At 53.1% G+C, this 56,395-nt stretch carries 56 protein-coding genes and 1 other annotated feature; of the genes, 31 read left to right on the top strand and 25 right to left on the bottom strand.

The features are described from left to right. Positions 1-96: 96 nt before the first annotated feature. The 4 genes from U2W12_RS06300 to U2W12_RS06285 all read right to left on the bottom strand — a co-directional run bounded on the left by U2W12_RS06300 (position 97) and on the right by U2W12_RS06285 (position 3,102). On the bottom strand, positions 97-759 hold the full coding sequence (locus U2W12_RS06300) for a hypothetical protein (RefSeq protein ID WP_326499816.1): 663 nt from the start codon (positions 757-759) through the stop codon (positions 97-99). A 247-nt stretch (positions 760-1,006) separates the two neighbouring features. After that, positions 1,007-2,131, bottom strand: coding sequence for a hypothetical protein (locus tag U2W12_RS06295; protein ID WP_326499815.1), 1,125 nt, complete (start codon positions 2,129-2,131; stop codon positions 1,007-1,009). Between the two features lie 75 nt (positions 2,132-2,206). After that, positions 2,207-2,470, bottom strand: a complete 264-nt coding sequence (locus U2W12_RS06290) for a hypothetical protein (RefSeq protein WP_326499814.1) — start codon at positions 2,468-2,470, stop codon at positions 2,207-2,209. 359 nt (positions 2,471-2,829) lie between these two features. Further along, positions 2,830-3,102, bottom strand: coding sequence for a hypothetical protein (locus U2W12_RS06285; protein WP_326499813.1), 273 nt, complete (start codon positions 3,100-3,102; stop codon positions 2,830-2,832). A gap of 535 nt (positions 3,103-3,637) precedes the next feature. Here U2W12_RS06285 and U2W12_RS06280 point away from each other — a divergent pair. From U2W12_RS06280 to U2W12_RS06270, 3 genes are all read left to right on the top strand, one after another. Further along, entirely contained in the window at positions 3,638-3,868 is a 231-nt protein-coding gene (locus tag U2W12_RS06280; RefSeq protein ID WP_326499812.1) for a hypothetical protein, read from the top strand. Next, positions 3,865-4,251: a type II toxin-antitoxin system VapC family toxin gene (locus U2W12_RS06275; RefSeq protein WP_326499811.1), complete on the top strand. Its 387-nt coding sequence runs from the start codon at positions 3,865-3,867 to the stop codon at positions 4,249-4,251. The genes U2W12_RS06280 and U2W12_RS06275 overlap by 4 nt, the downstream gene beginning before the upstream one ends. A gap of 119 nt (positions 4,252-4,370) precedes the next feature. Beyond that, entirely contained in the window at positions 4,371-4,574 is a 204-nt protein-coding gene (locus U2W12_RS06270; RefSeq protein WP_326499810.1) for a hypothetical protein, read from the top strand. Positions 4,575-4,762: 188 nt separating this feature from the next. Here the strand turns inward: U2W12_RS06270 and recD are convergent, their stop codons facing one another. The 5 genes from recD to U2W12_RS06245 form a co-directional block, all read right to left on the bottom strand. Then, positions 4,763-6,763: an exodeoxyribonuclease V subunit alpha gene (gene recD, locus U2W12_RS06265; protein WP_326499809.1), complete on the bottom strand. Its 2,001-nt coding sequence runs from the start codon at positions 6,761-6,763 to the stop codon at positions 4,763-4,765. After that, positions 5,023-5,080, bottom strand: a sequence feature (sul1 is cis-regulatory element that is thought to sense ions involved in sulfur or methionine metabolism; They are found in Alphaproteobacteria). It overlaps the preceding gene by 58 nt. After that, positions 6,760-10,434, bottom strand: a complete 3,675-nt coding sequence (gene recB / locus U2W12_RS06260; protein ID WP_326499808.1) for an exodeoxyribonuclease V subunit beta — start codon at positions 10,432-10,434, stop codon at positions 6,760-6,762. The genes recD and recB overlap by 4 nt, the downstream gene beginning before the upstream one ends. Then, the gene (gene recC / locus U2W12_RS06255) at positions 10,431-13,928 is read right to left on the bottom strand and encodes an exodeoxyribonuclease V subunit gamma (protein WP_326499807.1); all 3,498 of its coding nucleotides are present in this window, start codon (positions 13,926-13,928) and stop codon (positions 10,431-10,433) included. The genes recB and recC overlap by 4 nt, the downstream gene beginning before the upstream one ends. Positions 13,929-14,252: 324 nt before the next feature. Continuing rightward, complete coding sequence (locus tag U2W12_RS06250) at positions 14,253-14,690, bottom strand: RDD family protein (protein ID WP_326499806.1); 438 nt, start codon at positions 14,688-14,690, stop codon at positions 14,253-14,255. 27 nt (positions 14,691-14,717) lie between these two features. Beyond that, entirely contained in the window at positions 14,718-14,894 is a 177-nt protein-coding gene (locus U2W12_RS06245) for a hypothetical protein (RefSeq protein WP_326499805.1), read from the bottom strand. A gap of 217 nt (positions 14,895-15,111) precedes the next feature. Between U2W12_RS06245 and pcnB the strand changes: the two genes are divergently transcribed. The 5 genes from pcnB (at position 15,112) to panD (ending at position 19,218) form a co-directional block, all read left to right on the top strand. Further along, positions 15,112-16,491: a polynucleotide adenylyltransferase PcnB gene (gene pcnB / locus U2W12_RS06240; RefSeq protein ID WP_326499804.1), complete on the top strand. Its 1,380-nt coding sequence runs from the start codon at positions 15,112-15,114 to the stop codon at positions 16,489-16,491. Positions 16,492-16,499: 8 nt separating this feature from the next. After that, positions 16,500-17,003, top strand: a complete 504-nt coding sequence (gene folK, locus U2W12_RS06235; protein ID WP_326499803.1) for a 2-amino-4-hydroxy-6-hydroxymethyldihydropteridine diphosphokinase — start codon at positions 16,500-16,502, stop codon at positions 17,001-17,003. Continuing rightward, positions 17,004-17,795 (top strand): 3-methyl-2-oxobutanoate hydroxymethyltransferase, encoded by a 792-nt coding sequence (panB, locus tag U2W12_RS06230; RefSeq protein ID WP_326499802.1) that lies wholly within the window; start codon positions 17,004-17,006, stop codon positions 17,793-17,795. A 2-nt stretch (positions 17,796-17,797) separates the two neighbouring features. Continuing rightward, positions 17,798-18,640, top strand: a complete 843-nt coding sequence (panC, locus tag U2W12_RS06225) for a pantoate--beta-alanine ligase (RefSeq protein ID WP_326499801.1) — start codon at positions 17,798-17,800, stop codon at positions 18,638-18,640. Between the two features lie 191 nt (positions 18,641-18,831). Beyond that, on the top strand, positions 18,832-19,218 hold the full coding sequence (gene panD / locus U2W12_RS06220) for an aspartate 1-decarboxylase (RefSeq protein ID WP_326499800.1): 387 nt from the start codon (positions 18,832-18,834) through the stop codon (positions 19,216-19,218). Between the two features lie 106 nt (positions 19,219-19,324). On the opposite strand, the gene U2W12_RS06215 is transcribed toward panD, so the two are convergent. Together U2W12_RS06215 and U2W12_RS06210 are read right to left on the bottom strand one after the other, a co-directional pair. Next, positions 19,325-20,458, bottom strand: coding sequence for a PilT/PilU family type 4a pilus ATPase (locus U2W12_RS06215; RefSeq protein ID WP_326499799.1), 1,134 nt, complete (start codon positions 20,456-20,458; stop codon positions 19,325-19,327). A gap of 31 nt (positions 20,459-20,489) precedes the next feature. Continuing rightward, entirely contained in the window at positions 20,490-21,527 is a 1,038-nt protein-coding gene (locus tag U2W12_RS06210; RefSeq protein ID WP_326499817.1) for a type IV pilus twitching motility protein PilT, read from the bottom strand. A gap of 120 nt (positions 21,528-21,647) precedes the next feature. On the opposite strand from U2W12_RS06210, the gene U2W12_RS06205 reads away from it, so the two are divergent. Further along, positions 21,648-22,331, top strand: coding sequence for a YggS family pyridoxal phosphate-dependent enzyme (locus U2W12_RS06205; protein WP_326499798.1), 684 nt, complete (start codon positions 21,648-21,650; stop codon positions 22,329-22,331). 13 nt (positions 22,332-22,344) lie between these two features. Here U2W12_RS06205 and U2W12_RS06200 read toward each other — a convergent pair whose 3' ends face one another. The 3 genes from U2W12_RS06200 to tusD form a co-directional block, all read right to left on the bottom strand. Next, positions 22,345-23,025, bottom strand: a complete 681-nt coding sequence (locus U2W12_RS06200) for a hypothetical protein (RefSeq protein WP_326499797.1) — start codon at positions 23,023-23,025, stop codon at positions 22,345-22,347. Between the two features lie 422 nt (positions 23,026-23,447). Next, complete coding sequence (tusC, locus tag U2W12_RS06195; protein ID WP_326499796.1) at positions 23,448-23,804, bottom strand: sulfurtransferase complex subunit TusC; 357 nt, start codon at positions 23,802-23,804, stop codon at positions 23,448-23,450. Between the two features lie 6 nt (positions 23,805-23,810). Then, positions 23,811-24,200 (bottom strand): sulfurtransferase complex subunit TusD, encoded by a 390-nt coding sequence (tusD, locus tag U2W12_RS06190; protein ID WP_326499795.1) that lies wholly within the window; start codon positions 24,198-24,200, stop codon positions 23,811-23,813. Between the two features lie 143 nt (positions 24,201-24,343). Between tusD and U2W12_RS06185 the strand changes: the two genes are divergently transcribed. From U2W12_RS06185 to rluB, 12 genes are all read left to right on the top strand, one after another. Next, positions 24,344-26,002: a multicopper oxidase domain-containing protein gene (locus U2W12_RS06185; protein WP_326499794.1), complete on the top strand. Its 1,659-nt coding sequence runs from the start codon at positions 24,344-24,346 to the stop codon at positions 26,000-26,002. After that, the gene (locus U2W12_RS06180; protein WP_326499793.1) at positions 25,999-26,679 is read left to right on the top strand and encodes a copper oxidase; all 681 of its coding nucleotides are present in this window, start codon (positions 25,999-26,001) and stop codon (positions 26,677-26,679) included. Before U2W12_RS06185 ends, U2W12_RS06180 begins: the two co-directional genes overlap by 4 nt. Before the next feature lie 332 nt (positions 26,680-27,011). Then, complete coding sequence (locus tag U2W12_RS06175) at positions 27,012-28,247, top strand: pyridoxamine 5'-phosphate oxidase family protein (RefSeq protein ID WP_326499792.1); 1,236 nt, start codon at positions 27,012-27,014, stop codon at positions 28,245-28,247. Between the two features lie 42 nt (positions 28,248-28,289). Continuing rightward, positions 28,290-28,439 (top strand): 2Fe-2S iron-sulfur cluster-binding protein, encoded by a 150-nt coding sequence (locus U2W12_RS06170; protein ID WP_326499791.1) that lies wholly within the window; start codon positions 28,290-28,292, stop codon positions 28,437-28,439. A 50-nt stretch (positions 28,440-28,489) separates the two neighbouring features. Further along, complete coding sequence (locus U2W12_RS06165) at positions 28,490-29,269, top strand: FAD-binding oxidoreductase (protein WP_326499790.1); 780 nt, start codon at positions 28,490-28,492, stop codon at positions 29,267-29,269. Positions 29,270-29,295: 26 nt separating this feature from the next. Then, positions 29,296-30,981 carry an FAD-binding oxidoreductase gene (locus U2W12_RS06160; RefSeq protein WP_326499789.1) on the top strand — a complete coding sequence of 562 codons (1,686 nt, stop codon included), beginning with the start codon at positions 29,296-29,298 and terminating at the stop codon, positions 30,979-30,981. A 70-nt stretch (positions 30,982-31,051) separates the two neighbouring features. After that, on the top strand, positions 31,052-31,741 hold the full coding sequence (gene tsaB, locus U2W12_RS06155; protein WP_326499788.1) for a tRNA (adenosine(37)-N6)-threonylcarbamoyltransferase complex dimerization subunit type 1 TsaB: 690 nt from the start codon (positions 31,052-31,054) through the stop codon (positions 31,739-31,741). A gap of 83 nt (positions 31,742-31,824) precedes the next feature. Further along, positions 31,825-32,445, top strand: a complete 621-nt coding sequence (locus tag U2W12_RS06150; protein ID WP_326499787.1) for an L-threonylcarbamoyladenylate synthase — start codon at positions 31,825-31,827, stop codon at positions 32,443-32,445. Between the two features lie 15 nt (positions 32,446-32,460). Beyond that, entirely contained in the window at positions 32,461-33,114 is a 654-nt protein-coding gene (locus U2W12_RS06145) for a site-2 protease family protein (protein WP_326499786.1), read from the top strand. A gap of 33 nt (positions 33,115-33,147) precedes the next feature. Continuing rightward, positions 33,148-33,969, top strand: a complete 822-nt coding sequence (locus U2W12_RS06140) for a ScpA family protein (RefSeq protein WP_326499785.1) — start codon at positions 33,148-33,150, stop codon at positions 33,967-33,969. Positions 33,970-33,985: 16 nt separating this feature from the next. Continuing rightward, positions 33,986-34,624, top strand: coding sequence for an SMC-Scp complex subunit ScpB (gene scpB / locus U2W12_RS06135; RefSeq protein ID WP_326499784.1), 639 nt, complete (start codon positions 33,986-33,988; stop codon positions 34,622-34,624). Next, a complete protein-coding gene (rluB, locus tag U2W12_RS06130; protein WP_326499783.1) occupies positions 34,545-35,471 on the top strand; it encodes a 23S rRNA pseudouridine(2605) synthase RluB in 927 nt (308 codons plus the stop codon). Before scpB ends, rluB begins: the two co-directional genes overlap by 80 nt. Before the next feature lie 53 nt (positions 35,472-35,524). On the opposite strand, the gene U2W12_RS06125 is transcribed toward rluB, so the two are convergent. Further along, on the bottom strand, positions 35,525-36,865 hold the full coding sequence (locus U2W12_RS06125; protein WP_326499782.1) for a L,D-transpeptidase family protein: 1,341 nt from the start codon (positions 36,863-36,865) through the stop codon (positions 35,525-35,527). Between the two features lie 930 nt (positions 36,866-37,795). On the opposite strand from U2W12_RS06125, the gene U2W12_RS06120 reads away from it, so the two are divergent. Together U2W12_RS06120 and U2W12_RS06115 are read left to right on the top strand one after the other, a co-directional pair. Next, a complete protein-coding gene (locus U2W12_RS06120) occupies positions 37,796-39,409 on the top strand; it encodes a protein adenylyltransferase SelO family protein (RefSeq protein ID WP_326499781.1) in 1,614 nt (537 codons plus the stop codon). 107 nt (positions 39,410-39,516) lie between these two features. Continuing rightward, a complete protein-coding gene (locus U2W12_RS06115; RefSeq protein ID WP_326499780.1) occupies positions 39,517-40,035 on the top strand; it encodes a PhoD-like phosphatase N-terminal domain-containing protein in 519 nt (172 codons plus the stop codon). A gap of 234 nt (positions 40,036-40,269) precedes the next feature. Here U2W12_RS06115 and U2W12_RS06110 read toward each other — a convergent pair whose 3' ends face one another. Next, positions 40,270-40,842: a CAP domain-containing protein gene (locus U2W12_RS06110; protein ID WP_326499779.1), complete on the bottom strand. Its 573-nt coding sequence runs from the start codon at positions 40,840-40,842 to the stop codon at positions 40,270-40,272. 538 nt (positions 40,843-41,380) lie between these two features. Between U2W12_RS06110 and U2W12_RS06105 the strand changes: the two genes are divergently transcribed. Next, the gene (locus tag U2W12_RS06105) at positions 41,381-42,316 is read left to right on the top strand and encodes a hypothetical protein (RefSeq protein WP_326499778.1); all 936 of its coding nucleotides are present in this window, start codon (positions 41,381-41,383) and stop codon (positions 42,314-42,316) included. Between the two features lie 216 nt (positions 42,317-42,532). Here U2W12_RS06105 and U2W12_RS06100 read toward each other — a convergent pair whose 3' ends face one another. The 7 genes from U2W12_RS06100 to ylqF form a co-directional block, all read right to left on the bottom strand. Beyond that, positions 42,533-43,087: a DUF4136 domain-containing protein gene (locus U2W12_RS06100; protein WP_326499777.1), complete on the bottom strand. Its 555-nt coding sequence runs from the start codon at positions 43,085-43,087 to the stop codon at positions 42,533-42,535. Between the two features lie 334 nt (positions 43,088-43,421). Then, positions 43,422-43,700, bottom strand: coding sequence for a hypothetical protein (locus U2W12_RS06095; RefSeq protein WP_326499776.1), 279 nt, complete (start codon positions 43,698-43,700; stop codon positions 43,422-43,424). Between the two features lie 106 nt (positions 43,701-43,806). Continuing rightward, positions 43,807-44,277: a hypothetical protein gene (locus U2W12_RS06090; protein WP_326499775.1), complete on the bottom strand. Its 471-nt coding sequence runs from the start codon at positions 44,275-44,277 to the stop codon at positions 43,807-43,809. 352 nt (positions 44,278-44,629) lie between these two features. Continuing rightward, complete coding sequence (locus tag U2W12_RS06085; RefSeq protein ID WP_326499774.1) at positions 44,630-44,923, bottom strand: hypothetical protein; 294 nt, start codon at positions 44,921-44,923, stop codon at positions 44,630-44,632. A 122-nt stretch (positions 44,924-45,045) separates the two neighbouring features. Next, positions 45,046-45,672 (bottom strand): hypothetical protein, encoded by a 627-nt coding sequence (locus U2W12_RS06080; RefSeq protein ID WP_326499773.1) that lies wholly within the window; start codon positions 45,670-45,672, stop codon positions 45,046-45,048. 532 nt (positions 45,673-46,204) lie between these two features. Continuing rightward, a complete protein-coding gene (locus U2W12_RS06075) occupies positions 46,205-46,501 on the bottom strand; it encodes an excalibur calcium-binding domain-containing protein (RefSeq protein WP_326499772.1) in 297 nt (98 codons plus the stop codon). Between the two features lie 253 nt (positions 46,502-46,754). After that, positions 46,755-47,669: a ribosome biogenesis GTPase YlqF gene (gene ylqF, locus U2W12_RS06070; RefSeq protein WP_326499771.1), complete on the bottom strand. Its 915-nt coding sequence runs from the start codon at positions 47,667-47,669 to the stop codon at positions 46,755-46,757. Between the two features lie 72 nt (positions 47,670-47,741). Here ylqF and U2W12_RS06065 point away from each other — a divergent pair, with 72 nt between their 5' ends. Further along, positions 47,742-48,002: a hypothetical protein gene (locus U2W12_RS06065; RefSeq protein WP_326499770.1), complete on the top strand. Its 261-nt coding sequence runs from the start codon at positions 47,742-47,744 to the stop codon at positions 48,000-48,002. Then, the gene (gene yfbR, locus U2W12_RS06060) at positions 48,002-48,616 is read left to right on the top strand and encodes a 5'-deoxynucleotidase (RefSeq protein WP_326499769.1); all 615 of its coding nucleotides are present in this window, start codon (positions 48,002-48,004) and stop codon (positions 48,614-48,616) included. The genes U2W12_RS06065 and yfbR overlap by 1 nt, the downstream gene beginning before the upstream one ends. Before the next feature lie 107 nt (positions 48,617-48,723). Here yfbR and U2W12_RS06055 read toward each other — a convergent pair whose 3' ends face one another. Further along, on the bottom strand, positions 48,724-48,957 hold the full coding sequence (locus tag U2W12_RS06055; RefSeq protein ID WP_326499768.1) for a hypothetical protein: 234 nt from the start codon (positions 48,955-48,957) through the stop codon (positions 48,724-48,726). Positions 48,958-48,986: 29 nt separating this feature from the next. Between U2W12_RS06055 and U2W12_RS06050 the strand changes: the two genes are divergently transcribed. Genes U2W12_RS06050 through U2W12_RS06040 form a run of 3 tightly spaced genes read left to right on the top strand, consistent with a single transcriptional unit; the run spans position 48,987 to position 53,107 of the window. Then, positions 48,987-49,313: a hypothetical protein gene (locus tag U2W12_RS06050; protein WP_326499767.1), complete on the top strand. Its 327-nt coding sequence runs from the start codon at positions 48,987-48,989 to the stop codon at positions 49,311-49,313. A gap of 18 nt (positions 49,314-49,331) precedes the next feature. Then, positions 49,332-49,994: a DedA family protein gene (locus U2W12_RS06045; RefSeq protein ID WP_326499766.1), complete on the top strand. Its 663-nt coding sequence runs from the start codon at positions 49,332-49,334 to the stop codon at positions 49,992-49,994. Positions 49,995-50,026: 32 nt separating this feature from the next. Beyond that, positions 50,027-53,107, top strand: a complete 3,081-nt coding sequence (locus U2W12_RS06040) for an efflux RND transporter permease subunit (protein ID WP_326499765.1) — start codon at positions 50,027-50,029, stop codon at positions 53,105-53,107. Between the two features lie 36 nt (positions 53,108-53,143). Here U2W12_RS06040 and U2W12_RS06035 read toward each other — a convergent pair whose 3' ends face one another. Next, complete coding sequence (locus U2W12_RS06035) at positions 53,144-53,878, bottom strand: CPBP family intramembrane glutamic endopeptidase (RefSeq protein ID WP_326499764.1); 735 nt, start codon at positions 53,876-53,878, stop codon at positions 53,144-53,146. Between the two features lie 498 nt (positions 53,879-54,376). Here U2W12_RS06035 and U2W12_RS06030 point away from each other — a divergent pair, with 498 nt between their 5' ends. Together U2W12_RS06030 and U2W12_RS06025 are read left to right on the top strand one after the other, a co-directional pair. After that, complete coding sequence (locus U2W12_RS06030; RefSeq protein WP_326499763.1) at positions 54,377-54,565, top strand: hypothetical protein; 189 nt, start codon at positions 54,377-54,379, stop codon at positions 54,563-54,565. Positions 54,566-55,209: 644 nt separating this feature from the next. Next, the gene (locus U2W12_RS06025) at positions 55,210-55,926 is read left to right on the top strand and encodes a hypothetical protein (RefSeq protein ID WP_326499762.1); all 717 of its coding nucleotides are present in this window, start codon (positions 55,210-55,212) and stop codon (positions 55,924-55,926) included. Positions 55,927-56,395 lie beyond the last annotated feature (469 nt).

The raw sequence follows: 56,395 nt of genomic DNA, 5'->3' as shown, positions 1-56,395 counted from the left end.
GCAAACATGCGTCATCGTTTTCTGATAGTTCTAATCGGGCAACCCTTGCCAACTCTGTTTCCTGCTGGTTCTAAAAAGCTTTTAGTTTAACGCCAATCAACTTTCTGCGAGACACTTAATATGTGCAGCTTCAACTGCTACAGGAATATCGCAGCCACTAATAACACATTGACCGTTACATGTCAGGTATACAGCTTCCCTGAAGGAAGCTTGCTCTCGCCTTATTGGGGCTTGTGTGAAATTAAGAAACAGAGGAAGTTTTTCTTTGGCCGTGGAGGATGAATTTTGTGAAGATGGAATCTGTCCAGAGCGTGCCTTAAGCATGTCGATAATGCGTTCAGCAAGCTCAATATTAGTGATTTTTTGGCAGGTAGGACGCCGACCTTTATAGTTTGCTTCGTCTCGCCTTACCGCATTATGTACATCAGAAACGAAATATAGCCAATCAACAGCTCGTTCGTGCTGATGGTTAGAAAGAGACCAATGATGATCCTGGTGAAATTTATAAGTATTTTCTCCTTTGATTATACCTGCGCCAATATAACCCCCTTCAAAATCTTTTCCTTTTTTTGCATAAGCAAGTACCCAATCTCCTTCTTTTGGCATACTAAGGACTTCGGCCGCTTTGCCACCATAGGCGGAAGTGAAGCCAGCGGTAATAACCTCGCGTTTAATATTTTCATCCCACCAAAGGTTCATTGCATTAAATGATTTATTTTTATCTTTTATGCTTCCAATATTAAAATGAAAATAATTCACGAATCACCTATTCTATGTTTTTTATTTTGTATCTTTGCAAAATTACCCAGGTAGTTGTTTCAATAAAAGTGACTGATATTTATTGAAAATTTTCTGTTTAAGCCGCAGGAAAAAACAAACCTGGTATTTTTTAGGGTTGCTTACAAAAAGTAGCCACTAAAAACAGTGACATAGTCGATGCTATCGGCTGAATAATTTTGCACAGGTACTTATCTCCGAGAAATATATTTTTACCGCAAGAATCCAATTATTCTTGTTCTGTAGCGAGCTTGTTAACCGCACTAATCGCCCTCTCAATGCGAGATTGGGTTAATTTAATTAAATCCAGCATCGTTGCTGCCGCAACATCCGGACTTTTGTCATCTTGTATAACGCGAATGCGTTGTCCTTTGCTTTGCCATTTAGGATCAAATTCGATTCGTCCGCCGTTTATTCTGGGTATCTCTTTAGCGATTGCCTGGAGTTCTTCCGATACCGAGTCGTATCTTTTATCTTCAATATGAAACTCGGCGGTGACACCGTATTTGCTATGCAGAAATTCATAGTGCATTGCAGGGGGAAACCCTGGAATCTTAATCAGCCTGTAGCCCATTGCTCTGCCGTTAGCAATATATTTTCCAACTGCAAGAGCATTGAAAGCATCTACTGCTTCTTGCAGGCCTTCTCTTGGCTGTAGCTGAACTGGTGAAATAGATTGTTTACGAGTTTCAGCCCCAGACGTTTTACCCACTACAAAAGGCGCGATCGTTGTAAGCTTACCGTCGGTAAACTGTTTAATTTCAATTCCTAAAACTTCGGCTGGGTCCATCTGTCCGTTCATGAACTCGATAATACGCTTGAGATCATTAGGGATTTGGTCGGCAACGAAGAGCATACGAATTCGTCCAGCTTGAAGATTGGTCTTCACCTTTTTCCAGAAGGCATCTTCATCGATTCGCCCATCCAAGAACTGCTCAAGGTTATCTTGCGGGCTAATCCGTAATTTCTCACATTCCAGGATATATGAGGATTGAATATGCTCAATCGGCCAATACGCTACAGCATTTGCCGCATAATCGAGCATTTGTCCGACAACTTCTCTCCTGATTCGTGTATCGGTGCTCCGCTTTACTTCAACCAAAACAGGGATTCCTTCGCCATCAATGAATAAATGGTCCAGAGACCAGCGCGCCGCTCCATTTTCATTATCCGGAACCCCAACTTCTCTGGATATAAGCAGCCATTGAGCGTTATCTTGATCTTCTGAGCAACTTGCGAGTAAGCGAGGAAATTGGGCGATGAGTGTCTGCAGCTTTTCTTCGGACTCATAGAGTGACGATTGCATTTCCACAAGTTGGTTGTTTTCCGTAATAAGAAAGATTCCAGATGCCATATTAATTTTTAATTGGAGTAATAGAAACCATGAGCTTGCCGATTAGTTTTACGTTGCGTATTTTCACCACAAAGTTTATTCATCAAAGCCTACCGTGCCCATCGTTGCAGAGTCGGTCATAAACATTTCATCCCGTATGCGCTCCTGCCGACTTTTCTCGTCGAAATAGCGCCTGGGATTGCCGCACATCCAGCAACTGCACTTGACGGGTGCATTCACATGCCGGCCCAGCACGGCCGAATCGCCATACCGGCTTGCGCCGATCGCATGATCGGAGGCGCGGGCTTTTTTCAGTCGTTGCAGATGATGGCGTCTGATTCCTCGAATAATGTTTTTCATGGGCCTCCCGTATGCGGATTGTTTTTCGCCGTGCCGTAAAGCGGACTGAGCTGGCAGGTATTCTGGCTCATTCGCTTTCTTGAATTCAATCACTTTCGGAGGCGTTATGCCGTTATCGAGGTTAAGGTGTTGAACCATTAATATTTTTTTCCTCCGCCGGTCGGGTTTTGCAAACCCGACCGTTACGTTTTGTATCCTTTGCCATCGCTCAAGGCACAGAACGTAAGCAACGGGGTTGTAAACCCCGTCGCGCTTTCCTATCAGCGAACATCAATCAATCGAAGGATTGGGTGGGATTTTTCGCGGAATTCGCCTTAGGGTATCGTTCGCGATCGGTGCGGTTCGTGCCTCACCACACCCTACAGAGTTCTTTCATCAAAGTTCACCGCACCCATCATTGCAGAGTCGGCGTCGAACTTTTCATCCTGGATACGTTCCTGCCGGCTTTTCTCGTCGAAATAACGCCTGGGGTTGCCGCACATCCAGCAACTGCACTTGGCGGGCGCATTCACATGCCGGCCCAGCGCAACCGAATCGCCATGCCGGCTTGCGCCGATCGCATGATCGAAAGCGCGGGCTTTTTTTAGCCGTTGCAGATGATGGCGTCTGATTCCTCGAATAATGTTTTTCATAAGCCTCTCGTATGCGGATTGTTTTTCGCCGTGCCGTAAAGCGGACTTCGCTGGCAGGTATTCTGGCTCATTCGCTTTCTTGAATTCAATCACTTTTAGAGGCGTCGGGTCGTTTTCGAGCTTAAGGTATTGAGCTATTGAGATTTTTTTCTCGGCAGGATTTTGGCTTTTGTCAAAGCGATATGGAGTTCCGCAGGCCATAAGCGTGGCGTACTTGTCCCTGTGGGTATCTGGCGCAGCATCAGGGAGGATGCATTATGCTGGCCCTAAGCTGGTAGTGTCAGAAGCGCCATAATAGGGTACTGTGGCTTTTGGCACCTGTTGCTTTGAGGGTTTTCGACGGGATTGCTTTCAACTTGTGCGCATTGACGAAGACATCCCTTTTCACCATAATCCAGTGACCCAATGCCTCGGAACGTAAAGTTTTCAATGTTCGTTTCGTTGCCGAAATCGCACAACTCGAACAGACCATCGCCGCTGCCCTTGCCACAAAGCAGGCAATCATGCAAAAGTACTTATAACTCAGGAGTCCATCATGCAAGCCATCGAGTTTTCCGCGGAAATCGACCAAAACCAACAGATTCATTTGCAATTGCCTAAAACCGTTCACGCGCATCGCGCAAAAGTCATTGTCATGTATGAGGATGAACCCGTTGACGTGGTTAAAAAAACCAGAATATTTGGAAAACATCTCGGTTTGATTGAAACGAGTGACGATTTTGATGCTCCCTTGCCGGATAACTTTTGGTTAGGCGATGACGCATGAAAATGTTGCTGGATACGCATGTTTTCATTTGGCTGGATAGCGCGCCCGAAAAGCTTAGTTCCACAGCCTTGGCTGTTTGCCAGGAGCAACGCAACACACTCTATCTCAGCATGGCTAGCATATGGGAAATGCAGATAAAGCAGCAGCTCGGCAAGCTTGCGTTCAAATTGCCGTTACAGCAGTTGGTCGAATGGCAATGTTTGCATAACGGCTTGCAAATTTTGCTTATAACTACCGGCCATATTTATGCTTTGAACGATTTGCCGTCACACCATAAAGATCCTTTCGATAGAGTGATTTTGGTTCAGGCGAAATTGGAAAACCTGACTTTAATTAGCGCGGATAGCATCTTTAACCGTTACGGTGTGGATTTATTTTGGTAAGCCCGAAAGATTTTCATTCGCTGGATGACCCTATCAACCGCGTAACGACCCCATACGCATCATTTCCGTGCGCAAGGCGGCCCAAAACAAAAAACAACTTATCTTAAGAGGGCTGCGAAATGAAAGATGAAAACGATTTTTCCAACGCCGAGCAAGGCAAGTTTTACATCCCCGCCGAAGAGATTCAAATACCCATCTATTTGGACCAGGATGTGGCGCGCTATCTCGCCGAAAAATGCCAAACCACGCCGGAAAGCTTGCAAGTCTTGGTTAATGACCTGTTGCGCAAGGATATCGAAATCGCCAGGCGTGTGGCATCGTGAAGCTGCGCTTTTAGGCGGCATCAAGCATTTATAGCCCGCAGGGTGCGGCGAACGAAGGGAATCGCACCGAGCGTCCCTAAGCGGGACGGGATTTGCAATCCCGTTCCCTTCGTTTTGAGGCTGCCGCTAGCCCAAAGCAAGTGGAAACTCTGCGGACGGGTCAACATGCCCTGTTCGGTGAAGTTTATTCAGCCGGAGTCTACAGGATTTTTCATCCGCGCCTTGACGGCCTGATCGAAAATACCTTCGCGGCTTTCCAGCAGGGTGAAGTTTTCCTTGGCGCGGGTGATGCCGGTGTAGATCAGCTCGCGGGTCAGGACCGGGCTTTTGGTTTCGGGCAGGGCCAGCACGACGTGATTGAATTCGGAGCCTTGCGATTTGTGTACCGTGATCGCGAACGCGGTTTCCGCCTCGGGCAGGCGCAGCGGCGACAGCCAGCGTATCTTCGTTTTGGCCAGCGGATCGTCGGCGGGAAAAGCCACCCGCAGTTTTCCGGCAGGATCATGAAGCGCGATGCCGATGTCGCCGTTCATCAGGCCCACGTTGTAGTCGTTGCGCGTGATCATGACCGGCCGGCCTTCGTACCAAAGCGCCGGTGTTCGTTTCGGAAACAGCCAGGCTTCAATGCGCCGGTTCATCTCTTCCACGCCCCAGCGGCCCCGGCGCAGCGCGCAGAGTACCTGGAAGGCGTCGAAGGAGGCCAGGACCCGCACGGCCCATGCGTCGTAGGAAGCAGCGTCGCTTTCGGGGCGGTTCCGGATCGCGTCCAGATAATAGCCATAGCCCTGGCCGGGATTCGGCTTGCCTTCGGCATTAAAGCCTGCATTGACCGCGACCAGTTTTTTCAGTAGGGCGTCGGCGGCATCGGGCTCTGGTCGCGCTCTGAGCCGTAGATAGGCGTCGGCCGGTTCCGGCAACAGGTCATTGTAGCTGGCCGTATCCTTCAGAATTGCCTGCGCCTGGGCGCTGTCGCCTGCATTCACCGCCCGTGCCAATTGGCCGATGCCGCTGTGCTCGTCGAAGCGGTGGCTGTGGCGGAGCATTACGGTCTGCTGATTGACCGCGGAGCCTTCTGCGCCGGAAGTTTCGATCTCTTCGCCGGAAAACTGAATGATCCACGAGCGGGCGGCTTCATCGTAAGCCGCGTTGTCGGCGCCCTGACACAAGTCGCCCATCACCGAACCGGCTTCGACCGAAGCCAGTTGATCCTTGTCGCCGAGCAGGATCAATTGCGCGTTGTCAGGCAGCGCATCGAGCAAGGAGGTCATCATTTCGAGGTCGATCATCGACGCCTCATCGACGATCACGATGTCGGCGACGATCGGATTGTGTCTATCATGGATAAAGCGGCGGGAGTCACGGCGGCTGCCCAGCAAGCGGTGCAGTGTGCTCGCTTGCTTCGGAATGTCTTGTTTGATGTCATCCGCGATGGCGAGACTGTCGAGGGCCTTGCCGATCGACTCGCTGACCCTGGCGGACGCCTTGCCGGTCGGCGCAGCCAGCAGGATGTTCAGCTTTCGCTTGCCGCTAAGTTCGTTCTCGGAAAGCTGGATCAGCAACGCCAGCAGCTTGGTCAGGGTCGTGGTCTTGCCGGTGCCGGGGCCGCCGGTGATGATCGTAAAGCGGGAGCGCAGGGCCAGGACGCAGGCGATTTTTTGCCAGTCCGGTTTTTCCGGGCTGCCGGTAAACAGCGTCTTCAATTGGGCCTGCAAGGACTCCGGCAAAGTGTCGCGAACCGGCGGCAGGCGTCGGTCGATGCACTGGTCCAGGGTTTGCTGATACTGCCAATAACGCCGCAAATAGAGGCGTTTGCCGTCCAAAACCAGCGGCGTGCTGCCTTGTCCTGCTGAGACCAAGGCAGACTGTTGCAGCGCGGCTTGCCATTGGCCGAGGCTGTAAACCTTCAGCGCGGACAGTTCGGCATGCGCGGCTTCGGACTCGGATGCCCAGGCATCGTCGCCCGGTATCGCCAGCGTCAAGCCGGGCTGCTGGCTGAGTTGTTCGAGGTCCAGATACACCTCGCCGCGGTCCAGTTGGTGGCTGACCAGCGCGCCCGCCCACAGCACGGCCTCGCTCGCATTCGAATCCTGATCCAGCAGAAAACGCACGAAAGCCCGGTTCAAATGGTTCAGCCAGCCGCGCGCGATCCAGTGGTCGATTGTTGCCAGCATCGAGTGTCCCGGTGTCATCGTGTTTCTCCGCCGCAAAATAGCGTGTCCAATCCTTCGATCAACGCCCTCGGCGGCTTGTCGAAAAGCCTGCCTCCGGTCGGGCCTTGCGCGCCGCGCAGGAACAAATACAGGCTGCCGCCGACGTGGGTGTCGTAAGCGTAGTTTGCGCCGAGCCGGGCTTTCAGCAGCCGGTGCAGGGCCAGCAAATACAGCGCATATTGCAGGTCATAGCGTTTCGCGAGCATCGCCGCCGCCAGCGCTTCCTGGGTGTAGGCGGCATCGTCGGCACCGAGGCTGTTGAACTTGTAATCGACGACGTAATACTTCTGCCGATGCTCGAAGACCAGGTCGATGAAGCCTTTCAGGAGGCCGTTGACCTGCTTGGGCAGCAGGGCCGGGCGGGGCTGGCCGGGAAAAATATGTTGGGTCACGAGGCGGTCCAGGTCCTGCGTCTTGACCGTGTCCGCGCCAATCAGGAATTCCAGTTCGGGCCGGTAAGCCTCGGCGCTCAGATTGCCGAGGCAGATGCCCGTGGTTTCAAGCAGGGGCAGAGACAGCCAGCGCGACAGGGACGCGTCGATGATGTCCTGATGGTTGATCCAGTCGCTGGCGCCGAAACGCTTTTGGATCAACTCCTTTCTGAGCGCCGGATCCGCCTGTACGGCCGAAAAGCCCAGATGCGCGCAGTGTTCGAGCAGGTCATGAATCAGCACGCCGGGGCCTGCGCCACGGGGCAAGGCATGGATGCCGGACGGTGACGGCGTGGATTGCGCCAGAGGGTTTTCCGCCTCATCGCTCTGCTTGTCGTCCCGGGCGGTTTCCGGCTCCTGCGGCAGATCGGGCCGGTCTTCCCCCGCCTGAAGCTTGTCTTCCGTGGGCAGCGCGCTGTAGCTGGCTATCCACCAGTCATGCGGGATTTTGGCGCCGGCAATGCGTGCCGAATCGTGGCTATCGCTTTGCCGCGGCGGAAAGTAGAGGTCGGAGCGGACATCGGGCAATGCGCTGATCGCGATCGAATCGCAATCGCCCTTGAGTTCGGTCAGTCGCTGTTCCAGGTTCTTGACCGGCATTTTTTCTTCCCAGCCCAGTATCGAACCCACCGCGGATTTTTCGAGCTGGCATTCCTTGCCGTTGCCGGACTTGATCGGCGCAATGCCCAGCCAGCAGGCATGACACGCCCGCGTGATCGCGACATAAAAGAGGCGCAAATCTTCCTGCAGGCGCTCGGCATCGCTTAAGGCTTTAATTGCGTCGCTCTTGCTCAGATCGATACGCAGGTTTTGCTGGTCGTCATGATAGCGATAGTAGCTGTTGAAACGTCCGTTCACCTCCCTGAAGCTGCAGATGAAAGGCAGAAAAACCAGCGGGTATTCCAGGCCCTTGGATTTATGGATCGTGATGATTTTGATCAGGTTCGCGTCGCTTTCGAGCCGGATGATGCCTTCGTCGCCGGTGTGGCTGCCTCCGGCTTCGATCAATTCGGCCAGATGCCGGATCAACGCCTGTTCGCCTTCGAGCTGGTGGCCTGCGTGTTGCAGGAGTTCGGCCAGGTGCAGCAGGTTGGTGATGCGGCGTTCGCCTTCGCTGTCCTGTGTCGAGCGGTGGTACAGGTCGTAGTCGTTGATCAGTTGCCGCAAGGCGGGCAGGATGCCGTCCTGCTGCCAGCGTTCCTGATAGGCGGCAAAGCGTTCCAGCTGCCGTTCCCAGAGCGGTTCATCCAGGGCCAGTTGCTGCAAGGCCTGATAGGTCCAGCCGAAAGTCGCGGTGCCGAGCGCGGCGCGCACCCTGCGCTCGTTGCGCGGTTCGGCCAGCGCCTTCAGCCAGATCAAAAGATCCGCGGCTTCGCGGGTGGTGAAGATCGAATCGCGCTCTGAAAGATAGACGCTGCGCAACTGCCGCTTTGCCAGGGCATTGCGCATCGCTTTGGCCTCGGTGCCGCTGCGGACCAGGATCGCGATGTCCGAGGGTTGAAGGGGCTCCAGGCCTTTTGGCGATTTGAATCCGGTCTGCCCCGACTTGGCCGCATTCAGCAGCCTGACGATCTCGCTGGCGGTGACTTCGGCCATTTTCTCGCGATACGCGGGCATGCCGATCGCCTCGTCCGTATCCCAATGCCAGAAGGTTAGGGCAGGGGCGGACTGAGCATCGATCAGCCATTCCTCATCGCGGCCTTTCGCCTTGACCGGCAAAAAAGGCAGCGGATCGTCCTTTTCGCGCTTGAAGCGGAAAGCGCCTTCGGGGTGCCGGTCCGCCTGCAAAAAGGCCTGGTTGACCGCGTCGACCAGCTCGGTCGTGGAGCGGAAATTGGTGCCCAGCGTGTAATGCCGTCCAAGCGTGTGCTGATGCGCCTTCAGGTAGGTATAGATGTCGGCGCCGCGAAACGAATAAATCGCCTGCTTCGGGTCGCCGATCATGAAGCAGCCCGGTCCGGCGTCGCTATCCGCTGGATACAGGGTCGAAAAAATGCGGTATTGCACGGGGTCGGTATCCTGAAACTCGTCGATCAGCGCAATCGGATATTGCTGCCGAATCACGCTTGCGAGCCGCGAGCCGTTGCCGCCCTGCAAGGCCTTGTCGAGCCGGGTCAGCATGTCGTCGAAGGTCATCCGGGCGATGCGCTGTTTTTCGCCGTCGTAGCGATCCCGGATCCAGTGCAGGGCGTGCAGAGTGATTTTGGCGTTGGTGTCGATTTCTTCCCGGCTGTGCAGGGCCAAGGCATCGACGGCGGCGAATGCCGGATGTTGCAATTGTGCCGCCTTGTCTTGATGGGTTTTGACCAGCGCCGAAACCAGGCTTTCCTGGGCGAATTTTTCCAGCACATCGATGGCCTTCGGGCTGCGGCGGCTCGCCCAATCGGCCATCTCGTTCAGCTTTTCGGCGAAAGTCGCTTTGCGGTATTTGTTCCCGTTCAGCCAGCCGTTGCCCGAAGCCTCGTTTAGCAGCGCATCGATCTCGGTGCGATGATTGGACCAGAGCGAGCGGGCCGCCCCCTCCAGATCCTGGCGTTTATTTTCCCAAGTTTCCCAGGCCTGAAAAACCGCCGTGATGTCTTCATCGAATTCAAGCCCGAACGCTTCGGTTTCGGGCAATAAAGGAGCTAGCAGTTTGACCAGATCGTCGGGGGAGCCTGCGAGCTTGGCGACGGCCCGGCAGGCGGTTGCCGTCAGCGGGTAGAAAAAGGTGCGCCAATAATCCCGAACCACTTCATGCAGAAGCTCCCTGTCGTCGGTATTGACCTCCTGCCGAAACAGGCTGCCGCTGTCGAACGCATGCTGTTGCAGCATCCGGTTGCACCAGCTGTGGATCGTATACACCGCGGCCTCGTCCATCCAGTTGGCGGCCAGTTCCAGGCGCCGGGCGCAGGCCGGCCAGGCCGCCCTGTCATAATCGCTGCGCACGGCTTCCAGGAACGCGTCGCTGTCGGCCGGTTGCTCGCGAAAAAAACGGGCCGCCTGGCTCAGGCGGTCGCGAATGCGCTCCCGGAGTTCCTTGGTCGCGGCTTCGGTAAACGTCACCACCAGAATATCCGGCGGCGACAGTTCACGCTCCAGCGCGAAGTGATGCCCGAGGATCAGCCGGACATACAGCGCGGCGATCGTATAGGTCTTGCCGGTACCGGCGCTGGCCTCGATCAGGCGGGTGCCGGACAAGGGGAAATCGACGGGATTCAACGCGATGGCGACGGTCATGATTGCGCTTCCGCTGCGGGTTGATACGGCTTGATCGTAGCGAATACGGGGCGGTATAGGGCGTCGGCCCAAAATTCGAAGCCTTGGCCGCCTCCTGCATCGGTTAAACCGGCAAAAGTCGGAAAGAAACGCGTCAGATAGGCGTCGTAAGCGGCCTCGCCCGGATTCCAGTCGTCGCCTTCGTATCGGGATTGGGCTTGTTCGCGCGCTTGCTCGGGCGGCGCGGCCAGCCAGGCGAGAGCGGTCTTGCAGGCGACGGGCAGCGGCGCGCGCATGCCTTGATGGTAGGCCTCGATGATCGTTTGGAGGTACGCATAAGCCTCCGCCTGCTCGATCGGCGGAATTTCGATCACGCCGTCGGCCGCAATCACCAGGGTCTGGAGCTGCATGCCTTCCGCGCAGCCGGCCAGATGTCGCAGCCAATAGCCGAATAGGTTGTGGTGTTTGATCGCGCCTTTCGGCAGCAGCGTCTGGGCGGTCAAATGCAGCAGGCCCTTGCGCCGGTCATCGCAATCACCGCGCAAATGGCTGAGTTCGCCGGTCAGTTGCACGGTGGCGCCGTCAGCCAGCACGAATGGGGGCAAGGCAAGCGCATGTGCTTCGAGTTCGCGCGGCCATGAGGAAAGCATTACTTGGTAGGTATCCCAGCTCTTTTTGACCGGATCGACTAGGTTCGAATAGGCGGACTGAGCAAAACCGCCGAGCGGAAGCCGGCCTTTCCGCGCCATCGCGGTTTGCTGCTCGGCAAAGAACGCATCGACATCGCCGGGATCCGCGCTCTGCAAGGCATCCACCAGCTGATGGCCGAAGACATGAGCTTGCAGGCTGTCGAAATTGAAGGGTTCGCTGTCTTCGCTGGTGACGGTGTCTTCTTCGAATCCAAACTTCAGCGTGTGATTGCAGAAGGTCTTGACCGGCGCTTTCAGAAAACGCGCCAGGGATTCCAGTGTGAGGGTTAAGGGTTTTTCTTCCGCGGCAATTGGGGTTTGAGTGCTTACGCCGGTGTCGGGTGATTTTTCAAACCATTCGCGCGCGTAGGTAAACCAGCGCGGATCACGGTTTTTCGCGACATAGTCGTGGCTAAAAGGTTGCAGAGGATGCTTGATGGTGATGGCGTCCAGTAGTTTTTGATCGTCCGCCAGCGCCCAGCCCTGAGACACGGCATCGCGCAGTTGGCTGATCAGCACCGACGGCGGCAGCTCGCTGTTGTCGCGAATGCTGCGGCCCACCCAGCTGACATAAAGCTGCTGGCGCGCGGACAGCAATGCTTCCAAAAACAGGTATTGATCGTCCTGCCGGCGCGAGCGGTCGCCGGGGCGATAATGGCCGCGCTGGTTCATCAGGTCGAAACTGTGCGCCTGTTGATTGCGCGGGTAATCGCCGTCATTCATCCCCAGCAGGCAAATCAGGCGGAAAGGGATTGCGCGCATCGGCATCAGGGTGCAGAAATTGACCCGGCCGCTCAGAAAACGCTGATGCAGCGACGGCTCGTCAACCCCGGCGAGCCAGGCTTCGCGCACGACACTCACCGGCAGCAAGTCAGTCGCGGTCAGGCCGGCTTGTTCGCAGTACTGGCTCCACTTTTCCAGGGACTCGGTCAATGTGTCCAGGGTTTTGCGATCTGTTTCGCCGCCGACGATGAAAAAATCATCGAGCAGGCTCAGCAAGGTGTTTCGCCAGTCACTAAAATTTTGCTGATCTTTCAGCAGGGCCGCGTATTTCTCCAGCGTTTCGAGCAGGAACGACAGGCCGCCGATCCACTCGGCGTCGAGTCCGCCGATTTCTTTGTAAGGCTCGATGCCGTTGAACGCTTCGCCGGCTCCGACCGCATAACCCAGCAGCATCCGGCGCAGGCCGAATTGCCAGGTATTGGCCTCCAGATGCGCAGGCATCGCGACCGTTTCGGCGCGTTGTTCTGCGTTCAGGCCCCAGCGGATGCCTGCGTCCTCTATCCATTGGTGCAGTTTGGTCTTCGCGCCTTCGTCGATCTTGAAGCGGTCTCTCAATGCGCCGACTTCCAGCAGGCCGAGATACTCGCTGACGGTAAAGCGCGATTCGGGCAGATTCAGCAGCGCCTCGATCGCGACCAATAAAGGATCCTGACCGCGCTGCTGTTGATCGGCCAGACTATACGGAATATAGCGCGGATCGCCGGGCGGGTGCAGTCCGAAGACGGCGCGGATATGCGGCGCGTAGGCATTGATGTCCGGCACCATCACGATCACGTCGCGCGGATAGAGCGGCTTGCCGTGCTGCTCGGCCGCTTCGAAGCGCGCCAATAACTGATCATGCAGGATCTCGACCTCGCGCTGCGGGCTGTGCGCGACATGAAAGCTCAGCGAGCCATCGGCGTTATCCAGCAACGCCGGATCGGCCGGCAGCGCTTCCATATCCAGTATCGATTGCTGGAGATGCTGCAATAAACTGCGCCGGCCGTCATCGCCGTAATCCTTGAACAGATCGATCTTGCTGTCCGGCCAATTCCAGTCTTGATAGCTGGATTTTTCGTCGAACAGATCCAGGAGGCGGATGTAGTCACGGCCCTGTTTGCCCCAGGCGGCCAGCAAGGGCGGCGCATGGAGATGCAGGTCATCGGCGGACAATGACGATGTCATGCCGGGTTTATAGGTTTGGCGGCGGCGCTCGGCTTTCAGCAGTTCCTTGTCTTCGATGATGTCGGCCCAGTAATGCTGGCAGGGATTGTGCACAAACAACACGATCTGGCAAAACTTGCCGAGCTTGGCCAGGACTTCGAGCGATTGCTGGGGCAGGGACGATAAGCCGAACAAAATGATCCGGCGCGGAATGCCGGCGGGACGCGTCTCCAACGTGTCGATGCGGCTCATGAACTCCGCGTGCACGGAGGCCCGGCTGGCGAACGGCATCGCTTCCTCGCCGCCCAAATCGTCCAGCACGGCGCGCCATAATGCGGACTGCCAGTGCTGTGCTTCCGGCAGGGGCTTCAAATCGCCGTGCGCGTTACGGAGTCGGTCATCGCCCGCGGCCCAATCGGCTAGCCAGTCCGAACGGTATACCTGATACTGGTCGAACAGGTCGGCGAGCTGTTCGGCGAGCTGATGGCGTTTTCGGCAGTCGCGGTCTTCGGCCAAAAACCGGGCCAGTGTCTCAAAGCCGTCTAGGTCGAGCAGGGTCGGCAGCAAGCGATACAGGCGCCAGGTCAGCGGAGCTTTCGCCAGAGGTTGTTCCTGCGGGATTTGCTCGCCCAGAACCGCGCGATAAACGCTCCAGACGAACAGCGAAGGCAATTGCATCTGCAGTGCCGCCGCGATGCCCAAGGAAGCATTTTTCGCCAGATTTTGTTTCAGCCATTGTCCCATGCCGTTGCTCTGCACCAGGAAGACTTCGTATTCCAAGGGATTCAAGGGATGCTGGCGCAGCCAGTAAGCGACCACATCGCCGAGCTGTTCGAGCTGGTTCGAATGGATCACGGCGATGCCGCTGTCCAGCGGGGAGAGAAGGCTTGATTCGGTCATCAACAGGTCCTTATTTTGCTAGCGTGTCCAATAAGCGGTTGCCACAAAAAATTAGCGGATGGGGCGGCATTTGTGTATAACGAGACGGCGTCATGTGCGCATAGCGGCGATTGACTGTAAAAATGGCCGGCTGCGGAAAGCTATAATGATCGCACGAAACCAAGCGGATAAGTTACAATCGGAAAATCGAGGTTCCGTTCCCAGCCGGTTACCCCGCTCAGCAACGCTTGCTCCGATTTGGCAAATCGGGCAAGATTTCGGTTAGATGCGAGAAACCGCCGAGGCAGATGCTGAGGTATGGATGGGGGCGAAGAGGGCGCGAGTTTATTTGGGGGCTGGCGCATCGGATGTGGAATAAACCGTAGTTTTGGACCAATAATCGTGCCAGCCGCGTTTTTGTTTATCGAAAAGAATCCACCAGAAGCCAAGCCCGAAAAACAGCCAGGAAACGAGTGCCGAGACAAAACGTAATGCGGCCTGATGCCAGTTGATGGGATGGCCATCATTCGTCAGAATTATGATTTTCCAGGCGCGCATGCCCAAAGTCTGACCGCCGTGCATCCAGAACCAGGCATAAAACAGAAAGCTGACGCCGGTCAGGTAGAAGGGGTAGAAAAATTGCTTGGACGTAAAGGCAACGCCTGCATTGAACGGCAGTATCGCGGCGGTCGCGACAAACAGAACGGCCACCAGCAAAAACGCATCATAAACAATTGCCGCCAGACGGCGGAAGAGGCCGGGTGCAGCATAGGCGCCCGGCAACGCGGATCTTCGATCCGGCGACTGCAATTATTTGAACAGGGCGGTTTTTTGGCCCAGATACATGCTGCACCCGGCAAGCGTTCCCAGCATGAGCAATGAAAAGAAGGCCGGCGGGCGAATGAATAGCAGAAGCAGAAAGTCCACTGCAAAAACGCTGCTTACAATCGGGTTGTCGATACAGCCGTTAATTATTTTTTTATACATGGCAATCTCGTCAGGCGCGTCGATGAATGCGCGCCGGTGATTAAAATAAAGATAATATCCTGATCTCTGATGCTGACTCAATTCCGTGCCAATCAGGATGGGTTTGCTAGCTTCTGTAAATCATTCTACTATATCCGAGTCGATTATAAAAGGATAGCGCCTGTTGGGCTATCACTTGCGAAATGATATGATTTAGACAGATAACAATAACCAGGGAATGTCGATTATTTTAAATTTCTTAAAAAAAATAGTTAAATCAGCCGGTGGCAAACCCATACCTGAAGCACCGCAAGTTCGAATTTACCCACGTTCCGAACACACGATTTCACGAGCCCAGATCAGCGATCATGCGCTGAAGGTGCTGTATCGTCTGCAAAAATCAGGGTATGAGGCGTATTTGGTCGGCGGTTGCGTGCGTGATTTGTTGTTGGGGCGGGAGCCGAAGGATTTCGATGTCGTGACCAATGCGCATCCCGAACAGATTAAGGGCGTGTTTCGTAATTGCCGCCTGATCGGCCGACGCTTTCGGCTCGCGCATGTGCATTTCGGCAATGAGGTTATCGAGGTTGCGACCTTTCGCGGCGCTGTCGACGAGCAGAATGACGAACAGGTGACCAATGACGAAGGGCGTCTATTACGCGACAATGTGTACGGCACGATCGAGCAGGATGTCTGGCGGCGTGATTTTACGGTCAACGCACTGTACTACAATATCAAGGATTTTTCGGTCGTAGATTATACTGGCGGTATGGACGATCACAAATCGGCAACGCTCAGGCTGATTGGGGATCCGAATACTCGTTTCCGCGAAGATCCGGTCAGGATGCTGCGCGCGGTCCGCTTTGCGGTCAAATTGGGTTTCAACCTGCATCCTGATTGCCAGAATGCAATGCACGACGCCGCTGATCTGCTTTACAGCATTCCCTCCGCGCGGCTTTACGATGAGGTGTTGAAGCTGTTTTTGTCCGGGTATGCGCTGCAAACATTTGAAATGTTGCGGCATTACGGGCTGTTTCAGGTGTTGTTCCCGGATACCGAGAAAAGTCTCGCGGTAGAGGAAGGGGGGTTTCCAAAACTTTTGCTGATCAAGGCACTCGAGAATTCGGACAACCGGATCGCCGAAGGCAGAACGGTCACGCCTTATTTTCTATTGGCCGCGTTTTTATGGGAACCGGTCAGAATGCAGACCCGGCTCAACTGCGAACGCGGCATGGACGACTATAACGCATTTCAGGGCGCTGCCAGTGAAATTCTGTCGCGCCAGGTCAAAAGCACCGCGATCCCGAGGCATATCAGCATTGCGATGCGCGAAGTCTGGAGCTTGCAGCCGAAGTTCGAGCAGCGGGTTGGCCCCAGACCGGCTCGCCTGTTGACCCATCCACGTTTTCGCGCCGCTTATGATTTCCTGCTGATCCGCTCGGAAACCGGCAACGTCGAACCCGATCTGGCGGCCTGGTGGGGCAAATTTCAACTGGCCGATGAAGAGGCGCAAAAAATGATGACGCAGCCGTCCCGGAATTTGAAAAACAGCCGGACGCGGCGCAGACGCAGCAGCAAGAATAAAAACTCAGGGCCGGCCCAAAATCCGTCAATTTAGTATTCGAAATGAGCAAACCATTCAACGGCGCTGTCGCCGCTTACATAGGATTGGGCAGCAATCTGGATGATCCGATCGAGCAAGTCCGGTCGGCGCGCGCCGATTGCGCGGCGATTCCAGGTGTGCGCGAACTGGCTTTTTCCAGTCTGTACCGCAGTTCGCCGATGGGGCCCCAGGATCAGCCTGATTATATCAACGCGGTGATGGCGGTTGCGACCGCACTGGAAGCGGCAGTGCTGCTCCGTCATTTGCAACGCATCGAGCAGGAGCATGGACGAATCAGAACCCAGCAGCGTTGGGGTGCGCGCACGCTCGATCTGGATTTGCTGATTTACGGCGAACAGGGCATCGATACCGGCGAGTTGACGGTCCCGCATCCGGGACTGGGCCAGAGGGCCTTCGTATTGTATCCATTGTTCGAAATTGCGCCGGAACTGGTTGTGCCCGGGCTCGGGCGAATTGCCGACCTAGTCGTAAACTGCCCGCTTGAAGGGCTGAAAAGGATTGATTGAATGACCTCGAAACCCTTATCGATTCACGATTTGGCGGCGATGAAGCGGCAAGGCGAGAAAATCGCCTGTTTGACCGCTTACGACGCCAGTTTCAGTGCATTGATCGATAATGCAGGCATCGATGCGATGCTGGTTGGCGACTCCCTGGGCATGGTGTTTCAGGGGCGGACTTCGACGTTGGCGGTCTCTCTGGATGACATGATTTACCATACTCGCTGCGTGACGGCCGTGCGCCGGCGGGCATTTGTGATCGCGGACATGCCGTTTTTGACCTATCCGGACCCGCTCGGCGCGGCCGTCAATGCCGCAAAATTGATACAGGCCGGCGCGCAAATGGTCAAGCTGGAAGGCGCGCGCTTCGAGGTGGTCCGGTTTTTGGTCGATCAGGGCATTCCGGTTTGCGGTCATCTGGGATTGCAGCCGCAGTCGATCAACCGCTTGGGCGGTTATAAGGTGCAAGGCATCGAACCGGCCGATGCGGACAAGATCATCGCCGACGCGCAGAAGTTACAGGAGGCCGGAGCCGGTCTGTTGGTACTGGAATGCGTGCCGGCGAAGCTGGCCGACGAAATCAGCTCGCAATTGGTCATACCGGTGATCGGCATTGGCGCAGGCGTCGATTGCGACGGTCAGGTGCTGGTGCTGTATGACATGCTGGACATCGGCGTCGGCAAGCGGCCGCGTTTTTCGAAGAATTTCATGCAGCCGCCGGTCGCGATCGCTCAGGCGCTCGGCAACTACCTCATTGCGGTCAAAGAACGTCGTTTTCCGACCGTGGATCACAGTTTTTAATCATGCAAACCGTCAATACGATTGCCGAATTGCGCGCGGTCCTTGCGTCCTGGCGACGTGCCGGAGACAGGATTGCGTTCGTGCCGACGATGGGTAATTTGCACGAGGGGCATATCAGCCTCGTCGATGCGGCGCGGCAACGGACCGAGCGCGTCGTGGTCAGTATTTTTGTGAATCCAACCCAGTTCGGTGTCGGCGAAGATTTCGAGACTTATCCGCGCACCGAAGCCGAAGATCGCGAAAAGCTGCTGGCGGCGGGCGCCGATCTGCTGTTCCTCCCGGCGGTCCGGGAAATGTACGATCCTGCGGCGAAAACGGTAGTTAGCGTCGCGGGTTTGTCGGATTTGCATTGCGGCGCGTTCCGGCCTGGTCATTTCAATGGCGTGGCGACAGTGGTCGCGAAATTATTCAATATTGTGCAACCGGATAAGGCCCTTTTCGGTCTTAAGGATTACCAGCAATTCGTGATCATTCGTACGATGGTGCGCGATTTGAATATGCAGGTTGAACTGGTGCCGGTCGAGACCGTTCGGGAGGTCAATGGGCTGGCGATGAGTTCCCGGAATGGTTATTTGAGCAGCGCAGAAAAAGAAAATGCGGCGAAGCTTTACCGGGCTTTGTGCGAAGCGAGGGATGCCGTGCTGTCCGGCGATGCGGACTATGGGGACATCGAACGGCAGGCGCAGGTGTTTTTGTCCGCGGCGGGCTTTAAAGTCGATTATTTTTCGATCTGCCGAAGCACGGATTTGGTTGCGGCGATGCCTGAAGACCGAGGTGTGGTTATTCTGGTCGCGGCAAGGTTGGGGAAAACACGGCTGATTGATAATATTTGTTTTTCGAAGTAAAGTGATAGCCAAGTAGAAAGGAGCCGGCTTGATGCGAATTGGCAGAATCGTCTTACTCAAATTGGCCGCGTTCGGCGGCGAAGTAAAGGCTCGGCACTATCAAGGCAAATTCCTTGCCGGTCATGTCTTGCCGGATTAGCAGGAATAAGCGATAATTTAGGGTTTCTTAAAGTGGTTTATATCGGGTTATTATGCAAACTACGATGCTGAAAGCGAAACTTCATCGGGCGACCGTTACACGTTCGGAGCTCGGCTATGAAGGCTCATGCGCTATCGACGGCGACTTTCTCGATTTGGCGGGGATCAGGGAGTACGAACAGATCCAGATATACAATGTGAATAACGGCGAGCGTTTCACGACCTATGCGATTCGCGCGGAAGCCGGTTCCGGCGTGATTTCTGTTAACGGTGCGGCGGCCCGTCTGGCTTGCGCGGGCGATGTGGTGATCATTTGCGCCTATGCCGTTTACAACGAGAAAGAACTGGCCGATTATAAGCCCGCGCTGGTTTATTTTAACGAAAAAAACGAGGTGGTACGCACCGCTTCGTCTATTCCTGTACAGGTTCACGCGGCCTGATTGGTCTCGCGAACGTTTTGCTTTCCGACGGCCCCGGACAGGTCCGGGGCGTCAGCTCGAAAATAGAGAATTTCCTGCCAGCACCACGAAAGCGTCTAATCGACAATTAAAACAGCTTGCCGGTGTTCTCTTCCGTCTCGGTGAGTACCATGTTGTCGCCGGCCATGCTACTGATACTTTCCGCGCCAAGCTTGATCATCAGGCGGACTTCGTTCTTCGAATCGGCCGAGTTCAATGCATCCTCATAGCTGATCTTGCCGGCGACATACAGGTCGTACAAGGCTTGGTCGAAGGTCTGCATGCCCTGTTCGCGCGATTGTTTCATCAATTCCTTCAGTTTATGCACTTCTCCCTTCCGGATGTAATCTTTCGCCAGCGGCGTGTTGATCAGGATTTCGACCGCCGGATAACGGCCCTTGCCGTCCGCGCGTTTGATCAATTGTTGCGCGACGATGCCGCGCAGGTTCAGTGATAAATCCATGAATAACTGCGGGTGCATGTCTTCGGGAAAGAAATGCAGAATCCGGTCGATCGCCTGGTTCGCATTATTCGCATGGAGGGTCGATAAACAGAGATGGCCGGTTTCGGCGAAGGTAATCGCATTTTGCATCGTTTCGCGGGTCCGTATTTCGCCGATCAGGATCACGTCGGGCGCCTGCCGCAAGGTGTTTTTCAATGCGACTTCATACGATTCGGTATCGACGCCGACTTCGCGCTGAGTCACGATGCAGCCGAGATGAGGATGCTCGAATTCCATCGGGTCTTCGATCGTTATGATGTGACCGCTGGTGTTTTGGTTGCGGTGTTTGATCAACGCGGCCAACGAGGTCGATTTACCGGTGCCGGTCGCGCCGACAAAGATCACCAGGCCGCGTTTTTCCATGATAAGATCTTTCAATACCGGCGGCAGGTGCAGCGATTCGGCGTCGGGGATGGTGTTTTCGATCCGGCGCAAGACCATGCCGGCCGCATCGCGTTGCATAAACGCGCTGACCCGGAAGCGGCCCATATCGGGCAGACTGATTGCGAATTGGCATTCCTTGGTATTATCGAACTCGTCTTTTTGTCGCTGGTTCATGATGCTGAGCACGATTTTCATCGCCTGCTCGGGCGTCAGCGGGGTTTTGGAGACTTCGACCATCGAGCCGTCGACCTTGATCGTCGGCGCGCGGCCTGAGGTAATGAACAGGTCGGAGGCTTTTTTTTGCACCATTAGTGCGAGTAATGCTTTGAAATCCATGGTATTTCCTTTCGAGAGGCAGTGAGCGCGCTTAACGGAACATGTCTTTGTTAACCGCACGGGTCATCGCGATTTTAGAGGTAATAAGCCCCTTATCGACCAATTCCTTTAGATTCTGATCGAGCGTCTGCATGCCGTCCTTGCGTCCGGTTTGAATCGCCGAATACATTTGTGCGACCTTCGCTTCGCGGATCAGGTTGCGGATCGCAGCGGTGCCGACCATGATCTCGTGCGCCGCGATACGGCCGCCGCCGACTTTTTTGAGCAGCGTTTGCGAAATAACCGCCTGTAGCGACTCTGACAGCATGGAACGGATCATGTCCTTTTCGGCAGCGGGAAACACATCAATGATCCGGTCGATCGTTTTCGCGGCCGATGTGGTATGCAGTGTGCCGAAAACAAGATGGCCGGTTTCGGCCGCGGTCAGTGCAAGTCGGATCGTTTCGAGATCGCGCATTTCGCCGACCAGAATGATGTCCGGATCTTCCCGCAAGGCCGAACGCAGGGCTTCGTTGAAGCCGTGCGTATCGCGGTGCACCTCGCGCTGGTTGATCAGGCATTTCTGGCTTTCGTGCACAAATTCGATCGGATCTTCTACGGTCAGGATATGCGCATAATCATTTGTGTTGATATGGTTGATCATCGCCGCTAGCGTGGTCGATTTGCCGGAACCGGTGGGGCCGGTGACCAGAATCAGGCCGCGGGGTTTCTTGGTCAGTTCTTCGAAGAATTTTGGCGCTTTCAGGTCTTCAAGGCTCAGGACTTTCGACGGAATTGTCCGGAAAACGCCAGCCGCCCCGCGTTCCTGATTAAAGGCGTTGACCCGGAAGCGCGCCACGCCGGGTAGCGCGAACGAAAAGTCGGTTTCGAGAAATTCCTCGTAATCGCGCCGCTGTTTGTCGTTCATGATGTCGTACATCAACGAATGCACGGATTTATGATCGAGGGGCGGCAGGTTAATCCGGCGAATGTCGCCGTCCACCCGGATCATCGGCGGCAGTCCTGCCGATAAATGTAAATCCGACGCATTGTTTTTGACCGAAAAAGCAAGCAACTCGGCAATATCCATAATTTCCTCTAAAGTATTCAAAAGTAGTTGATCTATTGTTAAAAATAGTTCAACTCTTTGTTTTTTTAAAGGCGTGGTGTTTAATAGCCGGTTCTCCAATTATATTGACTCAAAGACGCCATGATCAGAGAAAATCTGAACCTCATTCGTCAGCAAATTCGGGAATATTGTGTTCTTGGCAAGCGCCGCGAAGATTCGGTGCTGCTGTTGGCGGTCAGCAAAAACAAGCCCGCGCATGATATTGCCGAAGCCTATCGGGCTGGGCAGCGTCATTTCGGCGAAAGTTATTGTCAGGAGGCGTTGAAAAAACAGACGGAACTGGGTGTTTATGACATCACCTGGCATTTCATCGGCCCGATTCAATCGAACAAGACCAAGCTGATCGCGGCGCATTTCGATTGGGTGCATAGCGTCGATTCTTTAAAAAACGCAAAAAGGCTGCACGATCAGCGGCCAGCGGGCTTGCCGCCGTTAAATATCTGTTTGCAGGTCAATATCAGTGGCGAGGGATCGAAATCGGGCATCAGCCTCGAAGAGCTGCCGGTGTTGTGCGAGCAAGTGGCGGCGCTGGCTCGGTTAAGACTGCGCGGTGTGATGGCGATCCCTGCGCCGGAAAGCGATCTTGAACGGCAAAGACAACCTTATCGAGCCTTATGTACGACAGTGAAGCAACTGGCGAGGCCGGAACTGGATACCTTTTCGTTCGGCATGACCGGCGATTTAAAGGCTGCGGTTCTGGAAGGTGCGACGATCGTCAGGGTCGGCACTGCGCTGTTCGGGGCGCGCACAACACGCTCCGACTGATTTAAGGGCGTTATCAGACCGCTTGCGCTTCGAGCACCCTGATAATTTCCTCGCATTCGATCACTTTTTTACCGGAGCTCAAAATAAATTCGGCCAACGCGGTAATCGCGCGCCAGTGCGAACGCTGACTGATGAATCGATAGGCCGCCATGAACAGTTCGGCTATAAGCCGCTCTTTTTCCTGTGGCCCTACGATCAGGCAGTCCAGATATTCCTTGGCCAGAGCGACATCCGCCACGCCGCCGTAAAAGTGCAGTGCGTCAAGATTGACCAGGCGCGGATTGAAAATTTCATTGTCGCATAACGCAATATATTTGGCTTCGGCGAGCGGCCCGGCCAGAAAATTGACAATATCGGCCTCGAAAGCGGACTGATAGGCTTGCCGCTCGAGCGGCGAAAAGCGCCGCGTGGCTTCAGTCAGCGAGGACGGCAGCGTATGAATCAGGCGGCCGCCTTCAACCTTGGCAAAGCAGGCCATCGCATGAGAAATGGAATGTCTGGTCTGGCGCGGCCATTGTGTGTCATGCATCATATCCTTGATGATGATCTGAAAGAAAACCGGCGGCAATTGTTTTTGTTTGTTGCCGAGATAGATCGCGGCGGCGTGCCCTGCTTCGTGAATCGCGGTTTGTTTTCTCAGCGTTTCAGGGTGAGCCGGAATGTTGTTGATCAGTATCGCATTGTAGCGTTTCATGTCAGCCCCTTAAAAAGAAGTGCGGACCAGTGGCTGGTCCGCACCGAGAGAGGAAGGATGATAACTTATGCAGTTTTATGGCCTTGCAAAAGTCGAAGGAAAGTCTACCGGCACGATCCATGGTAGAAAATGCGACGGATTGACGCGCGGCAAAATGCCGCATAAATTGGCAAGAATCTTGCGTTATTAATTGGTTTGCCTAAGTGATATTCCGTATTTTCAATGGGTTACGCGATATAAGAGGGCGGCGCTTGTGTGATATGACCGAATCGCTACGGTATATGACATAGTTTTTTTAGGGTTTCAAAAAAACGCTTGTGATCAGAGAGCAGGCGGTCGCGCTCAGTCGAAAAATTATTTTTTTCTGAGCCGCAAGCAGTGCGGTTGCGGACTCAAATCGCGGATTGAGGTATAGGTCATGTCTACCCCGGAAACAACACATCATGGCGACGCATTAGGGTCGTGATGTCTTTTCGGTAAACGGATTGAACCGGCAGGCATAAGTTGCCCGGTTTTAAACCGCGTTCTTCGAGCGATTCGATTTCGGCATAGATAGTCTTGACGTCATAAATTTCCAGCGCGTGATAGATCGATGCGGTATCTTTCATGTCGAATTGTTCCGGTTGCTGCCCGTTTTTTAATTGGAATACCGCATCGTCGAGCAACAACAGTGAAGTTTTCTGGTCGAATGCTGCGGTTGTCAAAATAATATCGAGCATTTCCTGGACGAAAGCGCCGCTGTGCGCAGGTTTACGCAGGATAAACAGATAGCTTTTCATCGACTTTCAACCAAAGACCAGGAAGCGGTCGGCGTGCAGTGTCGCTTCGACCAGTTGACCGAGCCCCCCGATCCGGAAGCCCGCGGCCAGATCGTCATCCTGTTTGCCTTGGCGCTCGGCTTCGTCTAGGCACAGGAGACCGCGTTTTTGTGCGGCCGAAATGCACAGCACCAGATCGATGCGATGACGCTCCGCCAGCCTGCTCCATCTGGAGGTATAGTTGAATTCATCGTCGGGCGGCGTCGCGTATTTCAGACCGTGATAAATACCGTCATGATAAAAAAATACCCGCACCACCTCGTGGCCCAAAGCGAGCGCGGCCTCGATAAAGCGGTAAGCGCTATGGCCGGCGTTCGAGGCATAGGGGCCGGCGTTGATTTGTATCGCGAATTTCATAATCCTGACCGTTTTTTGCGGGTAGGTTAACACAATCGGGCGCACCGGTAAGCGCGGCGTTAAACCGGCTCATATCTTGCGCGAGTTTATTTTCCCTGGTTGGGACTTTACAATAACCCTACTTTTTGAAGATTTAGCACGGCATGTCCCCAAAAAAACGTTACTTATTGATATCGCTCGCCGCAATCTTGGCAGGCGCGGCCTGGTGGCTGGTCCCATCGGTGCTGGAAAAAGGCGGCGCGCTGTCGCCTGCGACCGTTTACACCCGCACGGCGGAAACCGGCGGCACCGAAAAGCCTTGTCCGGACGAGCATCCCGAATGGCGCAAGGCGCAAACGATCGACGGCGTCAGCATCGACGAGGCGCTGTCCTGCGATCCGGACAATCCGTATGACATCGCCGCGGCGGTCAAGGGCACCAACAACATCTCGATGGCGACCCTGATGCAGACGCGCATGGCGCAGGATGCGGTCGTCAAAAAAGACGACCTCGACGGCGACGGCGACCCGGACGTGATCGAAATCAAGCTCGAAGTGGTCGAATTGAACGGCGCAAGCCCGGACGGCGAATTCCTGATCAATACCTTTGACATTGCGCCGGGCATCAAGCCGGGGCTTTGGGTGTTCGCGCCGAAATCGCAAGGCATGGCGCTGAAGAACTTTTTTACGATGCAGGCCAATCCGATCTTGCGCGCGCCGTCGCCGACGATCAGGGTAGAGCAGGGCGATACGGTCAAACTCACGCTCGAAAACATCCATTATTTGCCGCATACGATCCATCTGCACGGCGTCGATCATCCGTTCATGACCGCGGCGGGCGAGGACAACGACGGCATGGAGGAGCATGCGGTGTTTCCGGGTTCCAGTCATACCTATGAGATGAAACCCCGGCATACCGGCACGATGCTCTATCATTGCCATGTGCAAACCGCGCAGCACATGATGATGGGGCTCAGCGGCATCTTCGTGGTCGAGGAAAACAAGCCGAACAACTGGGTACAGACTTTCAACATCGGCGCCGGCCAGGTGCGGCATCCCTCGGTCAAGGTCAAGGAAGACTACAGCCGCGAGTTTGACTTGCTCTATCAATCCCTCGACAAGAAATTGTCCGCGGTGATTCAGAATGCGAACGACACCCGCCTGATCGTGAAACGGATGAGCCGCGAGTACAACATCACCGAGTCGCATGAAAATTATTTCCTCTTAAACGGCCATTCCTTCCCTTACACGGTGCGGGACGGTTTGATCGCTGCCGGCGAAAACGAAAACATCAAGTTGCGCATCGCGAATGCGCAGCGTTCGCCGATGGCGCTGCATATCCACGGCCATAAGGTGACCGTGACCGCGACCGACGGCGTCGAGCGGCCCGAGGCGGTCAGGGAGACGCGCGACGTGCTCGACATCGCCCCTGCGCAGCGGCTCGATGTCGATCTAAAAACGGTCAACGACGGTCTGCACAGTTACGGGCCGGGTGTGTGGATGTTCCATGATCATGCCTCGAACGGCGAGACGACCGACGGCATGGAGCCGGGCGGCAATATCTCGCTGATCGGATATCAGGCTTACCTGGATGCGCAAGGCATGCCGAAGATGCATGGCGAAATGCTCGATGTCGCGTTCGATAAAAATTATTATGCAAAAAATCAGCCGCCCTGGGCAGTGGGCGATTTTACCGAAATGCTCGGCGAGCCGGGCCGGATCGAGCCGAACGTTTTGAAGCTGGTCGCGTTCGGCCTAGCGTGCGGCGCTGCGCTCGGACTTCTCGTTTATCTGATTTTTACCGGCTACAGGAGTCGTCAATGATGAACGCGAGGAACACCACCGTCGCCGCCGGCCTGCTTCTGATCGGCGGCTTGCTGCCGTCGGCTCGCGCAGAAATGATGCATCATCAGGGCATGATGATGGACGAAACCGGCATGATCATGAACGCGAATCCGGACCGGTTGCCACGCGACTGCCCGCAAATTTCAGAAACTGTCGAACTGACGATTCGCGCCGGCCACGAGCACGCGAAAAAGTTTCCCGGCAAGATGTTTGCCTACGACCAGCAGGAATGGAACGTCAAGCCCTGCGCGAAGATCAACATCACCTTCATCAACGATGACCATGTTCGGCATCAGATGATGATCCACGGTTTGCCCGGTTACCTCTATCCCGAAGGTATGCTGCATCTGGAGTTGTTCGGGCACGGACAATTGAAGGCCTCCTTGATCCTGCCGAGCCGGAAAAAGACCTATCTGGTGCACTGCGAGCTGCCGCAGCACCAGGAAAAAGGTATGAAGGCGCAATTGAAGGTCGACGGGGGCGACGGCGATTTGCCGAGTATTCCCGGTTTGACCGAGCCGGCCAAGGCCGATGTATATCCGGTCAATTGGAACCGGCAACATATCGGCATGGCGCTGTTCAGTATTCTGATCGGTACGCTGGCGCCATTTTTACTCCGCATCAAAAAAAATAAGGCGAAGAAAAACGAAGCATAAGCTGGGTCTCGGCTTAATTTACAATCTTCGTCAATGATGCGTCTATTAATGCAATCTGCACAATAACGTTCATTGGCGTTCCTTTTGCTCCAGAGATTTTTGGCATGCCATATTTAGGGCTTGCTTTTTGTGAGGGTAGCTCGTAAGCTCAGTTGGTATCTCTTCGGTTTAGGTTGTGGTACTGTTCCGGAGTGGGCTTTTGTTATAATTACCACAAATATAATAAGAAAATTGTGTTGCCCGGCATCTTTTCAGATAAAGTGTCGTTTAGGTCTGTCGTTGGCAACCCCATGATAATTAACCACTTAATCTTGGGTGGGGAGGAGGGTATGATGGGCAGATTCAGTTTTAAAAAAAAAAGCAGCAAGCAATCCGGCAAAGAGTCGGCGCAACAAAAAGAGGCGCCAGCTATTCAGCAAGCGAAGAAGCCGGCAGAAGCTCGGGATGAGCATCGGGCTTCCGCGGAAACGACCAAAAAATTTGCTTTTCTTCGAGACCGGTCCAAAACGGAGGCTTCGGCAGCGTTAGGCACTGTCCAGCCTGACTTGGTTACCAATATGAATGCCGAAGCCGACTGGCACATTAATCAGAAAAAGCCGAATATTTTACCGGGTTGTGATTCCGGACATCTGCTCCAGGATAAATGGGAGACGCGGGATCGAGCCAACAATTTCTATAATAAACAAGTGCTGGATTTTCTGGCTCCGAAAATGCAGGAGTTCATTAAACGCCAGGAGTTTTTGTTCATCGCGTCAGCCGACCGTAACGGTGAGTGCGACTGCACCTCCAAATTCGGCAACCCCGGTTTTATCCGGGTGTTGAGCGACAAATATCTTATCTATCCCGAATATCGCGGTAACGGCGTGTTCGCCAACACCGGTAACGTGCTCGAAAATCCTCATGTCGCCTTGCTGATGATCGATTTCACTCGTGATACCGTAGGGCTTCATGTCAACGGCAAAGTCAAAGTGGTTGCCAACGACGAGTTGCTGCAATTCAAGGATAAACTGCCCGAAGATGTGATTGAAGAGATTCATCAGGAAGGCAAGAAATGCCCGGAGCGCTGGGTCATGATCGAAGTTGAGGAAGCTTATATCCAGTGCTCCAAGCATATCCCATTGATGAAAAAGCTGGATAAAAAAATCGATTGGGGGACCGATAATGTGGTGGCAAAGGGCGGCGACTATTTCGAGTTGATGAATATCCCGCTATATAAGCGCATTGGCGGCGATAAAGTGATGGAAGTCGTTACCGATGCCTTTTACCGGAAAGTGCTCCAGGATGAACTGGTGGGTCATTTTTTTGAAGATATCGATATGGAAAGACAGCGTTTGAAACAGAAATCTTTTCTGAGCATGGCTTTCGGCGGGCCTTACCAATACAGTGCGCTGGATTTAAGAGAAGGCCATAAACAGCTGAAGGAAAAATATGGCCTGTCGGATCAACATTTCAATCGGGTATGCGAAATTTTTAAAGAAACGGTGAGCGAATTAAATGTTCCGCCTGACCAGATCGAGGAAATGATGGCGATTCTCGAAAGCACCCGCGATGACGTGTTGAACCGCTAGCCTCTAAATCATGATTCCCCCAATAGAGACAAGGGTGAGCGTATGAGTAAAGTCAAAACTTTGCTTCTGAATGGCAAAACATACGACTGCATGGTGGGGGAGACCGTGCTGGATGCGCTGATTCGGCAGAAGGTTTCCGTGCCATATTCCTGCATGAAGCAAACCTGCATGAGCTGTATGATCAAGCATTGAATTGTTCCCCGCCGATAAAATCGCAGATTAATCTGAAAGAAACCCTACAGTTGCAAAACAATTTTCTGGCTTGCGCCTGTGTGCCTGTGCGCGATATGGAGATCGTTTTGAATCAGGAAAAATTAACCACACAAGTGGTGTCGAAGGTCGTCGAGATCAATCGCCTGAATCATGCGATGATCGAATTAGTATTGCAGCTAGAGACCCCCGTAGATTTCCATGGCGGGCAGTCCACGCTGTTATTGAATTATGAACACATCGGCAAAAAATTTTCGATTGCCTCGCCGACCAGCGCCAGTACTCTCGGAAAAATGGATGTGCATGTCGAGCGGCTCAAAGGCGGCGCTTTTTCGGAGTGGATGCATAGCAGTTTGAAAATTGGCGACAAGTTGCATGTTTGCGGTGTCAGCGGAGAAATGTTTTATCTTCCGGGACATCCTGCGCAGCCCCTGCTGCTGGTCGGCTGGCACTGTGGTTTGACCGCTCTGATCGGCATTGTGCAGGATATTTTTGAGTCCGGCCATACAGGAGCGGTCTATTTGTTTCATAGCGTCGATTTTGACGATCATTTGTATTACAAAGCGGAGCTGCGGGAAATTGGCGAATATTTTCCTAATTTTCATTATGTCCCTTGTGTGCAGCAGGGAATTGTGCCGGAAGGAGGGTATCTCGGCGAGGTTGATCAAATCATAGCCAACAGACTTCCCGATCTGACAGGGTGGAGAGTATTTCTGTGCGGAAAGAGAAATCAAATACACACGGTCCAGCGCTACGCCTATTTGGCAGGCGCAACGATGAAGGGTATTTTTCTGGAAGTGACCTCAATCTGACATCGCATGAAGTGCAAGGGGGGATCATGGTGAGCAAGCAAAACGGCCTTGAAGCTGACGACAATTTTTTTTGGCAAAAAGCCTTTTTTTCCGGTCACAAGCATGCGCAACCGTTGCGCCGTACAAAAAACGATCTAGCCAAAGCGCACCGCCAGAAAATCGGCGATGCGGGCGCCTTGTGGCTGAATCAGCTGTTTGCCGGAGTTAACCCGAATCAGGGACTGGGCGATCATATGCGGGTCTTGAAAGCGGGTATGGTGGTCTATGAAATTTCGACGCAAAATCTAGCAAAGGAAACCATCATAGGACGTCATCCGGATGCCGATTTGCAGCTTGAATCGAACAAAATGGCGATGTTCCATGCAGTGATATTCAATCATCATGGCGGGCTCTATCTTGAAAGCCTGGATGAAGAGAATGGCACTCTCGTTAACCGGAAAAAATTGCCCTTAAAAAAACAGATTTTGCTGCACGACGGCATACAAGTCGATTTGCCCGATTACCGGCTGGAATTTTCGATTGCCGATGTAGAGGCTCCCGCGGATGCGGCCGAAGAGGGCCTCGAAACCTATGCGAAGGATGCTGTTCCTGACTTTTTTTACAAAGCGCCACCGCCACCGCCAAGTCCGCTGCTGATCAATCTGATCGAAGACCGGGGGTATTTAAAAATATGGAGCGAAGGCATTACCCAGTTAAAGATTGTCGATATCATTGAAGAAACGCATGATTGCAAAACCTTTCGCATGTCCGGCGTGCAACCCTTACTTTTCTCTTATAAGCCGGGACAGTTCATTACCTTCATTCTTGATATAAACGGCCAGGAGGTCAGGCGTTCTTACAGTATGTCGTCCAGTCCTTCCAGGCCGCATCTGCTGGAAGTGACGATCAAAAGGGTGCCCGGCGGACTGGTTTCGAACTGGTTTTGCGATCATGTCAAACTGGGCGACGAATTGATCGTGAAAGGGCCGATGGGGCGTTTTACCTGTTTTAATTACCCCTCGCCGAAAATGTTGTTTATCGGCGCCGGCAGCGGTATCACGCCGATCCTGTCGATGTGCCGGTGGATTGCCGACACGGCTTCGGATGTGGATGTCAAATTATTGGCCTCGTTTAAATCGCCGCCGGATATCATTTTTCGCAAGGAGTTCGAAATGCTCTCGGCCCGGTGTAGAGGTTTCCAAACGGCGATTACCGTGACATCGGGATGGAAGGGAACGGATTCCTGGACGGGCTTCACCGGGCGCATCAATCGACACATGCTGGCGATGCTCGTGCCCGACATTCTCGATCGCGACGTGTTTTTATGTGGCCCTGAGCCTTTCGCTGAAAATATTAACGAGATTCTGCGCGATCTGGGCTACGATATGTCCCGTTATCATACCGAGAGCTATGGCGCGGGCCGTTCTGCGCAAACGTCCAACGGTGCGGCCAGGTCCTTGCAGTTAAAAGGGCCGCTGCATAAAGTGAAATTTACCAAATCGGGTAAAATTGTCGATACCGATGAGCAGGTGACCCTGCTGGAGTTGGCCGAGGCGCATGGCATCGAAGTGGATTACAGTTGCCGCGTCGGTGGTTGCGGCGAATGCGAGATGAAATGCCGAGGGCAGGTGCATGTCAGTCCTGCCTGTGAGATTGATGAAAAAGCCCGTAAAGCGGGCTTTGTTTATAGCTGCTGTACGACGGCCCGCTCGGATTTGGAATTGGATATTTAAGCGGCGCGGCCATTTGAAAATGAATGACCGAGCGCTTCATCAACCATTAGGTTAAAAAACAGGATAGCGAATGAAATTACTCGCGGTGGAGACCGCAACCGAAGCGTGCTCGGCCGCGCTGTACCTGGATGGTGAAGTGCTCGAGCGCTATCAGGTGTCGCAAAGAGACCATGCGCAATTGATTCTGCCGATGATAGACGGCCTTATGAGCGAGGCGGGCTTGACGCTTTCTGCGCTCGATGCGCTCGCGTTCGGCCGCGGCCCCGGTTCGTTTACCGGCGTCAGGATCGCGACCGGCGTGATTCACGGCATTGCACTGGGCGGCGATCTGCCGGTCGTGCCGGTGTCGACGCTGGCGGCGGTCGCGCAGGAGTTTTTCGACAGAAACACCGATGGCTGCGATACGGTCTTCACCGCGATGGATGCGCGGATGGGCGAAATCTATTTCGCGGTGTATCGACAGAGAGAGACCGGGATTGCCGAATTGCTCGGCGAGGAAAAAGTCACGCCGGCCAGTGAGATCGTATTTCCCGACCTGACCGGCGCCGGCATCGGCACCGGCTGGGGCGTGTATCGGGAGGCGCTGCTGCAACGGTTGGCCGGGCGGGTCGGCCTGATCGAGACGGATAATCTGCCGCGCGCCGGCGCGATCGCCCGCCTAGGCGCGCACGGATTCGCGCTGGGCTTGGCGGTCGATGTCGAGGACGCGCAACCGGTTTACTTGCGCAACAAGGTCGCGAAGAAAGAATCGGAACGCTGACGGCGGCTGCTTTCAATAAACCATTCAACGGTTTGGCGCGTGAATACGGTATAATGCCCCATTGTTTGACGCCTTTTGGAACCATGGCCCAGTTTTTTGAAATCCATCCCGAAAATCCGCAATTGCGCCTGATTCATCGCACCGTGGAAATTATCCGCAACGGGGGCGTGATCGTGTATCCGACCGATTCCTCGTATGCGCTCGCCTGCCAGATCGGCGATAAGGCCGCGCTGGATAGGATCCGCCAGATAAGGCAGCTCGACGACAAGCACAACTTCACTCTGGTCTGCAAGGACCTCGCGCAGGTGTCCAATTTCACCAAGATCGGCAACGACGCCTACCGAATGATCAAGGCGCTGACGCCGGGCCCGTTTACGTTCATCCTGGATGCGACCCGCGAAGTGCCGCGCCGCCTGCAACACCCGAAAAAGAAAACAATCGGTGTCAGGATTCCGGATCATGCGATCGCGCAGATGCTGGTCACCGAGCTCGAAGAGCCTTTGTTCACGACCAGTCTGCTATTGCCCGGAGTGAGTGAGCCGCCGACCGATCCTTACGATATCCGCAAACGCCTGGAGCATGAGATCGAGCTGGTGATCGACGCCGGGATCATCGACTACCGCGAAACCACGATCATTGAATTTTCGAGCAGCGGCCCCGAAATCACCCGGCAGGGCATCGGCATCGCGCCGATGCTGGATTAACTGAGGATACCGCATATGATGAATGAATTGTCGCTGGTGCAGCGGATCGTGGTCTGGATACTGCCGGTGGTCTTTGCGATTACCGTGCACGAAGTCGCGCACGGCTGGGTTGCCAAAAAATGCGGCGATAATACGGCTTTCCAGCAGGGGCGGCTGACTTTGAACCCGCTCAAGCACATCGACTGGTTTGGCACCGTAATATTGCCGGGCCTGTTGCTGATGACCGGCACCGGCTTCATTTTCGGCTGGGCCAAACCGGTGCCGGTCGACGCAAGAAATTTCAAGAACCCGCGCAAGGACATGGCATGGGTCGCGCTGGCGGGACCGGTCTCGAACCTCTTGATGGCGGTCGGCTGGGCGCTGCTGGTGCGGATTGGCGTGCTGATCGGCGTCGAAGCGATTTCTTTGCCGTTGATTTATACCGGCGTCGCCGGCATTTCAATCAACTTGGTTCTGGCCCTGATCAACCTGTTGCCGATTCCTCCGTTGGACGGCAGCCGAGTGGTCACCGGGCTTTTGCCGAATTATTGGGCATGGCAGTATAATCGCCTGGAGCGTTATGGCTTCATCATCCTGTTGGTTCTGCTTTATACCCGGATTTTGAATGCGCTTCTGGAATATCCGATGTATATCGCGCAAAAGATGTTTTTTTCGATCGCCGGCATCTGAGTTTATGTGGATAAGCCGGACCATGGCCGAGCGATGAATGATTTGAGCCACGATTTCGTCCCGGAACGGGCGGCAGTGATTGCGATCGTGAACGGCGAGCCGTTCGAGCAATTGCCGGACGACCTTTACATACCGCCGAATGCGCTGGAAGTGTTTCTCGAGTTGTTCGAGGGGCCGCTGGATTTATTGCTGTATCTGATTCGGCGGCAGAACCTCGATATCGTCGAAGTGTCGATCGCCAATGTGACGCATCAGTACATTTCCTACATTCAGATGATGAGCGAGATGAACCTGGAACTGGCGGCCGAATACCTGGTGATGGCGGCGTGGCTTGCGGAAATCAAATCGCGGATGTTGCTGCCGCGTCAACAGGAAGCGGAAGAAGACGAAGAAGATCCCCGGGCGATCTTGATTCGCCGCTTGCAGGAATATGAATGCATCAAAAATGCCGCTGAAAATATCGACCGGATGCCGAGGCTCGAGCGTGAGCTTTTTACTTGCGTTGCCGATACCTCAAACTTGACTTTCGAAAAGAAGCTGCCTGACGTCACGATGAAGGAAATGTTGCTCGCATTACAGCAGGTCTTGAAGCGCGCCGAGCAATTCAGTCATCACCATGTAACCCTGGAGCCGTTGTCGGTTCGCGAACGCATGTCCACCATTCTGGGCAACCTGAAAGGCGCCGAAAGCCTGCGTTTTACCGAATTGTTCCTCCATAAGGAAGGTCGGCCCGGCGTGCTGGTCGCGTTTCTGGCGATACTCGAACTCGCCAAGGAAGGATTGATCGAAATCATTCAACTCGAGCCATTTGCCGAGATCAGCGTGCGCGGCGCCGCAGCCGCGATTCCGAACTAAACCGCCACCAATCGCCGTGGAAATCCAACGTATTGTAGAAGCCATTTTATTTGCCGCGAACCGGTCGATGACCTGCAAGGATATTCAGCAAGTCTTTCCCGAAATCGAACAACCGGAACTTGCCGAGATTCAGAACGCCGTCGATCAAATTGCCGCAGAATATCAATCCCGACCGGTCGAATTGAAACAGGTCGCGAGCGGCTACCGTTTTCAGGTTCGGCAGGAATTGTCGCGTTGGGTGCAGCGACTGTTCGAAGAAAAACCGCCTAAATATTCGCGCGCTTTGCTCGAAACGCTGGCTATCATCGCCTACCGTCAGCCGGTCACCCGCGGCGACATCGAAGATATTCGCGGCGTCAGCGTAAGCTCCGGCATCATCCAGACTCTGCTCGAGCGCGAATGGGTTCGGGTGGTCGCACATAAGGAAGTGCCGGGCAGACCCGGCTTATACGGGACGACCAAGCAGTTTTTGGATTATTTCAATATCAAGTCATTAAGTGAGTTGCCGACGTTGGAGCAGATACAGGAGCTCGAATTGACGCCGGAAATCACGCAAGCCCCTGAACAGGAAGCCAGTGAAAAACAGGAAACCCGAGAAGAACCAACCGAAATCAGAGAAGAGCCATCCGAAACCGTTCCGGAAACCGGCGCCTGAAGCCAGGCCGCCCATCAGGCCGAAAACCGTAGCGGCCGCGCAGGAAGAAGGCGCGGGCGAGCGCATTCAAAAAGTGTTGGCGCGCGGAGGCGTCGGCTCGCGCCGGGAAATCGAGCGTTGGATTCAGGAAGGCCGGGTAATGGTCAACGGCGCCGTCGCGGCCCTGGGTGCACGTTTGCAGCCGGGCGATACGCTGCAGATCAATGGGCGTTATGTCGATTGGCAAAAATTCGATCGTCAGCCGACCCGTGTGCTGCTTTATCACAAGCCAACCGGCGAAGTCGTTACGCGCCGCGATCCGGAAGGCCGTCCGGTGATATTTACGCAATTGCCGAAACTCGCGGCGGCGCGCTGGATCTCGGTGGGTCGTCTCGACATCAATACGTCGGGCCTGTTGCTGGTCACCAATAACGGCGAACTGGCCAACCGGCTGATGCATCCGAAAACGCAGATCGAACGCGAATATGCGGTACGCATTTTGGGCGAGGTGTCCGAGGCGACGATCGAAAAATTGAAACAGGGCGTCGAGCTCGAAGACGGTATGGCAAAATTCAACGAAGTCCGCTTTTACGCCGGCGAAGGCGCGAATAAATGGTACTACGTGACGGTCAGCGAAGGCCGTAACCGTCTGGTCCGACGCTTGTGGGAGTCGCAGCAGGTGGTCGTGAGCCGATTGATGCGGGTGCGCTATGGGCCGGTGGTGCTGCCTGAACGCTTGAAAGCGCATTCCTTCTATGAATTGTCCGATAAGGAACTGGACATCTTGTTTGAGTTTGCCGGTTTGCCCAGAGACAATCCTTCGGTTCAACCGAAAGCCGAATCCAAAAGCGGCAGGCCGGCCCGGTAAAAAATAATGTCTTTGAGACCGCTCCCGCGCTAATGTGGGAACGGTCTCAAAAATCAGGACTTGTTCTGGTCCGGTTTGATCGTTTCGGCTTTCAATTCGAAGTCCATTAGCACACGTTTGGCGGCTTTCGTGACTTCCTTCTTGTTCTTATAAGGGCCGGCGATGACATGGTATTCGTCGTTTAATTTCACCTTGCGCGCCGGAATCGGCGGTCCTTGATGATTCAGCATCGCGGCAAGTTGTTCGGCTTCGGTTTCGGTTCGATAGGTGGCGACCCGCATCGACCAGTCGCTGTCTTTGAGTTCCGCAACCTCGGGTTGGCCGTACAAGCGTTCAGGGTGCGCCACTTGCACCGCCTTCGCTGAGAGTTCCGCAAGTTCCGGGCTGTTCTTCAATACCGGCGTCGGAATGCCGTCCGCGCGCTGAATCACCTGTTCGACCCTTTCCCAATCGACCTCGGCGTTATTGTCGGCAGCCACCTTCTTCAGTTGTTTGAGAAACTGCTTTTTCAATTTGCCCTTACTCCCGGCCCATTTATCCAACGGTTCGTGCGCCTCGATATACAGGGCATGCTGCTGCCAGGCAACCAGGTAAGGTTGATGCACGATACGCACCTTGGTACCGACTGTGACTTTATTGAACAACTTTTCAATGTCTTCCGGATAAAGCTGAATGCAGCCGTGGCTGATCTGCATGCCGATGCCGTAGGGTTTATTGGTGCCGTGGATCAGATAGCTCGGAAAACCTAGCCGCATTGCATAATAACCGAGCGGATTGTCTGGGCCCGAGCGCACGACTGTCGGAAGCGTATCGCCTTTTTCGGCATGTTCGCGCTGGATCGACGGCGGCACATGCCACTCCGGATTGACTTGTTTGCTTACGATGCTCGTCACGCCCATCGGCGAGCTCCAGCCTTGCCGGCCGATGCCGACTGGATAGGTATAAACCTTGGCCGCTTCTTTTTTCGGGTAGTAGAACAAGCGCATGTTCGCGAGGTTCAGCACGATGTCCTTGTGCGGCGCATCGGGCAAAATGAACTCCAAAGGCAAGAGCGCCCGGCTGCCCGGTGTGGGCGTCCAGGGCCGGATCGTGCTATTCGCGACCGCAATGTCGTTAAAGCCCAAGCCATAATGGCGGGCGATGTCGGATAGGGTATCGTTCGGCTGCGTATCGACGGCGGCGAGCGTGCCGACCATGTTTTGGTCGGGCGCCAGTTCAAATTCGTGGCTGGCGATGCTGTGGATTTCCGGGCGTGTTGCTGGCGTGCTAACGGCCGGAGGAGCATCGGACGGAAACCAGGAAGACATTGTCTGGCAACCGCTCAGTACGCTGCCGAGTAGCGCAATCAGGATCGGCGAGGTGCGCCGGCTTGGGGAGTGTGGGGATGTGATCATGACGATTTGTGGAGCTTGGATGACAAATAAAGAATTCTTCTGCGTACTGCATTGAGCATACAGGCAAAAGATTAAAAAGGAATTAAAAAGGAATTAAAAATAAATTAAATAGTAACGCGTAGATATTAGGCAGGGAAGTAAGATTCGCTTGTAAATTAAAGCGTTAATGTGACGGAGTAAAAAGGGATCGCAAAAAGTTTGCATTCAAGGCAAGACTTTTATACCAGGATGATCTAATAATGCTAGCATTTTTTGATAATTACGCAGGGGATCATCACGGTAATTTTTTTAGAATAAGCGTATGGCCATTCCCGAAAGGTCCATGATGGTTTTGGGCTTTTCTTGAATTTTGAGGTTATAAATTTTTGTAATGGGGTGCGGCAATGAATATTAGGGGCTGTTGCCGTTTTACATAGGTAACTTGGTGAGAATGGCAATGACACACTTCACGGTAATAACGGTTCCGACAGTCTGGTCGGCGGGCCGGGCGACTATCTTATTTACGGTGGGAATGGCAATGACGACTTATCGGGTTATGACGATGACGAAAGTGACGATCCCGCTGAAGGCGGAGATTTAGAGGGTGATGGTGATGGTGATGTGGATTCGGTGGGAAAGACAAGGATTTTTGCACGGATGATGCTAACGACTGCGTAGAAGTCGAAATCGAAGATAATCACGGTCCAGGCCATTCTCGATTCAATCTCGGAAAAAATTAAAAAATAGAAAGGTCGTGGATAGCCGCATTTGCGGCTATCCTTTTTTCGGGGCTGGTAAATACATTAGGATTCGGTCAAACCATACGGTTATGGCAATTAAACGCCGGACGAATGAAGCAAACAGTCTTGCTGTTCGGCGGAAGCTTGACAATTTCCGACTAAAAAGCTCAGAATTAAGGATCGCCCAATCATAAAGACTGTCTAATATTTCATGAATTCCCGAACCCTACTTACCCGCCTCGATGACCTTGTCTTCGACAACCGTTTCATTCGCGAGCTTCCCGGCGACCCTGAAACGGCCAATTATCGGCGGCAAGTCGCCGGCGCCTGTTATTCTCGTGTATTGCCGACCCAGGTTTCAGCTCCGCAATTGGTCGCTTATTCCAAAGAAGTCGCCGAGCTGTTAGATTTGTCTCCTGAGCTTTGCGCATCCGACGACTTTTTCCAAGTGTTTGCCGGCAATCGGCTGGTGCAAGGCATGGAGCCTTACGCGATGTGCTACGGCGGCCATCAATTCGGATACTGGGCAGGCCAACTCGGCGATGGGCGCGCGATCAATCTAGGCGAAGTGGCGAACCGGCGCGGCGAGCGTTGGACCTTGCAGCTCAAGGGCGCGGGGGCGACACCTTACTCGCGCAATGCGGACGGTCTGGCGGTGTTGCGCTCGTCGATCCGCGAGTTTCTCTGTAGCGAGGCGATGCATCATCTCGGCGTGCCGACCACGCGTGCGTTGAGCGTGGTGTTGACCGGCGAAGCGGTGATACGCGACATGTTTTACAACGGCAATCCGCGGGCCGAGCCGGGGGCGGTCGTTTGTCGAGTTGCGCCGTCGTTTACCCGTTTCGGCAATTTTCAGATTTTGGCCGCGCGCGGCGAGATCGATTTGTTGCGCCGGTTTGTCGACTATACGATTCGGATCGATTTTCCGCATCTTGGCGAGCCGTCACCGGCGGTTTATGCGGACTGGTTTCTGGAAGTGTGTCGCCGAACCGCCGGTATGATCGTACACTGGCAGCGAGTCGGCTTCGTGCATGGCGTGATGAATACCGACAATATGTCGATCTTGGGGTTAACGATCGACTATGGCCCCTACGGCTGGCTCGAAAATTACGATCCGCACTGGACTCCGAATACGACCGACGCCGAGGAGCGCCGCTACCGTTTCGGCCAGCAGCCGCAAATTGGGTATTGGAATCTCGGTCAACTGGCCAATGCGCTATATCCTTTGTTCGGCGAGGCCGAGCCGCTGCAGGCGGGGCTCAAGGCGTATGCCGAAACTTTCGATCAAGGCTGGCAACAAACCATGGTCGGCAAACTGGGGCTTGTCGCTTATAGACCCGAAACCGACGACGATTTGGTTGCCGAGCTTTTTGCGCTGCTGCAACGGGCCGAAACCGACATGACGCTATTTTTCAGGCGACTTGCCGGTTTGACTATTGCTACGGAGCACGAGGGCTGGGAAACGGAAATGACTGCTTTATTGCAGGATAGTTATTACCTGCCGGAACAACTGACGCCCGAATACCGTGAAAGGCTGTCTCACTGGCTTCGCCATTATCGCGAGCGGCTCAGGCGGGACGGCCTCGCCGACGCCGAGCGGCGCAGCCGGATGAATGCGGTCAATCCCAAGTATGTGTTGCGCAATTATCTTGCGCAACTGGCGATCGACAAGGCCGAGCAGGGCGATTTTGCGATGGTCGACGAGTTGCTCGACCTGCTGCGCCGGCCCTACGACGAGCAACCCGGCAAGGATCATTGCGCGGCGAAACGCCCTGACTGGGCGCGCAGCCGTCCCGGTTGTTCGATGTTGTCGTGCAGTTCTTGAGTCGTGTAGGGCGCCCACCATTGTAATAACTTTTTCCCTTAATCATCCTGTCATTTCGTACCCCTATAATTCGCCCCTCAATAAATCGCTCCGAAGGGGCGAGTTTTATGAAGAAGTTCCCAAGCGCTAGATATAGCGGCGCCGCGCTGTCTTTGATTCTGGCTTTGACGGCTGTCGATACCATTGCATCAGATGATGTGCCGTTGATGGAGAAAGGAATTCAAATCGGCGATCTGGCGCCGGGTCGAGCGATCATCTGGAGACAATCTGACTGTCCATCACGAATGATGGTGGAATATGCATTCAACGATAGATTCGACGATGCCCGGGTAATCAGAGGGCCTTACGCTTTTGCCGAGCCCGATTTTTCTGCTCGGCAGGATTTGGTCGAACTCCCCGAAGGCAGCGATGTCTTCGTGAAGGTGTGGTTCGAGGATCTGACCAATGCCCGTCATAAAAGCGGGCTTGTAACAGGCCATTTTCGTACGGTCGGCAAACTCGACAATATTCGTTTCGTCTGGGGCGGCGATACGGCGGGACAAGGCTTGGGCATTAATGAAGCCTTTGGCGGCATGAAAATGCCAGGCCGAACCGCTGAACGAGTCCCGCGGCCGATACAAATATAACCTACTCGATGACAACCTGCGCCGATTCAATGCCGAGGTTCCGCAAATCTGGTCGACTCATCTCTGTTGACGGTGCCTCTTGCCACTGTCAGTCGACGAATGCTACCGGAAAACCATCCGTCCCGCTTCATCATATCTTCGCTTCGACTTCCAAGGGCGCAAAACGGCAATCGCCTTTTGCGCCCTTGGATCACGGTTTATCGCGTTATTTGCGAAAAAAGAATCAAATACGCTTTAAAACAAGTTCTCGGTCACATAGACATCGTATTCCGAAACAACGACGCCGATACCTTGCCGATCGTATTGCGGCGATAACATGACTTTACGGTGATGCGGGCTGTCCATCCAGCCCTGGACAATCGTTTGGACAAGCCGGTTCGGGGCTATCCACTCGTAGTCCTTTTTAACGGTGATGCCGTTTTGTTTGGTGGTAACTATCTTGTCGTAAAGACGGGCCAGGAAAATGTTTTCAGCGACACCCGTTGCCAAGGTTGTCGCATCGATCTGCTTCTTTTTATCCCAGCCTTGTCGTTTGGCTCTGTCCGAAGGATATTCTCCCCGTAAATTGACATGGTTAAAAAAATGATGGCTCGCCATGTCCTGACTATGTTTGCGGGCAACCGTAGTGAGTTGCTCTTCGGCGTTTAACGGGGGCAGACCGTGGTTTTGCCGTATCCAATTGATCTGTTGATGGATTTGACGCTCCAGCTCATTGGAGTTGATAGGCGGGGGCGAGTCCGCGCCGACTGCTGATGCGAATTGAACGGTGCCAAGCCATAAAATGCTTGTGAGAAAAATTTTTTGCATGGTGCGTATGGGCAAAACTGAGTCCAAAACTCTAATTAGTTTTTCCATTGGGATGCAAGTTCAAAATGTAGGGTTTAAAGGTCGAAACTACGAACTTTCTTTGTTGATAGCGGAATCGTGGTGCGGCTTTAATACCTCGATTTCTCATGATCTCGGCGTGATGACGCCGATGACGGTGCAGTTGCCCTCTTCCTGGCGCCGGGCGGGATATACATCCCGTCCGTAATTGTTTAAGGGACCTGAACATGCGGGATGATTTGCGCAAACGAACAGTCTTTAAACGTTTGGGGCGGGGTTGCAAACCCCGTCCCGCTGGTAGGAGATGAGTCCATATCATTAGTCTACCAGCTAGCACGAGTTTGACTAAATATTCGGCATTATATATAGTTAAGGCGATTAAGAAATGGCATTTTTTTCCTATACGCGCAACTGTCATCACGCGAATGGCTGACAGCGGGCCATACCGGAATATCCCCAAACGTCGATGCGCATCGGATGCCCGGTTAGCATCTGGCGCCAATCTCAGGAGTATCTCAAGATGTACGTGACCATCGTGATGGGCAAGATTGTTTATGGCAACAGCGTGCCCGAACTGTCGTCTTATGTGGCGAATGTCGAGAACAAAGCATCGCATTCGAATACCACGACTACGGCGATCGGCAGCAACGAATGGTCGGCGCTGAAAATAGCATTGACGCCTCAGATGGTGCAGTTTCCAGGGCAGCAGCCCGTGCTGCAACAGGCACCAACCCCCGCAAATTGTGTGAATTTGAGTTCAGCTCAGTTCCTGCGTTTCAAGAACGCAGGTAAACAAAATGCGTCAGTGGCCAAGTCGTTTACCGACCCATTGACCGGCAATGTGATCACCTATCAGCGTACCGATCGCACCAGCGACGCCACGCTTGAGAAATGGGACGTAGCTCGATACAACGATCTGGTCGGACGCGTCGCGCCCTGGGGTACACACGGCGCGACCAACCGCGACCATTTGCTCGCCAACTCGATTAACCAACTCATGTACCAGCAGGGCAACAACCCTTACAGTGTTCACTCGCCTAACGACCTAAAGAACCAGGCCTTCGCGATGACAGTATCTGGCAAGCACCACCGCGAAGGCAGCGCTACCTATGGAGGCCGCGTGCAAGCGATTAAACAGCAACATGCCAACAACCCGACCGTTGGGGCGCGTGTCGAGATGGATGCGATGATGGCGCACAAGAACGACCCTTCTAACCGCACGAGCAACAAGGCTACGCTGCGCATTGAGATGGTCGGAGCCTATGCTTACCTCTACAAGTGTTTGGTTGAGCAAGGCGTGATTGTTGCCACCGATAATACAGACAAGATGCTGATCAACTATTTGCGCGCAGCTGCCGCCGCGGACGATGGTCAGTGGCGCATCAACCCAGCCAATATTGGACTGGTCGCACAAAGCAGCACAACGACGGGCTCGGGCACCAAGTGGACGGTCTGAAGAGTCGGTTTGTGCTGCTCAATCCGCCTGTGGTTTGATATTGGCCGGCTCGAATGCCATCACATTTGTATCAAAAGTCAGCGTTGGCGCCGGACGGGATATGTATCCCGGCAGTAATTGCTTAAAGGGACTTGAGCGTGGAGGATGATTTGCTCAGGTGAACAGTCTTTGAGCGATTGGGAGGAGGCTGCAAACACCGTCCAGCTCGGTTTAGCCTCAATGCGAGACGGTTTTGGGGAATTTTTCGACAATTTTTTCGACGGCTTCTCGAATACGTTCCGCATTGGTTTGCGGATCGCTGACCGTGCCGGTGCCAATGCCGCGAAACACCAATTTCTGGGTCTTTGCATCCACGAAATCCAGTATCAGAGTGCCTTCGGTATATTGCGATACGTCAGTATACGCGCGGGGAGCATTTGCCCATAAGCCGTAACCTCCGTATCCATAGGGTATCCTGCCATAATCCATGGCGCTCGATTGGTAAACGGCCAGTTTTTCTTTGGTAGAAATATGGCGAACCACATGAAGATCGGCGTCTTTGGAAACTTCGGTAATGTTGTGTGCCGCGAGATTTATGCGCAGGGAGTCGCGGAGCGCTGCTTCGCCGGATGGCGACAGCGGAATTTTTTCGCTTGAAGGCGCTAATGTATAAGTTCGGTATTGAGCAAATGACGTCGAATGGTCATAGTCGGTAGTAACCGATACTGTCGAGCAGGCAGCCTGGAACAGGCTTAAGGCAACAAGCACGTATGGGGATAGTTTTGTAAACATGACCGCTCTACCTCTTATTGGAAATTCCGGAATGGAAACCAATTTAACTGACTTTAACCTTGTTGTCTAGGTAGCGATGTACGGCGCACTGGCGGTAGTGTAATGCGCCGAATATTCGAGGGTTACTGCCGGTAGGTTTACGACCCTGACTCTTCCGTATCGCGTTGAAACTCTACTTGCCAGACGTGGTGTTTAGGCTGAGCTGTTCAGTTTAACTCGGGATAAACATTTATCCGATGCCTGAGGTTTTTTACAGTTTGGCCGGTTTGAAATGCAGGAATTTAAAGCTTGGCGCCGGACGGGATATACATCCCATCCGATTGCCTCACCGCTTTTACGGTTTTGCATGTTTGAAATACAAAAACTTGAATCCTATCGCGCAGCCAATGCCCACCAGGATATAAGCATAATTGACAAACAAGCCGGAAAGGGTGCCAGGATTGTGTTCAACCGCGTCGCGCAGTCCCGGGGTTATGGCAAGTGTCCAGACGATGCAGGGGATCAGATAGGACAGAAACCCCATACCGGCTGAAAATAGCGGATTCTTGCCGGTTGCTTCGGCGCTTTTGTAAAACCAGTAGGTGATCAGGAAAGCGGTAATGGTGCCAATCATAATGAAATTCCGTGAGTGATGTTGAGTGACAGCGGAACAGTATCAAATTGTTTTCCTGCACTCAAGCATAACGCCGATATTGGTCTTAAAGCCTGCGTAGGTTCGATTAGCGCAGGGTAATCGGGCGCATGTCATTCACTCCTCCAATTACGTAATCAACATCACCGCACCAATTCGGCGGATAAATCCCTTTCGCGACATAGCGATGAAAAGTCGAATAAGGCCAATCCGCGACATGCTTTACTAGGCCATGTTTAACCGGATTGATGTGGATGTAATCGATATGGCGATTGAAGTCTTCGTCATTCCGAATCGTATGCTCCCAATAGCGACGCTGCCAGACGAGCGTGCTGCCGTCCTGGCGTTTTTCGACCGGAATGCCCGCTTGTGAAAGCTGGCAGCTGAAATTTGATTTGATAGCCTTCCAACGGGCCGGATAATTGCTATCGCCTGGCGGCAGCTTAATGTTTTCGCGTTTTGCAGCCTTAACCCAGCTTCCAACGGGCCGGATAATTGCTATCGCCTGGCGGCAAAGTCCATATAGAATGCAGGTGATCGGGCAAAACCACAATGGCATCGATGCGAAAAGGCTGAGAGCGAAGCGTGTCTCGAAAGGCCTGACGTAATAAGCCGATTGATTGGGTCAATTGCTGCGAACGGCGGTTACGTAATGCTACGGTAAAAAAATAGGTACCGCCAGGAACGAAATTGCGCCGATAGTTGACCATGGATTCAAGCCAGTTTGCTGGTTCAGCCGGATTTTCGCCCCAAATCAGCTTTGGGTCAATGTCTGGAGAGAAGTATGTAGCCTCGATGAAGCTTTGCGGAATCGAGGAGTTTCGAAGCCGCAAAGCCCTCGATTCCGCTGCGCTACATCGAGGCTACCTTGCTATGGGCGGACTAAGAAGAGGCTTTTTTAGTTACCTATATTAGCAATCACTGTTCATGCAATTGCCCTGGTTAGGAAACCAGTCGTAAATTGATGGGCTACCGTTGTATATACCACCAGCTCTGGTTTGACCGCACGTGATGTCATGCCCCCAACAGTCTCCATGAATATAGATATGTGCAGGCGCATCAGGTTGATTGCCTTGTTCTGTTACTGTTATTGTGCAGATAATAGCCGGTTCGCCAGCATGATTTCCGCGCTCTAATGGGCGCGCCTCTATTGAATAAGTTGTATTTGTTGTAGAAACCACATGGATAGGAATATTTCTTTCCATTAGAAATCTCAGTCGGTCATATATTTCATCGAATGTGGGCATGTTTAGTTAATCCTATCACTGCTTTTAGTTTCCAAATTTAATGTGATTGCCTAACTCCTTACCGCTAACCCGCGCAGCCACTAAAGCAACCGCGAAGCGCTGCGCCGGCTTTCCGGCGTCAGGTTCAGCGGTTGGTTAGGCACGCTCGATACCCGCTCAAACCAGTAGCGACCGTTCATCCCGTATGGACGCCAATGAACAGAGTAAGAATTGGCCAAGCGAACCTCCAAGTCTTTTTTTCCTGTGGGCTTAGCTATGACGCCAGTCAACGGGGTCCCGGCTCGGAAATGCGAATAGATACCTGTCTGCAAACCAGACTGGTAGAACGCTGGATCTTCGACGTGCATGATGAATGCTCCAGCCCGAAATCCAGAAGCTACCAATTGCTCAAGAAATTGAAGGTCCTTACACGCATCGAACATAGTTTCCGGAACCCGTCCATTCCGAGGGCACTTCAACTCAATTGCCAAGTGCCAGGATTTGTTCGGCCCAGCAACAATCAAGTCTATTTCCTTCTTCACTAGCCCGACAGCCTTAGGAAAGAACGAATCAGCGGGTCGTTCAAAATGTACGTTCGTTTCTACTGGAAGCTTGGCGCGTAGCCAATAGCCCAATTCGTGCTGCAATTCGGCTTCGTTGAAGAAAGCAACGCCACGCAGTTCTGCGTCGCGAAGAAAATCGGCTATTAAATCTAAGGCTTCGTTCATATTTGCTCTTATTGCCTAACTAATATTATATATCCTAAATGACGTAAAACATTGCATCACCAAGTTGACTAATGCACCATAAAAATGAAAAACTTATTTTTATTCAGTTGTATACGAAAAATTATCGCATCCTAAATATTTGTTCCGGGCAATTAACTAAGCGACTAGCAGGGCTGCGATAAAACTCAATTTTAAGCGTTATAACATTCGCGCCGAGTGGACTCATTTAGCTTGGATTAAGCGCTTTATTTTGCATGTTAGCAAAAAACATCCGAGTCAATAAAAGGCGCTAGCCCTCTGAAAATCCACGTTTCTGCTTACGCAACCGATTTTTCTCGGCCTTCTGCTCACGAATCACAGCCACCTCGGCCATTTCCTACTCCATCATAGCCGGCGTTTCAAGGCTGATCCGTCCCAGTATGTAGCCTCGATGAAGCTTTGCGGAATCGAGGAATATCGAAGCCGCAAAGCCCTCGATTCCGCTGCGCTGCATCGAGGCTACCTTGCTAACCCTATTCGTTAGAGCTGACAATTATTGACACCATTGCCGCTCGCAAGGAATACCATCGTTGTTACCATCCATTTTAGTGCCAGGACAGTTGTTTATAAAAAACGTTGCTTCCTCGCATGAAGTCATTTGAGAGCAATGGGTTCTACCATCACACTTGAACTGAGTGCTGTTTGATAGGACATCAGGTTCTGAACTGGCAACATACTCCGTTGTTGTTTCCGATGAATGAGATAGCAGTTCTTGTTGGTGGGTTCGGTATTTTTGGTTGCCATACCAGCCCAACCCTAAAACAATGAGTATTACGATAAATCTATTCATGCGCTGCTCTTGTTGATATTGGCTCTAACTACAATTAGATGCCCTAAATGACGTAAAACATTGCGTCATACGATTATCTAAAATTATGCAAGTTGTTGTTTTTATATGAATTTTAATCAAAATGAAAATTTATCACTTCCTAACGCTGATGTAAATTCCATGATGAGGAAGATTAGACGCAATCCATAGTGTGTCAATAGCGAAGCGTATTGCGCCGCAGGATTAAGCTTCACATTCGGCGGAATACGCTTCGCTATTCCGTCCTATGCTGCTTCCGCAAACGCTTTTTCTCGGCCTTCTGCTCGCGAATCACGGCCACCTCGGCCAATTCCTGCTCCATCATCGCCGGTGTTTCGAGACTGATCCGTCCCAGCGTACCGGAGCGCAGCTCGTTCAGCAGGATTTTGGCCGCCTTGTCCAACTCCACGCGTCCGCCGGAACGCAGGCAGCCGCGTTTTTTGCCGATCGCTTCGAGCACCGCGTCGGCCGAATCCGGAATTTCCTGCAACTGAAAACGATCTTGCAGGCAAGCGGGGTAGTGCTGGCCGAGATAGCCGGCGACGAAGGCGGCTATGTGTTCATGGTGCAGGGCGGTGTCCTTGATCGCGCCGGTCGCGGCCAGTCGGTAGCCGCTGTTCTTGTTTTCGATGTTCGGCCAGAGCATGCCGGGCGTGTCGAGCAGCACGACATTGTTGCCGATCGCGATGCGCTGCTGGGTCTTGGTGACGGCCGGTTCGTTGCCGGTTTTGGCGACCGTGCGCCCGGCCAGGATGTTGATCAGGGTCGATTTGCCGACGTTCGGAATGCCCACGATCAGGGCATGCACGATGCGGTCGTTTTGCATCTGAGCGGGCAACATTTGCCGGCAGAGTTCCGCTATCTTGCGCATTTTTTCGGGTTCCCGGCTGGTCAAGGCGAGCGTCTTGACGCCGTGCTCGCGATCGAGATAGGCCTGCCAGGCGACGGTCAGTTCCGGGTCGGCAAGATCGCTTTTGTTAAGCACCTTGAGGCAGGGCTTGTCGCCGCGCAGGGAGGCGAGCAGCGGATTGGCGCTGCTGAACGGGATGCGCGCGTCGAGAACCTCGATCACGATGTCGGTTTTCGGCAGGATTTCCTTAATTTCCTTGCCGGCCTTGTGCATATGGCCGGGGTACCACTGAATCTGCATGATGTCTTGTCACAGTCAAAATGCTATATTTAACCACCAAAACCTGATGAGTCACGCGAATTGAAGGAAGCCATGAAAAAAATGATGTTGTTTGCTCTGTTGATCCTGTCGACGGGGTGCTCGCAAGACTGGTTTAACAGGCTTTCGCGCAAGGCGGTCGAGTATATGGACGGCAATTACAAGGTCACCTACGCGAACGGCAACACCGAAAAGACCTGGATCGTCAAGAACAGCAAGGTGACCTCATCCGAAAAAGGCTATTACTATTTCTGGGATGAAAACAAACACTACGTACAGACGCCGATGGAAAACACCTTCGTCGAAGAATTCTGATGACTGACGCGGCGGAAAACATTTCGGTTTGGAGCCCGTTCTATGCCTATCTGTCGCGGCTGCGCTGGATTAAGCGCTGGGGCCTGAAGCGCAACGCGCTTGACGAAAACGTGATGGAGCATAGCTGGGAAGTGGCGGTGATCGCGCATACCCTGGCGTTGATCAAAAACCGCTACTACGGCGGCAGTCTCGACGCGAACGCAATCGCGACCGCGGCGCTTTATCACGACATTACCGAAGTGATCACCGGCGATCTGCCGACGCCGATCAAATACCATTCCGAAGCGATCAATGTCGCCTACAAAGAGATCGAAAAGCAGGCCGAAAAGGAGTTGTTGAAGCTGTTGCCGCCCGAATTGCAGGCCGATTTCGAGGCGCTGATTCATCATGACAGCATGCCGGAAGAGCATGCGCGGATCATCAAGGCGGCCGACAAGATCTCTGCGTATTTGAAGTGCCAGGCGGAATTGAAGGCCGGCAATACCGAATTCGAAATGGCCGCGCAGGAATTGGCCAAAACGATAGCAGGCTACCGGCAGCCGGAAGTGGTGTTTTTCATGCAGGCGTTCGCGCCGAGCTGCGGGTTGACGTTGGATGGGTTGATGAGGACTTGATAATCAGGCGTAGCCTCGATGAAGTGAAACGGAATCGAGGGAACGAAGGCATCATTCCTCGGTTTTGCTACGCTGCGCATCGAGGCAACAGAGTGAAGAGATCGGTATTATCTCTTCAAATTATCGATACTGAAATTATCCAAATACAGAATCACGGCGCCAAGGCCGATTCCCACCAGATAGCTCAAGGCCGGCGAGCCGGGAAACAGATAGGTGTCGAGCAGGCCCCAAACGCCGCGCCAGAGCATGATGATCGCGAAGACGATCACGAGCGCGTTCACGTTCGGATGCAGCGCTTTGAACTGCGCGAGTTTCGGTGAGTCTTTGATTTGTTTTAACATAGTATTCGGCTGCCTCATGGATTCGGGTCGTGCCGATTATTCTATATAATATCTTCCAGACTGATCAATATGCTGCTTTTTCCGTCTGCGGTAGCAGTGAGTTTGATAAAATTGTAGATATGATTCAGCTCTGGGCGCTAAAGGCCCTCTTCAGAGGGACGACTGCGCGGATGCAGGAGGCAGGGCAACGTCAGGAACTGCTGCCAAGAGGGGAGGGAATTAAAACAAGGCAAAAAGTTTTTTGCCCCCCTTCGGCAATTGCTCCTGAAGCGTCTACCGTTGGTAATTTATTTCTCCTGTATTCTTGCAGTCGTTATTCTAAACCTCTCCTTAAAGGAGAATGTACTGTCTTTTAACCTGAGACTTTTTTTCTGATGGAAATACTCGCCCAAATCCTCGATTTCTTTTTGCATATCAATGCACATCTCGCCGGAATATTCGCTGAATACGGCACGCTGACCTATTCGATTCTGTTCCTGATCGTCTTTTGCGAAACCGGCCTGGTCGTGATGCCGTGGTTGCCCGGCGATTCGTTGCTGTTCGCGGCCGGCGCGCTGACCGCCAGCACCGGTAAACTGGATATCTATGTATTGATCATGCTGCTGATCGCTGCCGCGCTGACCGGCGACAATGTGAATTATCTGGTCGGAAGGTTTCTCGGCAAAAAAATCAAAGCACGGGAAAAAATCGGTTTCTTCAAGCGCGAATATATCGAACGTACCGAAGCCTACTACGATCAATACGGTGGCCGCACGGTGATCATCGCGCGCTTCATTCCACTGATCCGCACCGTCGCTCCGTTCGTGGCCGGCGCCGGCAACATGCACTACTTCCGCTATATCGGTTTTTGTGTCAGCGGCGCGATGCTTTGGGTCGGGGGGCTGACGACGCTGGGATACCAGTTCGGCAATCTGGCGATCGTGCAGAAGAATTTTGAGCTGGTCATTCTAAGCATCGTCGCGCTTTCACTGATGCCGATCGTGCATCAGCTCTGGAAAAATTTCCGGAAAAAGGCGGTCGGCGTCGCATCGGCTTAGATGCCGTCATTCTGATCAGGGATGAATAGATAATGCTGGCTGCGCTGGTTCGTTTTTCGATCCGTTTTTACGGTGTCGTTATTGCGGTCGCGGTGTTGATTCTGAGTTTCGGCAGTTACCGTTTTCTGACCGCCGGTCTCGATATCTTTCCCGAATTTTCTCCGAAAAGGGTCATCATTCAAACCGAAGCGCGGGGGCTGTCCGCTGAACAGGTCGAGGTGCTGGTCACGCAGCCGATCGAAATGGCGGTCAGCGGCTTGATCGGCCTCGAGACCGTGCGTTCCGAATCGATTCAGGGACTATCGATCGTGACGGTCAATTTCGCCGAACACACCGATATTTACCGGAATCGCCAATTGATCGGCGAGCGCCTGGTCGAATTACCCGCAAAATTGCCGCTTGGTGTGACGCCGATTACGGTGCCTTTATCCTCCTCTTCGGCGACCGTGCTGACGCTGGGCCTGACCTCCGATAAGCAGGACCTGATGGCGCTGCGCAGTCTGGTCGACTGGACGATCGTGCCGCGCCTTTTGGCCGTGCCCGGCGTTGCGGACGTGAATGTATTCGGCGGCGACATCAAGCAACTACAGATTCAGGTCGATCCGGTTCGACTGCGTAAATTCAATCTCGCGCTCGACGAGATTACCCGGGCGGCCGAGCAGGCCGGCGTGATTCAGGGCGGCGGCTTCATCGAAAATCAAAATCAGCGTTTCACCTTGCAAACGTCCGGTTCGGCCGCCACGCCGGAGCAAATGGCCAAGATCATCGTGAAGCGCGACAAGGGTATGAATATCACGCTCGGCGATGCGGCCTCGATCGCCTATGCGCCCGAACCGCCGATCGGCGCGGCGCAGATGCTTGGCAAACCGGGTATCGTGATGATGGTGATCGGACAATACGGTGCGAATACGCTGTCCGTGTCGCGCCAGGTCGAGGCGGTATTGACCGAATTCGATCGCCTATTCAAACAGCAGGCGATCACCTTCTATCCGCATCTGTTCCGGCCTGCCGATTATATCGAACGCTCGGTCGCCAATCTGTCCGGCCATTTGTTGATCGGCGGCTTATTTGTCGTGATCATTCTGTACCTGTTTCTGTTCAATTTTCGCACCGCGTTCATTTCGGCGCTGGCGATTCCGGTTTCCCTGATCAGCGCGGTGATTGTGCTGCTCGAAGCGGGCGTCAATTTGAACATCATGGTGCTTGGGGGGCTTGCGATCGCGCTCGGCGAGGTTGTCGATGATGCGATTATCGATACCGAAAACATCTTTCGCCGCCTACGCGAAAACCACATCTTGCCCGCGCCGAAGCCGGTCTCCGAGATCGTTTATAGCGCCTCGCTGGAAGTACGCAGTTCGGTCGTTTACGCGAGCTTTATCGTGGCACTGGTATTCGTGCCGCTGTTGACCTTGCCCGGCGTAGCCGGCCGGTTGTTCGCGCCGCTCGGTTATTCGTATATTCTGGCGATTCTGGCCTCGCTGTTTGTCGCGCTGACGCTGACGCCGGCACTCTGTTATCTCTTGCTCGGCAGGGCGGCCATGTCGATGGACGATCCGCCGCTGATCAAGCGACTGAGGCCCTTATATCACAAGCTATTGAGCGCGGTTTATCCGCATTTCGACTGGATCGTCGGCGGTAGCCTGCTTGTCTGCGTGGTTGGCTTGTTTGCGTTTACGACGCTGAAAAGCCAGTTTCTGCCGGAGCTTCGTGAAGGCCATTTCATCGTTCATACCAGCAGCTTGCCCGGCACATCCCTGAAAGAGTCGATACGTATCGGCACGCAATTAACTCGGCAAATCCTACAAATTCCCGGTGTCGAATCGATGTCGCAATGGGCCGGTCGCGCCGAACGCGGGGCCGATACCTACGGCAGTCATTACAGCGAATACGAAGTGCGCCTGAAACCGCTGCCGGGATCGGAGCAGCAGCGGATTCTGAACCGTATCCGTACGGTGCTGGACGATTTTCCCGGCATTTCGTTCGAGGCGAATACCTTTTTGACCGAACGCATCGATGAAACCATTTCCGGCTATACCGCTCCGGTGGCTGTGAATATCTATGGCAATGACCTGAACCGGTTGGACGAAAAAGCCCGGCGGCTTGCCGCCTTACTGCGCGGGATTAAAGGTGCGTCCGATATACAGGTGCGCTCGCCGCCCGGCGCGCCGCAAATCCGGATAGAGATGAATCTCGATCAGTTGAAATTCTGGGGCGTTACTCCGAAGGCCGTGCTGGATAGCTTGCGGATCGCCTACGAAACGCAGGTCGTCGGTCGCAAACTCGAAGGCAACCGTTTATTCAATATCGCGGTGGCGCTGTCCCCCGGGCTGCGCGAGAGGCCCGAAGCGCTCGCCGAGTTGCCGATACGAACCCAGGACGGCAAGCTGATTACTTTGGCAGAGGTCGCGGACATTCGTTACACCTTGACCCGCTACAATATTCTGCACGAAGGCGCGCAACGCCGGCAGACCGTCACCTGCAACGTGCAGGGTAGGGATTTGGATAAGTTTATGACAGACTTGCAAGCCCGTATTGCCGAAGACCTGCCTGAAAGCGGCGACAGTTATATCGAGTTTGCCGGCACGGCCGTCGAACAGGCCAAAGCGCGCAAGGACTTAATCGTGCACTCGCTGTTGGCCGGGATCGGAGTGCTGATCTTCATCTATCTGGCCATCGGCAACATCCGCGATATGTTGCTGACATTGTGCAATCTGCCGTTCGCCTTGATCGGCGGCGTCGCGGCCGTGCTGATCACCGGCGCTACGCTGTCTGTCGGCTCTGTGGTCGGTTTCGTGACCCTGTTCGGCATCACCGTACGCAACAGCATCATGCTGCTCTCGCATTACCGGTATTTGATCGAAGTCGAAAAACTAGATTGGAATCTGGAAACTGCCGTGCAGGGCGCTCAGGAACGGCTGCCGTCGATCCTGATGACCGCCCTGGTGACAGCCCTGGCGATGTTTCCGATCGCGTTCAATAGCGACAACCCCGGCCGCGAAATCATGGGGCCTATGGCCGCGATCATCATCGGCGGGCTGGTGTCTTCGACCGTGCTGAATTTACTGTTGCTGCCGGGGATGTTGTTGAGGTATGGAGGATTTAAGGGACGTTAGCCCGGAAATCGATCGCGTGATTTTGACCAGGGATTGCTAAGGTAAACTGAATTTGTCTTGATCTCTGTTGTAAGTTTTATCCGTTTGTGGTGAGGGATAAAGTTTCTTGTTGATTATTATCAAGAATAACAGCATGATCAAAAACAATATGGGCATCGAAGCATTATAACTCAATCTAAAAGGCACCAAATTGACCGATAATATGGCGTCATATGAGCTGTGGATAATCGCGGCAATGGCCACGCTGCCCGTATGAATGAAGATGCTGCCGAATATGATACCGGCAAATGCAATTAGCATCAGTGATTTAAACTGCCCTTGGAAGATGTATTGAATATGCGAAAGCGTGAATATTAAGGTTGCTATAACTAAGGCCGTTTTGTAACTGTATTTCATTTGCAAGGTCTTCTGTATTATTCCGCGGTAAAATAACTCCTCTCTAACTCCTGCAGCAATACCCGAAATAAAAAATACGCTTTGCCATAGCAGCGATTCATTTTCTGCATTGCCATACACAATGGCAAACAGAATGAATAATTGAATTGCAACGATGAATGGTAGTGTTAATGCTTCCTTTGTTTCAATGCTTTTATCGCCATTTAATAAATATTGATTATAAATATAACCAAAGAAAAATATTGAAACAATTCTTAGGCTTGATCTGATCAGTTCGCCCAAGATGGACCATTGATCATAAATTTGCGCAATTATAAAAGAAAGAGTTAAATAAATTATTTCAGATGCCGAAGCAAACAAAATTATTTTTTTCATTCTTATTTCTCGTAAATCAGAATATTGAGTTCAAATATGTCCAGTAGTTTGATTAACTGAGGGATCATCCAATGCCTCGATGAAGCCGAATTACAACAAATAAACCTGAGTAAGGTTTGAGCGGCGACAATTTACTTCAACTTCGATGGAATTTCAAGTCATTGAAAACATGTAATAAAAAGGCGGGGCGGGGATGAATTTGTCCGAGTCCCTCTTAAACCAGGCGATGCTTGCAAGCCGCGCTCCTTTATGATTGATTTGTGTGCTCGCATTGCGGAAGAGTCGTCCGAAAACGACGGCAACCGCATCGAATTTGCCGGAACGGCAGTCGAAAGACCATCAAGCGATAGGCTTTGACCGTGTATTGCTTGCCGCTGGCCGATGTAAAGTCGCCGGTCAGTGGTGGGCGTTCTCGGAGTTCTATTCGGTATTCACCGTGCGTAACAGCATCAAGTTGCTCACGCTTGAGCGTTATCTGATCCAATTCAAAAAGAAAGCATGGAATCCCCCCAAACATTGCGGAGCACCCTGCAACGGCTGGCGATGTTTCCGATCGCGTTTAACAGCAACGGCCCTGGCCGCGAAATCATGGGGTCGATGGCAGCAATCATCATCGGCGGGTTAGTGCCTAACCGTACTGAATTTGCTGTTGCAGTCCGGAGTGTTGCTGAGGTATGGACGATTTAAAGTTTGATAGGGTTGGCGGCGTGTTGCGGCCCTCATTTGGTTTGGCCTCAGTTTTCGATGAGATTATATTTTTGCGCCATTCTTCTGGTTTATCTTGATTTTTCTCACGGTTAGGCTCTGTTTTATGCAAAGGCAAATGCTAGCGCGTGCCATCGTCCTACGCGTAACACCTTCACAGATTTCCTTTCTTCATGAAATGCCTTGGTGTCTGATTAAGACGTAAGGCAAAACCTAAAGTTGATCGAACCGAATCTGTATTTTGTCGAAGATTGTCTGAAAACACGTCTTGCCGGACGGTAATGGCTTGTTATCAAGGGAGGGTTGAGTTGATCTTTGATGGGGATTTTTAGAGGATTCCCCTGATCCGGCCTTTTGGGCGCCGATCTATTGGACTAAGGTCCAATAGATCGATCTGCTTGCACTGGGGTAGACTGAATTTGTGGAAAAGCCGAAGCATAAGATCTAGATTATAGGTATTTATACTAATTGTTTTTTCATATGACTGAGAGGAAAATCTGTAGACTTCAAAAATAATATTCAAACAGTCAGTTTAAGAGTCAAAGCGCTTTTGTCGAGGGTTTTTCGGCAATTTGAAACGGTGACTCGGTTTTTTGATGTTTTAATTTAATGAGAGGATGATGATCATGAAAATGAAAACTGTTATTTCCGCGATATTTCTTGCAGCTGGTGTAGGAACTATTGGAGCTGCAAATGCGGCAGCAATACCTGCATTAGATGGCGTATGGATGTCGACTCGGTTAGAAACCATTTTTGCAAAAAACTATCTTGTCAAACATACTCCGGCGGTTAATCCAATTAGGCACGAACTGGCTTCGGACAGGGTCCATGTCGATAGCGGGAAAGATAAGTGCTATGGGTTTCTTTGGTACGATGGCGCTGGCGCTTCTCCGTTTTATGAGCTTACAAATTTTTGCGTAGACTCTGCTGGAAACTGGATAAGTTACGATAATAATACCCATTTTGATTTAACGGCTCCTACGAGCGGCGCTCAGACTTTCATTTCCAATGATTCGGGGACTATCCAGTTTAATGGTAATGGTATTTCCATTTTGAACGGTACCTTGTGGCAATATCTTGGGATTACGATATTCGAATATAAGATCAAGGATGCCAAATTGACTGCATTCAATTTAAAGACTCAAGGCCCCCAAGGCACGGCAAGGTTAGATGCCGTTATCAACGGTAGTGGTTATGTCGGCACCAACAAGGCTAATTTGACGTTTAAATGGATTAAAGATCCTAACGATACGAGAAAGCTTCCTACCGACGCGGTTTTATGCAAGAACATCTTTCTGGGAACCGTCGCCAATCCAGGGGGAAGGTTTGCTAATTGCGACTAAATCATGCTGAACGGACTATGATTAGCAAGTGTAATGGCTACGCTTAAAGATAAGGGCTGCGTTTGAAAGAGCGCGGCCTTTTTTGTTGATTACGCCAGGATTTGACACTACGACTAATACGATTTTAAACAAGATATAGGAAAGTTGCAGTAAGTCTTGTCCAAAACAGCTTTAGGGAGCTTATAAAAAATAAATAGGTCAACACAGGAATCATAAGTGACCGATTCTCAGTAAGCTCGTTTTCGCTATGGAGGTTTAAGTGCTTCGCAAGAAGTTCGTTTGCAATCGTAATTCGATAAATCAATGGGTTACGCTACCCAGGTAGCGCAAACGGATTTTCTGCTGGCCACTTAATAAGTGCTTAGCAGAAAGTAAATTGGTATTGAGAGCCAAAACCAGCGCCGATTTCATCGATAGCCTCCTCAAGTTCGGTAGGTGTAAACGATTGGAATGGCAGCCACTCGTATTT

It is taken from the genome of Methylomicrobium sp. Wu6, from assembly GCF_035916875.1.
Lineage (GTDB): Bacteria > Pseudomonadota > Gammaproteobacteria > Methylococcales > Methylomonadaceae > Methylomicrobium.
This window is presented reverse-complemented; position numbering and strand designations above follow the sequence as displayed.

Excerpts from the sequence above, each read along its gene's own strand:
- U2W12_RS06295 (WP_326499815.1), bottom strand. The coding sequence starts at position 2,131 with ATGGCATCTGGAATCTTTCTTATTACGGAAAACAACCAACTTGTGGAA.
- U2W12_RS06290 (WP_326499814.1), bottom strand. The coding sequence starts at position 2,470 with ATGAAAAACATTATTCGAGGAATCAGACGCCATCATCTGCAACGACTG.
- U2W12_RS06285 (WP_326499813.1), bottom strand. The coding sequence starts at position 3,102 with ATGAAAAACATTATTCGAGGAATCAGACGCCATCATCTGCAACGGCTA.
- U2W12_RS06280 (WP_326499812.1), top strand. The coding sequence starts at position 3,638 with ATGCAAGCCATCGAGTTTTCCGCGGAAATCGACCAAAACCAACAGATT.
- U2W12_RS06275 (WP_326499811.1), top strand. The coding sequence starts at position 3,865 with ATGAAAATGTTGCTGGATACGCATGTTTTCATTTGGCTGGATAGCGCG.
- U2W12_RS06270 (WP_326499810.1), top strand. The coding sequence starts at position 4,371 with ATGAAAGATGAAAACGATTTTTCCAACGCCGAGCAAGGCAAGTTTTAC.
- recD (WP_326499809.1), bottom strand. The coding sequence starts at position 6,763 with ATGACACCGGGACACTCGATGCTGGCAACAATCGACCACTGGATCGCG.
- recB (WP_326499808.1), bottom strand. The coding sequence starts at position 10,434 with ATGACCGTCGCCATCGCGTTGAATCCCGTCGATTTCCCCTTGTCCGGC.
- recC (WP_326499807.1), bottom strand. The coding sequence starts at position 13,928 with ATGACCGAATCAAGCCTTCTCTCCCCGCTGGACAGCGGCATCGCCGTG.
- U2W12_RS06245 (WP_326499805.1), bottom strand. The coding sequence starts at position 14,894 with ATGTATAAAAAAATAATTAACGGCTGTATCGACAACCCGATTGTAAGC.
- pcnB (WP_326499804.1), top strand. The coding sequence starts at position 15,112 with ATGTCGATTATTTTAAATTTCTTAAAAAAAATAGTTAAATCAGCCGGT.
- folK (WP_326499803.1), top strand. The coding sequence starts at position 16,500 with ATGAGCAAACCATTCAACGGCGCTGTCGCCGCTTACATAGGATTGGGC.
- panB (WP_326499802.1), top strand. The coding sequence starts at position 17,004 with ATGACCTCGAAACCCTTATCGATTCACGATTTGGCGGCGATGAAGCGG.
- panC (WP_326499801.1), top strand. The coding sequence starts at position 17,798 with ATGCAAACCGTCAATACGATTGCCGAATTGCGCGCGGTCCTTGCGTCC.
- panD (WP_326499800.1), top strand. The coding sequence starts at position 18,832 with ATGCAAACTACGATGCTGAAAGCGAAACTTCATCGGGCGACCGTTACA.
- U2W12_RS06215 (WP_326499799.1), bottom strand. The coding sequence starts at position 20,458 with ATGGATTTCAAAGCATTACTCGCACTAATGGTGCAAAAAAAAGCCTCC.
- U2W12_RS06210 (WP_326499817.1), bottom strand. The coding sequence starts at position 21,527 with ATGGATATTGCCGAGTTGCTTGCTTTTTCGGTCAAAAACAATGCGTCG.
- U2W12_RS06205 (WP_326499798.1), top strand. The coding sequence starts at position 21,648 with ATGATCAGAGAAAATCTGAACCTCATTCGTCAGCAAATTCGGGAATAT.
- U2W12_RS06200 (WP_326499797.1), bottom strand. The coding sequence starts at position 23,025 with ATGAAACGCTACAATGCGATACTGATCAACAACATTCCGGCTCACCCT.
- tusC (WP_326499796.1), bottom strand. The coding sequence starts at position 23,804 with ATGAAAAGCTATCTGTTTATCCTGCGTAAACCTGCGCACAGCGGCGCT.
- tusD (WP_326499795.1), bottom strand. The coding sequence starts at position 24,200 with ATGAAATTCGCGATACAAATCAACGCCGGCCCCTATGCCTCGAACGCC.
- U2W12_RS06185 (WP_326499794.1), top strand. The coding sequence starts at position 24,344 with ATGTCCCCAAAAAAACGTTACTTATTGATATCGCTCGCCGCAATCTTG.
- U2W12_RS06180 (WP_326499793.1), top strand. The coding sequence starts at position 25,999 with ATGATGAACGCGAGGAACACCACCGTCGCCGCCGGCCTGCTTCTGATC.
- U2W12_RS06175 (WP_326499792.1), top strand. The coding sequence starts at position 27,012 with ATGGGCAGATTCAGTTTTAAAAAAAAAAGCAGCAAGCAATCCGGCAAA.
- U2W12_RS06170 (WP_326499791.1), top strand. The coding sequence starts at position 28,290 with ATGAGTAAAGTCAAAACTTTGCTTCTGAATGGCAAAACATACGACTGC.
- U2W12_RS06160 (WP_326499789.1), top strand. The coding sequence starts at position 29,296 with ATGGTGAGCAAGCAAAACGGCCTTGAAGCTGACGACAATTTTTTTTGG.
- tsaB (WP_326499788.1), top strand. The coding sequence starts at position 31,052 with ATGAAATTACTCGCGGTGGAGACCGCAACCGAAGCGTGCTCGGCCGCG.
- U2W12_RS06150 (WP_326499787.1), top strand. The coding sequence starts at position 31,825 with ATGGCCCAGTTTTTTGAAATCCATCCCGAAAATCCGCAATTGCGCCTG.
- U2W12_RS06145 (WP_326499786.1), top strand. The coding sequence starts at position 32,461 with ATGATGAATGAATTGTCGCTGGTGCAGCGGATCGTGGTCTGGATACTG.
- U2W12_RS06140 (WP_326499785.1), top strand. The coding sequence starts at position 33,148 with ATGAATGATTTGAGCCACGATTTCGTCCCGGAACGGGCGGCAGTGATT.
- U2W12_RS06125 (WP_326499782.1), bottom strand. The coding sequence starts at position 36,865 with ATGATCACATCCCCACACTCCCCAAGCCGGCGCACCTCGCCGATCCTG.
- U2W12_RS06120 (WP_326499781.1), top strand. The coding sequence starts at position 37,796 with ATGAATTCCCGAACCCTACTTACCCGCCTCGATGACCTTGTCTTCGAC.
- U2W12_RS06115 (WP_326499780.1), top strand. The coding sequence starts at position 39,517 with ATGAAGAAGTTCCCAAGCGCTAGATATAGCGGCGCCGCGCTGTCTTTG.
- U2W12_RS06110 (WP_326499779.1), bottom strand. The coding sequence starts at position 40,842 with ATGCAAAAAATTTTTCTCACAAGCATTTTATGGCTTGGCACCGTTCAA.
- U2W12_RS06105 (WP_326499778.1), top strand. The coding sequence starts at position 41,381 with ATGTACGTGACCATCGTGATGGGCAAGATTGTTTATGGCAACAGCGTG.
- U2W12_RS06100 (WP_326499777.1), bottom strand. The coding sequence starts at position 43,087 with ATGTTTACAAAACTATCCCCATACGTGCTTGTTGCCTTAAGCCTGTTC.
- U2W12_RS06095 (WP_326499776.1), bottom strand. The coding sequence starts at position 43,700 with ATGATTGGCACCATTACCGCTTTCCTGATCACCTACTGGTTTTACAAA.
- U2W12_RS06090 (WP_326499775.1), bottom strand. The coding sequence starts at position 44,277 with ATGCCATTGTGGTTTTGCCCGATCACCTGCATTCTATATGGACTTTGC.
- U2W12_RS06085 (WP_326499774.1), bottom strand. The coding sequence starts at position 44,923 with ATGGAAAGAAATATTCCTATCCATGTGGTTTCTACAACAAATACAACT.
- U2W12_RS06080 (WP_326499773.1), bottom strand. The coding sequence starts at position 45,672 with ATGAACGAAGCCTTAGATTTAATAGCCGATTTTCTTCGCGACGCAGAA.
- U2W12_RS06075 (WP_326499772.1), bottom strand. The coding sequence starts at position 46,501 with ATGAATAGATTTATCGTAATACTCATTGTTTTAGGGTTGGGCTGGTAT.
- ylqF (WP_326499771.1), bottom strand. The coding sequence starts at position 47,669 with ATGCAGATTCAGTGGTACCCCGGCCATATGCACAAGGCCGGCAAGGAA.
- U2W12_RS06065 (WP_326499770.1), top strand. The coding sequence starts at position 47,742 with ATGAAAAAAATGATGTTGTTTGCTCTGTTGATCCTGTCGACGGGGTGC.
- yfbR (WP_326499769.1), top strand. The coding sequence starts at position 48,002 with ATGACTGACGCGGCGGAAAACATTTCGGTTTGGAGCCCGTTCTATGCC.
- U2W12_RS06055 (WP_326499768.1), bottom strand. The coding sequence starts at position 48,957 with ATGTTAAAACAAATCAAAGACTCACCGAAACTCGCGCAGTTCAAAGCG.
- U2W12_RS06045 (WP_326499766.1), top strand. The coding sequence starts at position 49,332 with ATGGAAATACTCGCCCAAATCCTCGATTTCTTTTTGCATATCAATGCA.
- U2W12_RS06040 (WP_326499765.1), top strand. The coding sequence starts at position 50,027 with ATGCTGGCTGCGCTGGTTCGTTTTTCGATCCGTTTTTACGGTGTCGTT.
- U2W12_RS06035 (WP_326499764.1), bottom strand. The coding sequence starts at position 53,878 with ATGAAAAAAATAATTTTGTTTGCTTCGGCATCTGAAATAATTTATTTA.
- U2W12_RS06030 (WP_326499763.1), top strand. The coding sequence starts at position 54,377 with ATGGAATCCCCCCAAACATTGCGGAGCACCCTGCAACGGCTGGCGATG.
- U2W12_RS06025 (WP_326499762.1), top strand. The coding sequence starts at position 55,210 with ATGAAAATGAAAACTGTTATTTCCGCGATATTTCTTGCAGCTGGTGTA.